At 73.3% G+C, this 57,435-nt stretch carries 43 protein-coding genes and 1 pseudogene; 23 read left to right on the forward strand and 21 right to left on the reverse strand.

Annotated elements, in window-relative coordinates:
- Positions 1-176 precede the first annotated feature (176 nt).
- Positions 177-452 (forward strand): annotated as a pseudogene (locus ACIRPX_RS27965) (peptide-N4-asparagine amidase); the annotation flags it as partial.
- Between the two features lie 20 nt (positions 453-472).
- On the opposite strand, the gene ACIRPX_RS27970 reads toward ACIRPX_RS27965, so the two are convergent.
- Positions 473-931: a MarR family winged helix-turn-helix transcriptional regulator gene (locus tag ACIRPX_RS27970; RefSeq protein WP_404200112.1), complete on the reverse strand. Its 459-nt coding sequence runs from the start codon at positions 929-931 to the stop codon at positions 473-475.
- 169 nt (positions 932-1,100) lie between these two features.
- Between ACIRPX_RS27970 and ACIRPX_RS27975 the strand changes: the two genes are divergently transcribed.
- Positions 1,101-2,915 (forward strand): ABC transporter ATP-binding protein, encoded by a 1,815-nt coding sequence (locus tag ACIRPX_RS27975; RefSeq protein WP_404200115.1) that lies wholly within the window; start codon positions 1,101-1,103, stop codon positions 2,913-2,915.
- A gap of 43 nt (positions 2,916-2,958) precedes the next feature.
- Positions 2,959-3,798 carry an endolytic transglycosylase MltG gene (gene mltG / locus ACIRPX_RS27980; protein ID WP_404200118.1) on the forward strand — a complete coding sequence of 280 codons (840 nt, stop codon included), beginning with the start codon at positions 2,959-2,961 and terminating at the stop codon, positions 3,796-3,798.
- A gap of 52 nt (positions 3,799-3,850) precedes the next feature.
- Here mltG and ACIRPX_RS27985 read toward each other — a convergent pair whose 3' ends face one another.
- The gene (locus ACIRPX_RS27985) at positions 3,851-4,963 is read right to left on the reverse strand and encodes an NAD(P)-binding domain-containing protein (protein ID WP_404200121.1); all 1,113 of its coding nucleotides are present in this window, start codon (positions 4,961-4,963) and stop codon (positions 3,851-3,853) included.
- A 75-nt stretch (positions 4,964-5,038) separates the two neighbouring features.
- Between ACIRPX_RS27985 and ACIRPX_RS27990 the strand changes: the two genes are divergently transcribed.
- Positions 5,039-5,461, forward strand: coding sequence for a YjbQ family protein (locus ACIRPX_RS27990; protein WP_404200124.1), 423 nt, complete (start codon positions 5,039-5,041; stop codon positions 5,459-5,461).
- A gap of 116 nt (positions 5,462-5,577) precedes the next feature.
- Here the strand turns inward: ACIRPX_RS27990 and pntB are convergent, their stop codons facing one another.
- The 4 genes from pntB to ACIRPX_RS28010 all read right to left on the reverse strand — a co-directional run bounded on the left by pntB (position 5,578) and on the right by ACIRPX_RS28010 (position 10,380).
- A complete protein-coding gene (pntB, locus tag ACIRPX_RS27995; RefSeq protein WP_404200127.1) occupies positions 5,578-7,044 on the reverse strand; it encodes a Re/Si-specific NAD(P)(+) transhydrogenase subunit beta in 1,467 nt (488 codons plus the stop codon).
- Between the two features lie 6 nt (positions 7,045-7,050).
- Positions 7,051-8,607 carry a Re/Si-specific NAD(P)(+) transhydrogenase subunit alpha gene (locus tag ACIRPX_RS28000; protein ID WP_404200130.1) on the reverse strand — a complete coding sequence of 519 codons (1,557 nt, stop codon included), beginning with the start codon at positions 8,605-8,607 and terminating at the stop codon, positions 7,051-7,053.
- 175 nt (positions 8,608-8,782) lie between these two features.
- Complete coding sequence (locus ACIRPX_RS28005) at positions 8,783-9,469, reverse strand: CoA transferase subunit B (RefSeq protein ID WP_404200133.1); 687 nt, start codon at positions 9,467-9,469, stop codon at positions 8,783-8,785.
- A 2-nt stretch (positions 9,470-9,471) separates the two neighbouring features.
- Positions 9,472-10,380, reverse strand: a complete 909-nt coding sequence (locus ACIRPX_RS28010) for a CoA transferase subunit A (RefSeq protein ID WP_404200136.1) — start codon at positions 10,378-10,380, stop codon at positions 9,472-9,474.
- A 300-nt stretch (positions 10,381-10,680) separates the two neighbouring features.
- Here ACIRPX_RS28010 and ACIRPX_RS28015 point away from each other — a divergent pair, with 300 nt between their 5' ends.
- The 6 genes from ACIRPX_RS28015 to ACIRPX_RS28040 all read left to right on the forward strand — a co-directional run bounded on the left by ACIRPX_RS28015 (position 10,681) and on the right by ACIRPX_RS28040 (position 16,500).
- Entirely contained in the window at positions 10,681-11,916 is a 1,236-nt protein-coding gene (locus ACIRPX_RS28015; RefSeq protein ID WP_404200139.1) for a substrate-binding domain-containing protein, read from the forward strand.
- A gap of 4 nt (positions 11,917-11,920) precedes the next feature.
- The gene (locus ACIRPX_RS28020; protein ID WP_404200141.1) at positions 11,921-12,733 is read left to right on the forward strand and encodes an ABC transporter ATP-binding protein; all 813 of its coding nucleotides are present in this window, start codon (positions 11,921-11,923) and stop codon (positions 12,731-12,733) included.
- A complete protein-coding gene (locus ACIRPX_RS28025) occupies positions 12,730-13,518 on the forward strand; it encodes an ABC transporter ATP-binding protein (RefSeq protein ID WP_404200143.1) in 789 nt (262 codons plus the stop codon). Before ACIRPX_RS28020 ends, ACIRPX_RS28025 begins: the two co-directional genes overlap by 4 nt.
- Positions 13,518-14,405 carry a branched-chain amino acid ABC transporter permease gene (locus ACIRPX_RS28030; protein WP_404200146.1) on the forward strand — a complete coding sequence of 296 codons (888 nt, stop codon included), beginning with the start codon at positions 13,518-13,520 and terminating at the stop codon, positions 14,403-14,405. The genes ACIRPX_RS28025 and ACIRPX_RS28030 overlap by 1 nt, the downstream gene beginning before the upstream one ends.
- Positions 14,402-15,532, forward strand: a complete 1,131-nt coding sequence (locus ACIRPX_RS28035) for a branched-chain amino acid ABC transporter permease (protein ID WP_404200149.1) — start codon at positions 14,402-14,404, stop codon at positions 15,530-15,532. The genes ACIRPX_RS28030 and ACIRPX_RS28035 overlap by 4 nt, the downstream gene beginning before the upstream one ends.
- A gap of 71 nt (positions 15,533-15,603) precedes the next feature.
- The gene (locus tag ACIRPX_RS28040) at positions 15,604-16,500 is read left to right on the forward strand and encodes an alpha/beta fold hydrolase (protein ID WP_404200445.1); all 897 of its coding nucleotides are present in this window, start codon (positions 15,604-15,606) and stop codon (positions 16,498-16,500) included.
- A gap of 40 nt (positions 16,501-16,540) precedes the next feature.
- Here ACIRPX_RS28040 and ACIRPX_RS28045 read toward each other — a convergent pair whose 3' ends face one another.
- From ACIRPX_RS28045 to ACIRPX_RS28055, 3 genes are all read right to left on the reverse strand, one after another.
- Positions 16,541-18,496, reverse strand: coding sequence for a helix-turn-helix domain-containing protein (locus tag ACIRPX_RS28045; protein WP_404200151.1), 1,956 nt, complete (start codon positions 18,494-18,496; stop codon positions 16,541-16,543).
- A gap of 146 nt (positions 18,497-18,642) precedes the next feature.
- A complete protein-coding gene (locus tag ACIRPX_RS28050; RefSeq protein ID WP_404200154.1) occupies positions 18,643-20,040 on the reverse strand; it encodes an MFS transporter in 1,398 nt (465 codons plus the stop codon).
- A 134-nt stretch (positions 20,041-20,174) separates the two neighbouring features.
- Positions 20,175-21,002, reverse strand: coding sequence for a 3-hydroxybutyrate dehydrogenase (locus ACIRPX_RS28055; RefSeq protein ID WP_404200157.1), 828 nt, complete (start codon positions 21,000-21,002; stop codon positions 20,175-20,177).
- 428 nt (positions 21,003-21,430) lie between these two features.
- Between ACIRPX_RS28055 and ACIRPX_RS28060 the strand changes: the two genes are divergently transcribed.
- The gene (locus tag ACIRPX_RS28060) at positions 21,431-22,897 is read left to right on the forward strand and encodes a PHB depolymerase family esterase (protein WP_404200160.1); all 1,467 of its coding nucleotides are present in this window, start codon (positions 21,431-21,433) and stop codon (positions 22,895-22,897) included.
- Positions 22,898-22,956: 59 nt separating this feature from the next.
- Here ACIRPX_RS28060 and ACIRPX_RS28065 read toward each other — a convergent pair whose 3' ends face one another.
- From ACIRPX_RS28065 to ACIRPX_RS28075, 3 genes are all read right to left on the reverse strand, one after another.
- A complete protein-coding gene (locus ACIRPX_RS28065; protein WP_404200163.1) occupies positions 22,957-24,180 on the reverse strand; it encodes a cytochrome P450 in 1,224 nt (407 codons plus the stop codon).
- Between the two features lie 157 nt (positions 24,181-24,337).
- Entirely contained in the window at positions 24,338-25,498 is a 1,161-nt protein-coding gene (locus ACIRPX_RS28070; RefSeq protein WP_404200166.1) for a cytochrome P450, read from the reverse strand.
- Positions 25,499-25,659: 161 nt separating this feature from the next.
- On the reverse strand, positions 25,660-26,451 hold the full coding sequence (locus ACIRPX_RS28075) for an IclR family transcriptional regulator (protein ID WP_404200168.1): 792 nt from the start codon (positions 26,449-26,451) through the stop codon (positions 25,660-25,662).
- 188 nt (positions 26,452-26,639) lie between these two features.
- Between ACIRPX_RS28075 and ACIRPX_RS28080 the strand changes: the two genes are divergently transcribed.
- Positions 26,640-29,516 (forward strand): AfsR/SARP family transcriptional regulator, encoded by a 2,877-nt coding sequence (locus ACIRPX_RS28080; protein WP_404200171.1) that lies wholly within the window; start codon positions 26,640-26,642, stop codon positions 29,514-29,516.
- A gap of 136 nt (positions 29,517-29,652) precedes the next feature.
- Here the strand turns inward: ACIRPX_RS28080 and ACIRPX_RS28085 are convergent, their stop codons facing one another.
- Positions 29,653-32,427, reverse strand: coding sequence for a lectin (locus tag ACIRPX_RS28085; protein WP_404200173.1), 2,775 nt, complete (start codon positions 32,425-32,427; stop codon positions 29,653-29,655).
- Positions 32,428-32,962: 535 nt separating this feature from the next.
- On the opposite strand from ACIRPX_RS28085, the gene ACIRPX_RS28090 reads away from it, so the two are divergent.
- The 10 genes from ACIRPX_RS28090 (at position 32,963) to ACIRPX_RS28135 (ending at position 41,474) form a co-directional block, all read left to right on the forward strand.
- Positions 32,963-34,618 (forward strand): FAD-dependent oxidoreductase, encoded by a 1,656-nt coding sequence (locus ACIRPX_RS28090; protein WP_404200176.1) that lies wholly within the window; start codon positions 32,963-32,965, stop codon positions 34,616-34,618.
- 162 nt (positions 34,619-34,780) lie between these two features.
- Positions 34,781-35,269 (forward strand): hypothetical protein, encoded by a 489-nt coding sequence (locus ACIRPX_RS28095; protein WP_404200178.1) that lies wholly within the window; start codon positions 34,781-34,783, stop codon positions 35,267-35,269.
- Positions 35,270-35,379: 110 nt separating this feature from the next.
- Entirely contained in the window at positions 35,380-36,084 is a 705-nt protein-coding gene (locus ACIRPX_RS28100; RefSeq protein WP_404200181.1) for a class F sortase, read from the forward strand.
- A gap of 125 nt (positions 36,085-36,209) precedes the next feature.
- Complete coding sequence (locus ACIRPX_RS28105) at positions 36,210-37,352, forward strand: SchA/CurD-like domain-containing protein (RefSeq protein WP_404200183.1); 1,143 nt, start codon at positions 36,210-36,212, stop codon at positions 37,350-37,352.
- Between the two features lie 84 nt (positions 37,353-37,436).
- A complete protein-coding gene (locus tag ACIRPX_RS28110) occupies positions 37,437-37,847 on the forward strand; it encodes a cupin domain-containing protein (protein ID WP_404200186.1) in 411 nt (136 codons plus the stop codon).
- The gene (locus ACIRPX_RS28115) at positions 37,844-39,112 is read left to right on the forward strand and encodes a beta-ketoacyl-[acyl-carrier-protein] synthase family protein (RefSeq protein ID WP_404200189.1); all 1,269 of its coding nucleotides are present in this window, start codon (positions 37,844-37,846) and stop codon (positions 39,110-39,112) included. The genes ACIRPX_RS28110 and ACIRPX_RS28115 overlap by 4 nt, the downstream gene beginning before the upstream one ends.
- On the forward strand, positions 39,109-40,350 hold the full coding sequence (locus ACIRPX_RS28120; RefSeq protein ID WP_404200191.1) for a ketosynthase chain-length factor: 1,242 nt from the start codon (positions 39,109-39,111) through the stop codon (positions 40,348-40,350). Before ACIRPX_RS28115 ends, ACIRPX_RS28120 begins: the two co-directional genes overlap by 4 nt.
- A 34-nt stretch (positions 40,351-40,384) precedes the next feature.
- A complete protein-coding gene (locus ACIRPX_RS28125) occupies positions 40,385-40,639 on the forward strand; it encodes an acyl carrier protein (protein ID WP_404200194.1) in 255 nt (84 codons plus the stop codon).
- Between the two features lie 2 nt (positions 40,640-40,641).
- The gene (locus tag ACIRPX_RS28130; RefSeq protein ID WP_404200197.1) at positions 40,642-41,121 is read left to right on the forward strand and encodes an SRPBCC family protein; all 480 of its coding nucleotides are present in this window, start codon (positions 40,642-40,644) and stop codon (positions 41,119-41,121) included.
- A gap of 20 nt (positions 41,122-41,141) precedes the next feature.
- A complete protein-coding gene (locus tag ACIRPX_RS28135; RefSeq protein ID WP_404200200.1) occupies positions 41,142-41,474 on the forward strand; it encodes a TcmI family type II polyketide cyclase in 333 nt (110 codons plus the stop codon).
- A 92-nt stretch (positions 41,475-41,566) separates the two neighbouring features.
- On the opposite strand, the gene ACIRPX_RS28140 is transcribed toward ACIRPX_RS28135, so the two are convergent.
- The gene (locus tag ACIRPX_RS28140) at positions 41,567-42,595 is read right to left on the reverse strand and encodes a methyltransferase (protein WP_404200203.1); all 1,029 of its coding nucleotides are present in this window, start codon (positions 42,593-42,595) and stop codon (positions 41,567-41,569) included.
- Positions 42,596-42,644: 49 nt separating this feature from the next.
- Positions 42,645-43,703 carry a nitrous oxide reductase family maturation protein NosD gene (locus tag ACIRPX_RS28145; RefSeq protein ID WP_404200206.1) on the reverse strand — a complete coding sequence of 353 codons (1,059 nt, stop codon included), beginning with the start codon at positions 43,701-43,703 and terminating at the stop codon, positions 42,645-42,647.
- A gap of 120 nt (positions 43,704-43,823) precedes the next feature.
- On the opposite strand from ACIRPX_RS28145, the gene ACIRPX_RS28150 reads away from it, so the two are divergent.
- Positions 43,824-45,002 (forward strand): cytochrome P450, encoded by a 1,179-nt coding sequence (locus ACIRPX_RS28150; protein WP_404200209.1) that lies wholly within the window; start codon positions 43,824-43,826, stop codon positions 45,000-45,002.
- Positions 45,003-45,273: 271 nt separating this feature from the next.
- On the opposite strand, the gene ACIRPX_RS28155 is transcribed toward ACIRPX_RS28150, so the two are convergent.
- The 6 genes from ACIRPX_RS28155 to ACIRPX_RS28180 all read right to left on the reverse strand — a co-directional run bounded on the left by ACIRPX_RS28155 (position 45,274) and on the right by ACIRPX_RS28180 (position 57,253).
- The gene (locus ACIRPX_RS28155; protein ID WP_404200448.1) at positions 45,274-50,781 is read right to left on the reverse strand and encodes a beta-ketoacyl synthase N-terminal-like domain-containing protein; all 5,508 of its coding nucleotides are present in this window, start codon (positions 50,779-50,781) and stop codon (positions 45,274-45,276) included.
- A 187-nt stretch (positions 50,782-50,968) separates the two neighbouring features.
- Complete coding sequence (locus ACIRPX_RS28160) at positions 50,969-51,175, reverse strand: hypothetical protein (protein ID WP_404200212.1); 207 nt, start codon at positions 51,173-51,175, stop codon at positions 50,969-50,971.
- Between the two features lie 360 nt (positions 51,176-51,535).
- Positions 51,536-53,146: an MFS transporter gene (locus ACIRPX_RS28165; RefSeq protein ID WP_404200215.1), complete on the reverse strand. Its 1,611-nt coding sequence runs from the start codon at positions 53,144-53,146 to the stop codon at positions 51,536-51,538.
- A gap of 120 nt (positions 53,147-53,266) precedes the next feature.
- On the reverse strand, positions 53,267-54,553 hold the full coding sequence (locus ACIRPX_RS28170; RefSeq protein WP_404200218.1) for a VWA-like domain-containing protein: 1,287 nt from the start codon (positions 54,551-54,553) through the stop codon (positions 53,267-53,269).
- Entirely contained in the window at positions 54,550-55,776 is a 1,227-nt protein-coding gene (locus ACIRPX_RS28175) for an AAA family ATPase (RefSeq protein ID WP_404200221.1), read from the reverse strand. The genes ACIRPX_RS28170 and ACIRPX_RS28175 overlap by 4 nt, the downstream gene beginning before the upstream one ends.
- A gap of 52 nt (positions 55,777-55,828) precedes the next feature.
- The gene (locus ACIRPX_RS28180) at positions 55,829-57,253 is read right to left on the reverse strand and encodes a hypothetical protein (protein ID WP_404200224.1); all 1,425 of its coding nucleotides are present in this window, start codon (positions 57,251-57,253) and stop codon (positions 55,829-55,831) included.
- Between the last annotated feature and the right edge of the window lie 182 nt (positions 57,254-57,435).

Here is a 57,435-nt window from a genome sequence, read left to right on the forward strand (position 1 = left end):
CTCCCCGGCCCATTCCCCCATCACCACGAAACGAGTCTGGCCCCGCCGCTCACGCGGCGGGGCCAGAACCCCAAGATCTTCATGAGCCTTCTAGGGCGCGTTTCGGCAGTTCCGTCTGCCCGGCGAACCGGTGGACGCCTCATTGCGCCGGCCGCCGACCGGCCGTGGAACACGCCACCATCACGCTCGGCGACGACGCCCGGCTGCGGACCGTGCTGACTCCGGGCGACCGTGCCACGGCCGTCGAGACGCGCGGCGGCCGGCGGAATTGCTGGTCGCGGCTGGACGACACCGTCGGCGGGGACGCCGCGTGCACGACGGGCGTGCCGCGCGAGCGGCGGCACGCGTCCGGCGCCACCGGCGAGCGCCACCGGCTGTACGGATCGGCCGGCTGCTGCGACCGCACGCTCCCCACCGTGCGGGGTGTGCTCACGGGGGACCGCGACCGCTGCCGAACGGGCCGCGCGGCCGGTCAGCAGCGGTGGCCGGGCACCGGCACGTCCCTGTCCACCAGCGTGTCCAGCAGTCCGCCGAGGACCTCGCGCTGCTCGTCCGTGAGCGGCGCGAGCACCTCGGCGGCGGCCGAGCGGCGCGCCTCGCGCAGTGCGCGCAGCGCCGTACGGCCGTCCTCGGTGAGCTCGATGCGGATCACCCGGCGGTTGGTCGGGTCGGGCGCGCGGCGCACCTTGCCGCTCGCCTCCAGCCCGTCCACCAGCGTGGTCACGGCGCGGGGGACCACCTCCAGGCGCTCGGCGAGGTCCGCCATGCGGGGCGGCTCGTCGTAGTGCGCCAGCGTGCGCAGCAGCCGGGACTGCGCCGGGGTGACACCCAGACCCGCCCGTTCGATGTGGCGCTTCTGGACGCGGTGCATGCGGCGGGTGAACCGCAGCAGTTGCTCGGCGAGCAGGCTGTCGGTGTCCGGGGTGGTCATGCGGGAACAATATCAGGACCTATTTCATTGTGAGCATAGGTAACAATGAGCTAAGGTCCCTCAGTCGGCGCCGGACCCGCGCCGGCTCGTCGTTCTTCGAGGTTCTCCGATGTTCCTCGATGTTCTTCGATGTTCCTCGATCCCGACGATCCCGAACCCGTAGGAGCCCATGCACCCCGACCGTGAACCCCGCTGGACACCGCCGGCCGACGCCAAGGAGCAGCCCCGGCAGGTGCGCCGCATTCTGCGCCTCTTCCGTCCCTACCGCGGACGCCTCGCCGTCGTCGGCCTGCTGGTCGGCGCCTCGTCGCTGGTGTCCGTCGCCACGCCCTTCCTGCTGCGGGCGATCCTCGACGTCGCGATTCCCCACGGCCGCACCGGCCTGCTCAGCCTGCTCGCGCTGGGCATGATCCTCAGCGCCGTCCTCACCAGTGTCTTCGGCGTCCTGCAGACCCTGATCTCGACCACCGTCGGGCAGCGCGTCATGCACGACCTGCGCACCGCCGTCTACGGCCGGCTCCAGCGCATGTCCCTCGCGTTCTTCACGCGCACGCGCACCGGCGAGGTCCAGTCCCGCATCGCCAACGACATCGGCGGCATGCAGGCCACCGTCACCTCCACCGCCACCTCCCTGGTCTCCAACGTGACCAGCGTGGTCGCCACCATCGTCGCGATGATCGCGCTCGACTGGCGGCTGACCGTCGTCTCCTTGCTGCTGCTGCCGGTCTTCGTGTGGGTCAGCCGCCGCGTCGGCAACGAACGCAAGAAGATCACCACCCAGCGGCAGAAGCAGATGGCCGCGATGGCCGCGACCGTCACCGAGTCGCTCTCCGTCAGCGGCATCCTGCTCGGCCGCACCATGGGCCGCTCCGGCTCCCTCACGCAGTCCTTCTCCGAGGAGTCCGAGGGCCTGGTCGACCTCGAGGTGCGCTCGAACATGGCCGGCCGCTGGCGCATGGCCGTCATCACGATCGTCATGGCCGCCATGCCGGCCGTCATCTACTGGACCGCGGGCATCGCCCTCCAGCTGGGCGGTCCGCAGGTCTCGATCGGCACGATCGTCGCCTTCGTCTCGCTCCAGCAGGGCCTGTTCCGCCCCGCCGTCAGCCTGCTGTCGACCGGCGTGCAGATCCAGACCTCGCTCGCCCTCTTCCAGCGCATCTTCGAATACCTCGACCTGCCGATCGACATCACCGAACGGGACAACCCCGTCCACCTCGACCAGATCAAGGGCGAAGTCCGCTTCGAGGACGTCGAGTTCCGCTACGACGGCAGCGACGACGACAACAGGGGCCCGATCCTCGACGGCATCGACGTCACCGTCCCCGCTGGCAGCAGCCTCGCGGTCGTCGGCCCGACCGGCGCCGGGAAGTCGACGCTCGGCTATCTCGTCCCACGGCTCTACGACGTCAGCGGCGGCCGCGTCACGCTCGACGGCGTCGACGTGCGCGACCTGGACTTCGACACCCTGGCCCGCGCGGTCGGCGTCGTCTCCCAGGAGACGTACCTCTTCCATGCCTCGGTCGCCGAGAACCTGCGCTTCGCCAAGCCGGACGCCACCGACGAGGAGCTGCGCACGGCGGCGAAGGCGGCCCAGATCCACGACCACATCGCGTCCCTGCCGGACGGCTACGACACGGTCGTCGGCGAGCGCGGCCACCGCTTCTCCGGCGGTGAGAAGCAGCGCCTGGCCATCGCCCGCACCATCCTGCGCGATCCGCCCGTGCTGATCCTGGACGAGGCGACCAGCGCCCTGGACAACCGCACCGAGGCCGCCGTGCAGGCCGCGATCGACGCCCTGTCGGCCGACCGCACCACGCTCACCATCGCCCACCGGCTGTCCACCGTCCGCGGTGCCGACCAGATCGTGGTCCTCGACTCCGGCAGCGTCGCCGAACGGGGCACGCACGAAGAACTGCTGGAGCAGGACGGGCGCTACGCGGCCCTGGTACGCCGGGATACCCAACTGGAGCCGACGAGCTGAACATATGCCGGGATTGTGACGTTATGCGGGTTACCGTGCCCGCATGCAGAAGAACACTCCGCCACGGAGCACGATTCGACTGACGCGGCGGGGCAAGCTCGTCCTCGTCGTGACCGGGGCCGTCGTGGCCGGCACCGTCGTGGCGGTGCCGCTGTGGATGATCCGGAGCGCCGAGGTCGCCCGGCCCGCGTCCCTGGTGATCCCGGAGGGCTGGCGCGCGAGCCAGATCTACGCCGCCGTCGACAAGACCCTGGACCTGCCCGCCGGCAGCACCAGGAAGTCATTGGCCAAGGCCCATCTGAAGCTGCCGAAGGACGCCGAGGGCAACCCCGAGGGCTACCTCTTCCCGGCGACCTATCCCGTCCCCGCGAAGGCGACCCCCGAGTCCCTGCTGACGGCCATGGCGCAGACCGCCGACAAGAAGTTCAACCGTGCCCCCACGGCGGCCGGCGCCCAGCGCAACGCGATGAACGTCTACCAGGCGGTCACCGTCGCGAGCATCGTGCAGGCCGAGGCCGCCTCCAAGGACGACATGGGCAAGGTGGCGCGCGTCGTCTTCAACCGGCTCGAACGCGGCATGCCGCTGCAGATGGACTCCACCCTCAACTACGCCCTGAAACGCGCCACTCTGAAGACCACCTCCGCCGACACGAAGCTGAGCAGCCCCTACAACTCCTACCAGCGCATGGGCCTGCCGCCGACGCCGATCGACAACCCGGGCGAGGACGCGATGCGCGCCGCGATCAGCCCGACGCCGGGCGACTGGCTGTACTTCGTCACGGTCAGGCCCGGCGACACCCGCTTCACGGCCGACTACGCCGAACACCAGCGCAACGTGGCCGAGTTCAACGCCGCGCAGAAGAAGACCTCCCCGTCGAAGTGAGCCCGGCCCGGGTCGTCCGGGTCGGTCCGTGTCGGTCCGGTGCGGCGGGACGTCACGCGACGGCGGGCTCCTCGGTCTGCTCGGCCGTCTCGGCCGTCTCGGCTGTCTCGGCCGTCAGTCTCCGGATGTCCCGTACGGCCGCCCGGCCCGCCCGGTTGGCGCCGATGGTGCTGGCCGACGGGCCGTAGCCGACCAGATGGATCCGCGGGTCGGCCACGGCCCGGGTGCCCTCGACGCGGATGCCGCCGCCCGGCTCACGCAGCCGTAGCGGCGCGAGGTGGTCGATCGCGGCGCGGAAGCCGGTCGCCCACAGGATGACGTCGGCGTCGACGTGCCGGCCGTCCGCCCACTCCACGCCGTCCGGCGTGACCCGGTCGAACATCGGCAGGCGGTCGAGGACGCCGTCCGCGAGGCCCTTCCGGATGGCGTCGTTCAGCGGCAGTCCGGTCACCGAGACCACGCTCCTGGGCGGCAGTCCCCGCCGCACCCGCTCCTCCACCAGCGCGACCGCCGCCCGTCCGAACTCCTCGGTGAAGGGGCCCTCGCGGTAGACGGGCGGACGCCGGGTGACCCAGGTGGTGGACGCCGCGTATCCGGCGATCTCCAGCAGATGCTGCGTGCCGGAGGCGCCCCCGCCCACCACCACGACCCGCTTCCCGGCGAACGCCTCGGGCCCCGGGTACTGCGCGGTGTGCAACTGCCGCCCCCGGAAGGTCTCCTGACCGGGGTAGCGCGGCCAGAACGGCCGGTCCCACGTACCGGTCGCATTGATCAGCGCCCGCGTCGACCAGTCGCCGTCCGAGGTCTCGACGAGCAGCCGCCCGCCCGAGCCCTCGCGCACGGCCCGCACCGCCACGGGCCGCCGCACCCGCAGATCGAAGGTGCGCTCGTACGCCGCGAAGTACTCGGCGACGACCTCCGACGACGGCCGCGCCGGATCGGCGTCCGTCAGCTCCATCCCCGGCAGTGCGTGCATCCCGTGGACCTTGCCGTACGTCAGCGACGGCCACCGGAACTGCCAGGCGCCGCCCGGGCCGGGGGAGTGGTCCAGCACCACGAAGTCGCGCTCCGGCTCGAAGCCGGTGCGGCGCAGGTGATAGGCGCTGGACAGACCGGCCTGACCCGCGCCTACGACGACCACCTCGACCTCGCGCGTGTTGTTCACGCTTCTACCAACTCGGACGGGTCCGTGGATCTTCCCCTGCCGTACGGAGTGCGCCGCATGGGTCACGATGGAGGCATGTCAGACGCCTTCACCACCCGAGTCCTGAACGTCTCCACCGGCTCCGCGGAGAGGGTCCTCGACCTGACCCGAGACTGCGAGTCCTTCCTGCGGGAGGTGGCGGGCGGACGTGACGGCCTCCTCAACATCTTCGTCCCGCACGCCACCGCGGGCATCGCCGTCCTGGAGACCGGCGCCGGCAGCGACGACGACCTCCTCGCCACCCTGCACACCCTCCTGCCCGCCGACGACCGCTGGCAGCACCGCCACGGCAGCCCCGGCCACGGCCGCGACCACGTCCTGCCGGCCATCGTCCCGCCGCACGCGACGCTGCCGGTGGTGGGCGGACGGCTGGAGCTGGGCACGTGGCAGTCGGTCTGCCTGGTGGACACGAACAAGGACAACCCGGACCGCAAGGTGCGGCTGTCGTTCCTGGCGTAGGTCCCGGGGCGAGGCGGGCAGGACTGCCGCCGGTGCGCCGCCCGCCCGGCGGCGGGTGGACGGCACACCACCCGCCGCCGGCCGAGTTCAGGACGTCAGTCCACAGGGCGACGGCCTCAGCGGCCGGCCAGTGTGGCCTGGGGTGCGGCCGAGGCCGCCTCGCGGCGGCCGTCGGTGCTGAGCGCCTGCAGGATCGCCTCCACGCTCTGCTTGGCGTCGCCGAAGAGCATGCTGCTGTTCTCGCGGAAGAAGAGCGGGTTCTGCACGCCCGCGTAGCCGGAGGCCATCGAGCGCTTGAAGACGATGACCTGCTCCGACTCCCAGACGCGCAGCACCGGCATGCCGGCGATCGGGCTCGTGGGGTCCTCCGCGGCGGCCGGGTTGACGGTGTCGTTCGCGCCGATGACCAGCACGACGGACGTGTCGGCGAAGTCGTCGTTGATCTCGTCCATCTCCAGGACGATGTCGTAGGGCACCTTCGCCTCGGCCAGCAGCACGTTCATGTGGCCCGGAAGGCGGCCGGCGACGGGGTGGACGCCGAACCGGACCTCGACGCCCCGCTCGCGCAACTGCCGGGTGAGCTCGGCGACCGGGTGCTGGGCCTGGGCGACGGCCATGCCGTAGCCGGGCGTGATGATCACCGAGCGGGCGTGGGCGAGCATCTCGGCCGCCTCCGCGGCGCGCACCTCGCGGTGCTCGCCCTCCTCCTCCTGGCCGCCGGAGGGCGCCTCGATGCCGAAGCCGCCCGCGATGACGGAGAGGAAGGAGCGGTTCATCGCCTTGCACATGATGTACGACAGGTAGGCACCGGAGGAGCCGACCAGTGCGCCCGTGACGATGAGCAGGTTGTTGTCGAGCAGGAAGCCGGCCGCGGCGGCCGCCCAGCCCGAGTAGCTGTTCAGCATGGAGACGACCACGGGCATGTCGCCGCCGCCGATGGAGGCGACCAGGTGCCAGCCCAGCGCCAGCGCCAGCACGGTCACCGCGATCATCAACGGCAGGTTCGGGGTGATCGTGAACCAGACCGTCAGCGCCACGAACGCGACGAGCGCACCGACGTTGAGCGCGTTCTTGCCGGGCAGCACCAGCGGACGGGACTTGATCCGGGCCGAGAGCTTCAGGAACGCGACGATCGAGCCGGTGAAGGTGACCGCGCCGATGAAGATGCCGATGAACACCTCGGCGTGGTGAATGCCCAGCAGGTCGGCGCCGATCCGGGTCTGCGCCTCGCCGTGCGACTCCACCTCGAGGTAGCTGTTCCAGCCCACCAGCACCGCGGCGAGGCCGACGAAGCTGTGCAGCACCGCGATCAGTTCGGGCATCTGCGTCATCTCGACCTTGCGGGCGCGCTGCAGACCGATCGCCGCGCCGAGCGCGGTGGCGATCAGGATCAGTGCCACCGCACCGCCGCTGATGCTCTGTGCCGCCACCACGATGGTGGCGACCAGCGCGAGGGCCATGCCGGCGATGCCGTAGACGACGCCGGCGCGGGAGGTGCGGTGCTGGGACAGGCCCGCCAGGCTGAGGATGAACAGCAGGGCGGCGACCAGATCAGCCGCATGGGAGGCCGTCATGGAGGTCATCTCGGCTCAGCCTTTCGAGAACATGGACAGCATGCGGCGGGTGACGGCGAAACCTCCGAAGACGTTCACGCTCGTCAGCAGGATCGCCACGCAGGACAAGGCGGTCACGAGGTTGTTCTCGTGCCCGATCTGCAGCAGGGCACCGATCACGACGATGCCGGAGATCGCGTTGGTCACCGACATCAGCGGTGTGTGCAGCGCGTGGTGCACCTTGCCGATGACGTAGTAGCCGATCACCACCGCCAGCGCGAACACCGTGAAGTTCTCCGCGAGTTGCGCCGGAGCGAAGGCGACCAGCAGGAACATCGCGAGCATGCCGAGCCCGATGAGGCCGAAGCGCCACGCGGGCGTCAGTCCGGACTTCTTCGGTTCGGGCGCCTCGGGCGCGGCCGCCGGCTGCGCGGCGGGTGCGGCCGAGACCGCGACGGGCGGCGGCGGCCAGGTGACCTCGCCGCCGCGCACCACGGTCACGGCCCGCTGCACGACGTCGTCGAAATCGACCGTCAGCCGGCCGTCCTTGCCGGGGGTGAGCAGCTTGAGCAGGTTCACCAGGTTGGTGCCGAACAGCTGCGAGGCCTGGGCGGGCAGCCGGGAGGCCAGGTCGGTGTAGCCGATGATGGTGACGCCGTTGTCGGTCACCACCGTGCGGCCCGCCACGGTGCCCTCGACGTTGCCGCCCATCGCGGCGGCCATGTCGACGATGACGCTGCCCGGCTTCATCGCCGCCACGTCGGCGGCCGTCAGCAGGCGCGGCGCCGGCCGGCCCGGGATCAGCGCGGTGGTGATGACGATGTCCACGTCCTGGGCCTGCTCGTGGTAGAGCTCGGCGGCGGCGCGGTCGTAGTCGGCGGAGGTCGCCTTGGCGTAGCCGTCGGTGCCGGCCTCCTGGACCACGTTCACCGGCAGGTACTCGCCGCCCAGGGACTTCACCTGGTCCGCGACCTCGGGCCGCGGGTCCGTGGCCCGCACGATCGCGCCCAGACTGGACGCGGCGCCGATCGCCGCCAGACCGGCCACACCCGCGCCGGCCACCAGCACCTTCGCCGGCGGGACCTTGCCCGCCGCGGTGACCTGGCCGGTGAAGAACCTGCCGAAGACGTGCGCGGCCTCGATGACCGCCCGGTACCCGGCGATGTTCGCCATCGAGGAGAGCACGTCCATCGACTGGGCGCGTGAGATGCGCGGCACGGCGTCCAGCGCCAGGGCGGTCACCCCGGCGCGGGACAACTCCTGCAGCAGTTCGGCGTTCTGCGCGGGCGCGAGGAGGCCGGCCACGGTCGCGCCCTCCCGCAGCCGGGTGATCTCCGAGCCGGAGGGGGCGTTCACCTTCAGAACGACGTCCGCGTTCCAGGCTTCGCCGATCTCCGCGCCGGCCTCGGCGTACGCCTGGTCGTCGAAGCCGGAGGCCTCGCCGGCTCCGGGTTCGACGACGGCTTCGTAGCCGAGTTTCAGCAGCAGGCGGACCGTCGCGGGGGTCGCCGCCACGCGCGTCTCCCCGGAGGCGGACTCGGCGACCACGCCGATGAGCTGCGGAGGGTGGTGCGAGGGTGCTTCAGCCGACATGTCCTGTATCTCTCGTCAGAGGAAGGTCCTGGGGAGGACTAGCGCTCGTGGAAGTGATACGGCGTCCATCTCCCTTGATCGCTGGAACCTACCCGCGAGGAGAGTGCCGGCCAACGTGATGTGCTTCACCTTGCGCAATCGGACGACAGCGCTCAGGGGGTCGGGCCGGGGCGGTTCAGCCGGATGCGAGCGTCGGCAGGCCCTGGTCGGCGCCGGGTGCCGGCAGGTCCCGGTCGACGCGAAGGGGGGCGGCCGTCGCCGCCATGACCTCCCGTACGGTGACGCCCGGCGCGGTCTCCGTCAGGAGCAGGCCGCCGGGCGTGACATCGATGACCGCCAGGTCGGTGATGACCCGGTCCACCACACGGCGGCCCGTGGCGGGGAGGGTCAGCTCCTCGACGATCTTCGGGCTGCCGTCCTTGGCGACGTGCTCCATCACGACCAGCAGCCGGCGGGCGCCGTGGACCAGGTCCATCGCACCGCCCATGCCCTTGACCATCTTGCCGGGGATCATCCAGTTGGCCAGGTCGCCGTGGGCCGACACCTGCATGGCGCCGAGCACGGAGACGTCGATCCGGCCGGCCCGGATCATGCCGAAGGAGAAGGCCGAGTCGAAGTAGGAGGTGCCGGCGACGGTGGTCACCGTCTCCTTCCCGGCGTTGATCAGATCCGGGTGCTCCTCGCCGTCGTACGGGTAGGGGCCCACGCCCAGGATGCCGTTCTCGGAGTGCAGCACCACGTGCACCCCGTCCGGCAGGTGGCTGGGGATCAGCGTGGGCAGGCCGATGCCCAGGTTGACGTACTGGCCGTCGCGCAGCTCCCGGGCGGCGCGGGCGGCGAGCTGGTGGCGGTCGAGCGGCATGGTCACTTCTCCTCGGAGTCCGTGCGTGAGAGGGCTGCTTCGGTGCCGGTGCGCGAGAGGGCTGCTTCGGTGCCGGTGCGCGAGAGGGCTGCTTCGGTGGCCGTGTGTGAGAGGGCTGCTCCGGTGCCGGCGCGCCGGACGGCTGCCTGGCCGCCGGTGGGGGCGGGACGCACGGTTCGGCGCTCTACGCGCTTGTCCAGCGAGGCGTCGACGGCGATCACACGGTCCACGTACACGCCCGGCAGATGGACGGCGTCCGGCGGCAGTTCGCCGGCGTCCACGATGCGTTCGGCCTCCACGAGGGTCACCTGTCCCGCCATCGCGCACAGCGGGTTGAAGTTGCGCGCCGCCGCGTGGAAGACGCAGTTGCCGTGCCGGTCGGCGACCTCGGCCCGTACCAGGGCGAAATCGGCCGTGATGGCCTCCTCCAGCAGGTAGCGGCGGTCGCCGAACTGCCGTGTCTCCTTGGGCGGAGACGCCAGTGCCACGCCGCCGTCGGCGCTGTGCCGCAAGGGCAGGCCGCCCTCCTCGACCTGGGTGCCCACCCCGGCCGGGGTGTAGAACGCGGGGATGCCGGTGCCGCCGGCCCGCAGCCGCTCGGCGAGGGTGCCCTGCGGTGTCAGCTCCACCTCCAGCTCGCCGGTCAGGTACCGGCGGGCGAACTCCTTGTTCTCACCCACGTAGGAGGAGGTCATCCGGGCGATCCGGCCGGCCCGCAGCAGCAGTCCCAGACCCCAGTCGTCCACACCGCAGTTGTTGGACACCACCCGCAGGCCCGACGCGCCCGCCTCGGCCAGCGCGGCGATCAGCGTCGACGGTATGCCGCACAGGCCGAACCCGCCGACCGCGAGCGTCGCGCCGTCGGGGATGTCCGCCACTGCCCGCGCGGCCGCGGCCACCACTTTGTCCATGCCGTTTCCTCTTCCACCGGGGTGTGTTGCCTCTGGCGGCCCGGCCCGGTCACCACCGCGCGGCCCGGACCGGGCGCTGCTCACCTTTGCCCGGAGCGACCGGCACGGGCCATGTGTGTCGACGCCATGACTGGGCCTCAAAGAACGGTGATTGGCACCATGCCGCCTGTCGTACGGCGCTCCTAGGGTTCCGGCCATCCAGCACCGCACTCCCGTCGCCCCACAGCGAACCCGCCGTCCCGGACAAGGCCGGCGGGCCCCGGCGGCGGGCGGGCGACACACTGTCAGGAGCCGTTCGCCATGCGTTCTCACCTCACGGACACCCTCAGAAGCAGATCCGTCCGGGCCCTCACCCTGCTCGCGGCCGGCGCCCTGGTCGCGGGCTGCTCCTCGGCCGGCACCGCCGGTACCGCGACGGCCGGCTCGGACGGCAGGACGGCTCCCGTGAAGGTGGGCCTCGTCTACTCCCGCAGCGGACTGCTGGCCGCCTACGGCAAGCAGTACGAGGAGGGCTTCAAGGCGGGCCTGGCCTACGCCACGCACGGCACGAACAAGGCCGACGGCCACCCGATCCAGGTCACCGAACAGGACGACGCCGGGGACCCGGCGAAGGCGGTCGCCGCGGCCAAGACCCTCGTCGGCAAGGGCTGCAAGATCCTCGCCGGCACCACCGACTCCGGTGTGGCCCTGCAGATGGCTCCGCTGGCCGCGCAGAACAAGGTGCTCTACGTCAGCGGACCCGCCGCCACCGACGCGGTCACCGGCATCAACGCCTACACCTTCCGCTCGGGCCGGCAGTCGTACCAGGACATCCTCGCGGCCGGCACCCTGCTCGGCGACGCCCAGGGCAAGAAGGTCACCGTGCTCGCCCAGAACTCGGCCTTCGGACAGGCCAACGTGGCCGCGGTCAAGGCCGTCCTCGGCGCGAAGGGCGCGCACGTCGGCTCCGTGCTCGCTCCGCCGAGCGCCACCGACCTCACGCCCTTCGCCCGCCAGACCAGGGCCGGCAAGCCGGACCTGGTGTTCGTCGCCTGGGCCGGCGCCACCGCACCCGCCCTGTGGACCGCCCTGAACCAGCAGGGCGTGCTGGACGCGAGCAAGGTCGTCACCGGACTCGCGGGCACCGCCTCGTACCCGATCTTCGGCGCGGCCGGCTCCAAGGTCGCCTTCCTCGCGCACTACTTCCCGGGCGCCGCCGGCGGCACCCCCGTGGAGAAGGCCATGCTCGACGGCATCACCAAGGCCGGCGGCACCCCCGACCTGTTCAGCCCGGACGGCTTCACCGCCGCCCAGATGATCGTGCACGCGATCGAGTCCGGCAGCGCCACCGACACCACCGCCATGGCCAAGGCGCTGGAGGGCTGGACCTTCGACGGGCCCAAGGGCAAGGAGCAGATCCGCGCGAAGGACCACGCCCTGCTGCAGCCCATGTTCACGGCCACGCTCAGCGGCAGCGGAAGCGCCGCCCGGCCCAAGCTGACCGACAGCATCCCGATGACGGCCGTCGCACCGCCGGCCGCGAAGGCGGCGGGCTGAGCCGATGACCTCCTCCGACACGACGTCACCGAGCGTCCCGGAGGCTCCGGACGCCGGGGAGGCACCCGCCTTCCCGGCCCCGGTGCTCCGGCTGCGCGAGATCGGCTGGACGGTCGGCGGCGCCACCATCGTCGACGCCGTCTCCTTCGACGTCCGCGAAGGCGAGTTCCTCGCCTTCATCGGCCCCAACGGCGCAGGGAAGACCTCCCTGTTCAACCTGATCAGCGGGCTCAACCCGGCCTCCCGGGGCACGATCGAGCTGGACGGCCGCGACATCACCGCCGAGGCCGCCTACGCCCGCGCCCGGCGCGGCCTCGGGCGCACCTTCCAGACCTCCAGCCTGTGGCCGGGCATGACGGTCGCCGACCACGTCAGACTCGCCGCCCAGGCCGCCGACGGCGGCTCGTACCGGATCTGGCGCCGTGCCGACACCTCCCCGGAACGCGTCGACGGGGTGCTCTCCCGCACCCAGCTCACCCACCGCGCGGACACCTGCGCCGAAGCCCTCTCGCACGGCGAGAAACGCAAGCTCGAACTCGCGGTCCTGCTCGTCGGCGAACCCCGGCTGATGCTGCTGGACGAGCCGATGGCGGGGGTGAGCGCGGAGGAGGTGCCCGCGCTGACCGAACTCATCCGGTCGCTGCACAAGGAAGAGGGACGCACCGTGCTCATGGTCGAGCACCACATGGACGTGCTGCTGGACCTGGCCGACCGGCTGGCCGTGATGCACCACGGCACACTGCTGGCGCTGGACGGCCCGCGGTCCGTGATGGCCGACCCCACCGTGCAGCAGGCATACCTGGGGGAGGAGCTGTGACCCCCGCCGCCCCGCCCCTGCTGACCGTGCGCGATCTGCGGGTCGTGATCGGGGGCAAGCACATCCTGCACGGCGTCGACCTGGAGGTGGCCGCCTCGGGCACCACCGCCGTGCTGGGCCGCAACGGCGCCGGCAAGACGACCACCGTGCGCGGCATCCTCGGACTGGTCCCGAGGACCGGCAGCGTGCTGCTGGCCGGCGAGGAGACGGTGCGCCTGGCCACCCACGCCCTGGTGCGCCGGGGCATCGGCTACGCCCCCGAGGACCGCGGCGTGTTCGCCTCCCTCAGCGTGGCCGAGAACCTGCGGCTGGCCGAGCGGCCCGGCGCCGGTGAACCGGCCTACGACCTGGTCCACGAGCTGTTCCCGGAGCTGGAACGACGCGCCCGGCAGGCCGCCGGCACCCTGTCCGGCGGCCAGCAGCAGATGGTCGCCATCGCCCGCACGCTGCTCAACGGCAACCGGCTGATCATCGCCGACGAACCCACCAAGGGCCTGGCGCCCAAGGTGGTCACCGAGGTCGCCCAGGTGCTGGAGCGCGCCGCCGAGGCGGTGCCGGTCCTGCTCGTGGAGCAGAACCTCGCCCTCGTGCGCCGCCTCGCCCGCCACTGCGTCGTCCTCGCCGACGGCCGCACCGCGCACCAGGGCCCGGCCGCCGACCTCCTCGCCGACGCCGAGGCCGCCCGCCGGCTGCTCGCCGTCGGCAGCACCCGCAGGCCGGCCGGCGAGGCGGCCGTCAGCACCGCGGCGCGTCCCGCCGCCCGGACCACGGAGGCAGACGCCTGATGTCCACCGTCGTGCTGCTCACCTTCACCGGACTCGGCCTGGGTGCCCTGTACTTCCTGGTCGCCTCCGGCCTGTCGCTGATCTTCGGGCTGATGGACGTGCTCAACTTCGCCCACGGCGCGCTGCTGTCCGTCGGCGCCTACGGCACCTGGTGGGCCGCCTCCGGTCACCTGCCCGGTGCCGGGGCCGGCGGGGCCGGGTTCGTCCTCGCCGTCGTCTTCGGCACCGCCGTGGGCACCGTCGCCGCCGTCGTGCTCGAACTCGCCGTGATCCGCCCGCTCTACACCCGCCCTCGCGAGCAGATCCTCGCCACGGTGGGCGTCGGCCTGGCCCTGCCGGCCCTGCTGTCCGCGATCTGGGGGTCCGACGCCCGCCCCTTCCCCGGTCCGCGGGCGCTGTCCGGCACCTTCGCCCTGCTGGGCGCCGAAGTGCCCCTCGACCGCCTGGTGCTGATCGGGGCGGCCCTGGCCGTGCTGGGCGCGCTCAAGCTGTTCCTGGGCCGGACCCGGCACGGACTGGTCGTCCGCGCGGGGGTGGAGGACCGGGCGATGGTCACCGCGCTCGGCATCGACGTGCGCAAGGCCTTCACCCTGGTCTTCGCCATCGGCGGCGCGGCGGCGGCCCTCGGCGGTGCCCTGGGCGGCCTCTACTTCGGCTCCGTCGACCCCGAACAGGGCACGTCGCTGCTCATCTTCGCCTTCGTGGTCGTCGTGACGGGCGGCATGGGCTCGCTCACCGGTGCCGCCCTGGCCTCGGTGGCCGTGGGCCTCGTCCAGCAGTTCGCCAACTACTACACCACCGCCGGGCTCGGCGACCTCGCCGTCGTCGTCCTGCTCGCCGCCCTCCTGCTCGTCAGACCGCGAGGGCTCACCGGGAGGCTCGCATGACCACCGCCACCCAGCCGCGCGGCGGGTCCCGCACGGCCGACCGCCCCCTCGCCACCCGCTCCCGGCGGCTGCGGCGAGCCGCCCGCTGGTGGCCCGCCCTGCTGCTGGCGGCGCTGTTCACCGTGCCCTACAGCGCGCTGCCGCTGCCGGGCCTGCTCGACGGGCCGATCGGCGGCCCCGGCAACCTGCAACTGCTGGCCCTGTGCCTGCTCTTCGGCGGCCTGGCCACCGGCTACGACCTGCTGCTCGGCCGCACCGGGCTGCTGTCCTTCGGACACGCCCTCTACTTCGCCGCGGGCACCTACGTCACCAACACCGTGATGCTCGAGGCGGGCCTGCCGTTCGCCGCGTCGGCGCTGCTCGGCCTGCTCGCGGGCGTGGTGCTGTCCGCCCTGCTGGGCGCGGTCAGCCTGCGCGTCAGCGGTATCGGATTCTCCATGGTCACCCTGGCCTTCGCGCAGGCCGCGTCGATCCTCGTGCAGCGCGATCCCGGCGGTGTCACCGGCGGCGAGGAGGGCAGGGCCGCCCCCGCGGACAGGCTGCCCGCCGCGCTGGTCGGCATCGAGCACACCGCCAACCTGTACTGGATCGCCCTGGCCTACCTCGTGGTGGTGCTGGCCGTTGTGCACCGGGCGGTCCGCTCACCCGTCGGCCGGGTCTGGGAGGGCATCAAGGAGAACGAGCGCCGGGTGGAGGTGCTGGGCCTGCGCCCCTACGGCTTCAAGCTCGTCGCCTTCGTGCTGGCGGGCACCCTGGCCGCGCTCGGCGGCATCGTCTACCTGCTGCTGACCGGCGGCGCCACCCCGCAGACGACCACCTCCGACTTCACCCTGTCCCTGCTGGTGATGGTGGTGCTGGGCGGTTCGGGCAGCCGGTGGGGCCCCATGGTCGGAGGCATCCTCTACACCTGGGCCGACCACCGGCTCGCCGACCTGGCCGGCTCGGACACGGTCGCCGGCCTGCCCTCCGTGGTCCGGGTGCCGCTCTCGCAGCCGCTGTTCCTGCTCGGCGCCCTGTTCGTCGCGGTGATATATCTGCTGCCGGGCGGCGTGGCACGGCTCCCGGCCCGGCTGCGCGCCGCCCGCCCGTCCCCCACCACCGCCGACCGCGAGGAGGTTCCCGCGTGACCAGTCCCGCTGCGCAGAACGGAACGACGGCCGGGCAGGACGCCGCCGCACCGGCACGCGAGGAGTTCCGGGTGCCGGTCACCGGTGGGCGGCTGGCCGTGTCGCGCTGGCCGGCCGACGATCCGGGCGCGCCGGTGGTCCTGGCGCTGCACGGCATCACGGCCAACGGCCTGAGCTGGGCCCGCGTGGCCCACCACCTGGCCGGCCGGGTCACCCTGGTGGCGCCCGACCTGCGCGGCCGGGGCCGCAGCGGGGAGGTGCCCGGTCCGTACGGCATCGCGGCCCACGCCGACGACATGGCGGCCGTGGTGCAGGCGCTGGGCGGGGGCCGGGTGGTGCTGACCGGCCACTCCATGGGCGCGTTCACCGCGGCCCTGACCGCCGTGCGCCACCCGCACCTGCTGACGGGCCTGCTGCTGGTGGACGGCGGCGTGGGCTTCCCCGTTCCCGCCGGCCTGGACCCTGACGAGCTGATCACCTCGGTGCTCGGCCCGGCCATGCGGCGCCTGTCGATGACCTTCCCGGACCGGGAGGCCTACCGCGCGTTCTGGCAGTCGCATCCCGGCTTCGCCGGCTCCTGGTCGCCGTGGGTGGACGACTACATCCAGCGCGACCTCGTCGGGCAGGAGCCCGAACTGCGCTCGTCCTGCAGTCTGGAGGCGGTCCGCACCGACGGTGTGGACCAGCTCGGTGCGCTGGTTTCGGGCGCGGTGCACCGGCTGCCCCTCCCCGCCGTGCTGCTGTGGGCGCCACGGGGCCTGATGGACGAGCCGCAGGGCCTGTACGACGAGCGGCGGCTGGCCGCCGCCGGCCTCGACCCGGGCAGGGTGCGCGCCCTGCCGGTGCCCGAAACCAACCACTACAGCATCGTCGTCGGCGACGTGGGCGCCCGGGTCGTGGCACGGCATCTGCTGGCCGCGGCCGGGGTGGAGACGTCCGGGGATCCGGGCGGTACGGCGTCCGGGTGACCCGGGCGGCCGGTGCCGTCCCGGGCACACCCGCCCGGCGTCAGGCCTCCGACAGCAGGTGCAGGCGCAGGGCGAGCTGCAGTTCCAGCGTCTGTTCGGGGGTGTTCCAGTCGGGGCCGAGCAGCGCCTGGATGCGGTCCAGGCGCTGCACGACCGTGTTCACGTGCACGTGCAGGGTCTCCTTCGCCCGGGTCAGGCTCCCGCCGCAGTCGAAGTAGGCGCGCAGCGTGCGGACCAGCTGGGTGCCGCGCCGGGCGTCGTAGTCCAGCAAGGGTTCCAAGGTGGCGGTGACGAAGCCGTCCACGTCGTGGATGTCTCCCAGCAGTACCCCCAGAAAGCCCAGGTCGGCGACGCTCGCACCCTGCCCCTCGCGGCCGAGCACCCGCAGGGCCCGCAGGCAGCGCAGGGCCTCGGCGTGCCCGTCGGCGACGGCCCGCGGCCCGGTGGCCGGTCCGGCGCCGGCCACCGTGACCGGTGCGCCGGTCAGCCGGCCGAGCTGCCCGGCGGCGGCGCGGGCCGCCTCACCCGGTCCGGTGCCGTCGCACGGGAGCAGCAGCACCACGGTGCCCTCGTGCTCCGCGCCGACACCGCCGCACCCGAACAGGTACTGCACGGCGGCATCCGCGAGCCGGCCGCGGACCGCGTCGCCGGACCGGGCGACGAGCAGCAGGTGGGGCCGGTCGAGGTCGAGCCCGAGGCGGCGGCCGCGGGCCACCAGGCCGGCCCGGTCGCGGTCGGGCGCGGTGAGCAGATCGGTGAGCAGGTCGCCGCGTACGCGGTTCTCGGTCTCCGCGACCGAACGCCGCAGCAGGAGCAGCAGCGAGGTCACGACGCTGCTCCGCTCGAACAGGCGCCGGTCGGGGCCGTCGAGATCCGGCCGCCCGAACAGCACCAGACAGCCCAGCAGTTCCTGCCCGGCCAGCACCGCGCACACCCAGCGCCCGTCCCGGAACACCGCGTGCGCGGCCGCGCGTGAGCTCTCCGCCGCCGCGACCAGCGCCGCGGCCTCCTCCTCCGTGCCGCCGGTGGCCTCCGGTTCCCCGGCGAGTGCGCCATCGTGCACGGCGACCGCGGTCAGCGGCCACCCGGAGCCGTCGTGGACCGCGACGTCCCCGTTCAGCAGTCCGGCCACGGCGGCGGCCACGTCGGAGAGTTCGCCGCCGCGCAGCACCAGGTCGGTCAGCCGGTCATGCGATTCCTCGGCGCGCTGCATGGCCGCGGAGTGCTCACGGATCACGGCGTTGGCCTCCGCGAGCTCGTCCATCGCGATCCGCGCGTCGGCCATCGACGCGGCGGTGTCGATGGCGATGGCGGCGTGGTCGGCCAGCGAGCACAGCAGGGCGACCTCGTCCGGGGCGAACGTGCGGGGTGTGCGGTCCGCGGCGAACAGGGCGCCGATGACCTGGCCGCCGCTGCCCGAGCCCAGCAGCAGCGGGACGCCGAGGATCGCCACCAGGCCCTCGTCCAGGACCCCGGCGTCGATGCTGCCGGTGTGCAGGAAGCGCTCGTCGGTGCGGTAGTCGGGGGAGGCGTAGGGGCGTGCCGTCTGCGCGACCAGACCGCCAAGGCCCTCACCGAGCTCCAGGCGCAGGTTCTGGAACAGCTCCGACACCGAGCCGTCGGTGACCCGCATGTACGTGTCGCCGGCCTCCTCGTCGGGCAGCGTGAGGTAGGCCGTGTCGGTGCCCAGGAGCATCCGGGCGCGCCGGACGATGGAGCGCAGCACGGCGTCGAGGTCGCGCAGGGCCGCGAGGTCGCCGGCGGTGTCGAAGAGCGCGGTCAGCTCCGCCTCCCGGCGCCGGTGCTGCCGGAGTGTCGTCCGCACGCGCAGCGCCGCCTCGGTGGCCAGGTCGATCTCCGCGAGCTCCTCGGCCGCGGCCCCGCTGCCGCGGGCCTCGACGGCGACCGCGCCGAGGTCTTCGGCGGGAGCGCCCGCGGCGAGGAGTTCGAGCAGCCGGCGCAGATGGCGGGCGACGGGAGTGGGTTCGTGCGGCATGGGCGGGCAACCGTTGCGTAGTCGACGGACACGGGAATCGGCGCACGGCCGAGGAGGGAATGGCCGGGGAGGGAACGGCCGGGGAGGGCCAGGCCCCTCCCCGGCGGGAGGACCCTGGCCCTCGGGCCGGGCAGCGGCGGCTGCCGTCAGGCGGACGCGGCCGTCTTTTGGTCCGCGGCCGTCCGCGTCGCGGAGTCGTCCGGCTCGATCGAGGCCAGGTCACTGCCGCGGGTCTCGCGGGAGGCGACGACGGCGATCACGGTGATCACGGCGGCCAGCCCGACGTACACCGAGATCGGGGTGGAGCCGCCGTAGGAGCTGAGCAGCGCCGTCGCGATCAGCGGGGCCGGGGCGCCCGCGGCCACCGAGGACAGCTGGGCCCCGATGGAGGCACCGGTGTAACGCATCCGGGTGGCGAACAGCTCGGAGAAGAACGCCGCCTGGGGCGCGTACATGGCGCTGTGGAAGACCAGGCCGACGGTGACGGCCAGGACCAGCGCGGGGAACGACCTGGTGTCGAGCAGGGCGAAGAAGGCCCACGACCACAGGCCCACGCCGACCGCACCCACCAGGTACACGGGCTTGCGCCCGACCCGGTCGGACAGCGCGCCGAACAGCGGGATGAGGCAGAACTGCACGGCCGAGCCGATCAGCACCGCGTTCAGCGCCGTCTGCTTGCCGAGCCCCAGGTGCTCGACGCAGTAGGTGAGGACGAACGCGGTGATCACGTAGTACGAGATGTTCTCGGCCATGCGCGCGCCCATCGCGATCAGGATGTCCCGCCAGTGGTTGCGCACGACCGCGACGAACGGCGGCTGCTCGCCGCGCTGCTCCGCCTTGCGCCGTTCGGCCTTGGCCAGCGCCTCCTTGAACAACGGGGACTCGTCGACGGACAGCCGGATCCACAGACCGATCATGACCAGGACGGCGGAGAGCAGGAACGGCACCCGCCAGCCCCACGAGTCGAACGCGTCGTCGGGGAGCAGGGTGGTCATCAAGGAGAGCACTCCTACGGCGACCAGGTTGCCGGCCGGTGCGCCGCCCTGCGGCCAGGACGCCCAGAAGCCGCGCCGCTTCGCGTCGCCGTGCTCGGACACCAGCAGCACCGCGCCGCCCCACTCGCCGCCGAGAGCGAAGCCCTGGACAAGCCGCAGGGTGGTCAGCAGCACGGGTGCCGCGACACCGATCGTGTCGTAGCCGGGGACGCAGCCGATCAGGGCGGTGGACAGGCCCATCATCAGCAGGCTGATCACCAGGAGCTTCTTGCGGCCGAGGCGGTCGCCGAAGTGGCCGAAGACCACGGCGCCGATCGGGCGCGCGGCGAAGCCGATGGCGTAGGTGAGGAAGGACAGCAGAGTGCCGGTCAGCGGGTCCGACTCGGGGAAGAAGACACGGCCGAAGACCAGGGCGGCGGCCGAGCCGTAGAGGAAGTAGTCGTACCACTCGATGGTCGTGCCGATCAGGCTGGCGGCGACGATCTTGCGCAGACCGCGCGGGCTCGGGGAGGTACCTGGGTCGTTCACGGCGTTGTGAGCGAGGGGCATGGTTGTCACCGTTTTCGGAGGGATGAGGGAGCGGAACCGCCGGACCCGGCCGCCTGTGGGGGACGAAGGGCAGAGGTCCGGAGGAGTAGGTGGGTGCGCTGCGCCGGGCAGGCGGCGCACGGGCGGACGGGACCTCAGTGGGCCGTCCAGCCGCCGTCCAGGGGGATCGAGCTGCCGGTGACGTAACCGCTGCGGCCGGTGCACAGCCACAGCGCCGCCTCGGCGACCTCGGCCGGCTCGATCAGGCGCTTGATCGCGGTGCGTTCGAGGAAGACCTGGTCCATCACGTCCGCGGCGGAGATGCCGTGGGCGAGCGCCTGGTTGGCGATCTGCTCCTCGACCAGCGGCGTGCGGACGTAGCCGGGGTTGATGCAGTTGCTGGTCACGCCGTGCGCGGCGCCCTCCAGGGCGACCACCTTGCTCAGGCCCTCCAGCGCGTGCTTCGCCGTGACGTACGCCGCCTTGAAGGCGCTGGCCCGAAGACCGTGCACCGAGGAGATGTTGACGACCCTGCCCCAGCCCCGCGCGTACATGTGGGGCAGGGTGCGGCGCAGGATGCGGAACGGAGCCTCCACCATGACCCGCTGGATCAGCGCGAAGCGCTCCGGCGGGAACTCGTGCACCGGTGCGATGTGCTGCAGGCCCGCGTTGTTGACCACGATGTCGGCGTCGTCCGGCAGCGCGTCCACGGCGTCGGCCAGGGAGAGGTCGGCCACGACGGCGACACCGCCGATCGCCTCGGCCACCTCCTTGGCGGCCTCGGCGGCCCGGTCCACCACGTAGACCTCGCCACCGGCCGCGGCGAAGCCCTCGGCACAGGCCCGGCCGATCCCGCTGGCCGCACCGGTGACCAGAACCTTGCGGCCGGTGAGGAACCTGGTCGAGGCCAGGCCGGGCCCGGTGCTGCCACCGGGGCCGGGATGCTGGGGCGAGCCCTCGTGGGGGCTCTTGGTGCTGTCCATGGCCGAACACCGTAGGGAGGACCCATGAGGTGGGACACGTGGGTCGTCGACACATTTTCGAGCCATGAGGTAGGTGCCGCCACCATGGGCCGACGGCCGAGGCGGGCCGGCAGGTTCTGTACGCCGGGAGCACCCGAGCCGTGCCGGTGCGCGTGGCCCGTCACGTGTCACAGCCTCCGCCGCTGACGCCATGGGTGCGCGAACCATGCGGGAATGCGCGGTCCTGGCTGTCCCTCACATGTCGGGGGCCGGCCGGCCGGTCGTACTGTCCGCTTCCAGCAAGCCGGTACGACGGCGGACCGGCCGCGGCCAGGTGCCGTGCCGGCCGGCCGACGCGACGGGCGCGGACCGCGCCGGGCGGGGTGGGACCGCCGGGGACGGGCCGTGCCCGCGCCTTCCCTCCCCCCTCCACCCCACGGAGTCGCCCTATGCATCGCTCCACCTGGCGCAGATTCTTCCGGCGTACCGCACGGGCGGCCGCGACCGGCGCCGTCATCGCGGGCCTGGCCGTCGTCGCCCCCCTGGCGTCGAGCGCGGCGGCCGCCGGCACCCTCCAGCAGGTCACCGGATTCGGCTCGAACCCCGGCAACCTGGCCATGTACGAGTACGCACCCTCCGACCTGCCCGCCGACGCACCCCTGGTGGTGGCCCTGCACGGGTGCACGCAGTCGGCGAGCGACTACCACGCCCACTCGGGCTGGCAGAAGTTCGCCGACGAGTGGGGCTTCGCCGTGGTCTACCCGCAGACCAGCGCCGCCAACAACAGCCTGTCCTGCTTCAGCTGGTTCGACTCGGCCAAGGACACCCGGGGCAAGGGCGAGGCGGCCTCGGTCATGCAGATGGTCGACACCGCCGTGGCGCAGTACGGCTCGGACCGCGGCCGCATCTTCGTCACCGGACTGTCCGCCGGCGGCGGCATGACCGCGGACCTCCTCGCCGACTACCCCGACGTGTTCGCCGGCGGCTCCGTCGACTCGGGCCTTCCCGCGCAGTGCGCCACCACCCAGAGCGCCGCCTCCAGCTGCCAGTACAGCAACCAGAACCTCACCCCGAAGGCCTGGGGCGACAAGGTCCGCAACTCCTTCGCGGGCTACTCGGGCCCGTGGCCGCGCGTCGCCATCTGGCAGGGCAGCTCCGACACCACCGTCACCCCGGTCAACGGCACCGAGCTGCGCGACCAGTGGACCGACGTGTGGGGCATCGGCCAGACGGCCTCCAGCACCCGGAGCCTGACCGGCGGCACCACCGAGAGCATCTACGACGACTTTGCGGGCAAGCCCGCCGTCGCCCTGTTCTCGGTCTCCGGCATGGCGCACGGCCTGGCCGTGCACCCCGGCTCGGGCGCCGACCAGTGCGGCACCACCGGGGCGTACTACCTCGACTCCATCTGCTCCAGCTACCACACCGCGAAGTTCTGGGGCCTGGACGGCAGCGGCGACCAGGGCGGCACCGGCTCCCTGCCCGCGCCCTCCGGTCTCACGGTGACCGGCACCACCGACACCGGCGCGGCACTGTCCTGGAACGCCGTCGGCGGCGCCGCCTCGTACAACGTCTACCGCGACGGGACCGAGGCCGGCTCCGCGACGGGCACCACGTTCACCGACACCGGCCTGTCCGCCGGCACCTCGTACGCGTACACCGTCGCCGCGGTCGACTCCTCCGGTGCCGTCGGCGCCTCGTCCGCCCCGGTCACGGCGACGACGACAGGCTCCGCACCCAAGTGCTACACCGACAACAACTACAACCAGGTCGTCGCCGGACGCGCCCACCAGAGCCTCGGCTACACCTACGCCAACGGCTCCAACCAGTACATGGGCCTGTACAACGTGGCCGTCACCCACACACTGAAGGAGACCTCCGCGGGCTACTTCGTCATCGCCGACTCAGGCTGCTGAAGCGTCGGGAACCCTTCCGTCCGCGCCGGGCCGGTCCGGCGCGGACGGAAGGGGCGCCGTCAGCGGAGCGTCAGCCGGCCCCGGAACCTCTCCGGCACCGGGGCGAAACGCAGGGCCATGGTGATCCGGTCCGCGTGCTGCACGCTCAGCCGGTAGCGCGTGCACAACAGATGGCACAGGGCCATCAGCTGGAACGTGCCGAGATTCGCGCCGATGCACTTCTTCGGGGCCCAGCCGAAGGGCACGTAGCAGGTGCGGTCCTTCGGGCCGTGCGGGGCGCCCGGCAGGAAGCGGTCCGGGTCGAAGACGTCGGGCTGCTTCCAGACGCGTGCGTCGCGGTGGACGAGATGGGGGCTGAGCAGGTACCACTGGCCCGGGTCCAGGCGCGTGGACCCGAGGTCGAAGCCGAATTTCGAGCGCCGCACCAGCAGCAGCGGCGGGCTCCACATGCGCAGCACCTCTTTCACGAAGCGGTGCGTCGCCGGGGCCGCGGTGGTGGGTGTGGTGCGGAATTCCACCGGGTCCACGGCGCTCAGTTCGTCGGTCAGCCGCCGCTGCCAGCCGGGGTTGCGGACGAACTCGTAGAGCAGGCTCGCGGCGGCCGTGCCCGGCGGGCCCCCGATGGCGGTCAGCACCGCGGTCACCACGTCGAGGGCGCGGTCCATGCCGAGTTCGGGGAGCAGGTCCACGAAGGGGTCGGCCAGGTCGGCCTCGCGCCTGCGCCGGCCGCTCGCGCGCTGCCGCAGCACCCGGCGCACCACGAGACCCGAGCGCATCTGCACGGAGACGAACTTCAGATGGTGCCAGACGCTGCCCGGATCGGGCGAGACCAGCCGCAGCAGCTTCATCTCCAGGTCCCGGCGCACCAGTTCGGCCTCGGCGCGGGTGAGGCCGGTGAGCGCGACGGGCAGCAGCGACCGCAGCGTCACGTCCTGCATGAGCATCGTCAGGTCGACGTCCACCCCGACCCGCGCGTCCATGATCCGCTCCATGCGGTCGGTCAGCGCGCCGTGGTGCTCCGGCGTCGCGAGGGCGTGCATCCGGGTCATCCAGGCGGACCGGATCCTGCTCCACCGCATCTCCGGACTGCGCCGCCGGAGCACCATGTCGACGAGGCGGTCGTGCATGACGAACCGCTGCCAGTTGGTGGCGCTGACCCGGCGCGCGGCCTCCGGCTCGAACACGCCGAGCCGCTGGTCGTCGACCCAGAAGATCCCGTCCTCCCGCGCGCTGCGCATCCGCATGAACCGCAGGAAGTCCTCGGGGTGTTGCGGGGTGGTCATCGTTCGCGTTCCCCTCCTGGGGCGCGGGGAGCCGACCGTGCGGCGCCTCCCCGCGCAGGGCCGGTCAGATGTGGTGGTACAGGTACCAGAAGTACTCGTACTGGCCTCGGATGTTGAGGACCGACTTCGCCTTGAGATACAGCGCGCGCATGCTCGTTCACCTCCTTCCGGGACAGCCGCCGTTCGGGCTCAGCGCCGCGGTGAACCGCGGCGGAGCCAGCGCCGGACCCACCTGGGGCCCACCGCCGTCATGGGTGACCGACACGCGCCAGTCACGGGAGAGGATCGCCACGAGGTCCTCCAGCAGCCGTACGGCGACGGTCGCGCCGGCGCAGGTGTGCGCCCCGAGCCCGAACGGCAGGTAGGCCCCGTCGGGCACGCCCCGCGCCCAGCGCTGCGGGACGAACTCGTCCGGCCGCTCCCAGTGGGCGGGGTGCCGGTGCACCAGGTAGCTGCACACCATGAGCCGGTCGCGCGGCGTCACCCACGTGCCGCCCAGCTCCTGCTCACGGCTCGGCGTGCGCGCGAACAGCCACGCCACCGGCCACAGCCGCAGGGCCTCGCGAACCGTCCAACTCGGCTCGGCGGCAGCGGAGTTCGGGTGCGTACCCAGCAGGTGGACCGACCAGCCCAGGGCGAAGCCGATGGAGCCGACCGTGGCGAAGAGAAACGACAGGTAGACCTCGACGAGATCCCCCGTCTCCGCCGCCGGGTCGCTCCCGCCGACGACGACGTCGACGAGGTCGCGCGGCTCGGAGGGGCCGCCGCGCGACCCCAGGCGCTTCCGCCGGGCGCTCATCTCCGCGCGCAGGGCCGGCAGCGCGCGACGGCGGAAGAGCAGCCGGGACGGCGGCGAGTGGCGCCCTCGCGCACCGGCCAGGACCGCGCGGGCGACGATCGCCTCCACCGTCCGGTGCAGGTGGGCGGGCGCGTCCGGGTGCAGCAGCACGTCGCGCAGGTGCCGCAGGACGAGCAGGTTCCCGGCGTCCGGCCACTGGGCGCACGGAGCCAGCCGCTCCGCGACCAGTCCGGGCAAGTCCGCGCGCCGCGCATCCAGATGACGGCATATCAGGTCCCGGCCCGCGCGGCCGATGGCGACCTGCGCGGAACGCGGCCCGAACACACCGTGCCGGTTCCGGTAGAAGTCGGAGGTCTCCGCGACGGCCGCGTGCCCGTTGCCCATCACCGCCCGGGCCGCCTCGGGACCGGCCACGCACACCCCGCCCATGGCCGAGCGCCACACGTCGTGCGTGCGGTCGAACTCCGCGCGCAGCAGGGCCAGCGGGCCGCCGGCAGGCTTCGTCCGCGACGACTCCATGAGATCCTCCGGTGATGGTCGTGCACAGCGCGGTCCTGGTCCGGATCGCCGGGAGCCGGCCCGCCGTGCGGTGCGTGCGGAGTCCGGGCCGGCGGACCCAGCCTGCAGAACGGGCGCCGGCCCGTCGCGCGCTGTGCCGCTGAGCGGAACACGCCCGCGCGTCACCGGCGGCGCCCCAGCCCCGCCGTGATGGCGGCGGCCGCGCGCCGCGCCGTGTCGGCGAGGCGCTCCAGGCGGTGGTCCGGATCGGTCAGGACGCTCAGGGCCGCGACCGGGGTGCCGTCCGCCGCACGGACGGGCACGGCGGCGCAGCACACCCCCTCCAGCACCTCCTCCCGGTCGTAGGCGGCCCCCTGCTCCCGGATGCGCACGGCGTCGGCCGGCCAGGTCCGGGGCAGGGGACCGAGCGGCAGACGCGGGTCGGCCCAGGCGGCCAGGAGCTTCCCGGAGGCCGTGTACCACGGCCAGATCTGCCGGCCGTCGGGCAGCGGGAACGGCTGGTCCGCGGGTGTCGTCCAGTCGATGATCAGCGTCTGTCCCTCGTGCAGTACGGCCAGGGCGACCGTCGTGCCGGTGGTCGCCGCCAGCCGCCGCAGCGGCCGCTGCACGGCCGAGCGCAGGCCCGGATGCGGCTGCCAGCCGTGGCCGAGGCGGAACATGCCCGGCCCGATGCGGTAGTGGCCCGCACTGCGTTCGACGGCGCCCAGGTCCACCAGTTGGTCGAGCAGCCGGTAGGCGGTCGTCTTGGGCAGACCGCACGCCGAGGCCAGCGAGGTCACGCCGGCGTGCTCCTCCCGATGCAGGGCGTTCAGCAGGGCGAAGGCGCCTGCCAGGACGCTGCGTCCGGCCGTCGCCGACAGGGCCGCGTCCGGTCCGGACGACGGTGACGTGCTCGGTGGTCCCGTCTCCTGGGGCGCCGAGGCCGTCGCGGTCGCCGTGTTCGTTCGATGCACGTGTCAACCCCCGTGGTCACGTGTGAGCCGCGTGTGGTCAGGTCCGCGGATGGCGGGCGCCGCACCGTGGCGACGGCGCGAGCGCCACTCGCCTCAGGGTGCGGGCCGGGGGTGGGTCGAGATTTTGCCGAAAGCTTGTCGCCCTGCTCGCGCATGTGCGACGACTGTGGAGGAGATGTGAACGGGGGATGGGTGCGATGTTACGGCTGTGTCTGTCGGGACCGGTGGAAGTCCTGGTACGCGAAGCACCGGTCGATCTGGGTCCGCCCCAACGCAGAGCCGTTCTGGCCGCGTTGGCCGTGGACACCGGCCGGCCCGTGCCGGTCGAGGTGCTCGTCGACCGGATCTGGGGCGCCGATCCGCCGGAGGGCGCGCGCCGCGCCCTGTACGCGCACATCGCGCGCATCCGGCGCCTCGCCGAAGCCCTGGACGACGGCGGTGACGGGCGATTACCGGTGCTGCGCCGCTCCGGCGGCTACCAGCTCGACCTCGACCCGGACCGGGTCGACCTGCACCGCTTCCAGCGGCTGGCCGCACAGGCCCGCGACGGCGCACGGCCCCACCGCGCGCGCGTCGCGCTGCTGCGCGAGGCGCTGGGCCTCTGGCGCGGCGAGCCCTTCGCCGGCCTGACCGGGACCTGGCCCGCCCGGATGCGCGAGACCTGGCGCCGCCAGCGCGTCGACGCCGTCGTACGCCTGGCGGACATGGAGATCCAGGGCGGTGATCCGGCCGCCGTGGTGGGCGAGTTGACCGATCTGCTGGGGGAGTACCCGCTCACGGAACCCCTGGCGGAGGCCCTCATGCGGGCCCTGCACGCGACCGGCGACAGCGGTGAGGCACTGCGCTGCTACGCCCAGACCAGGCGGCGTCTGGTGGAGGAGCTCGGCACGGAACCCGGACGCCGGCTGTGGGAGCTGCACCACGAGATCCTGCGTGAACGCCCCGCGGAGACCGCCCGCGAACACGAGGCGGCCCCTGCCGCGCCTCGCCCCGCAGCTCCCGCTCCGGTCCCGCCGACGCCACGGCCGCGCACCACCCCCGTCCCCCGCCACACCGTTCCCGCCCAGCTCCCCGCGGGAACACCGGGCTTCACCGGGCGCACCGACGAACTCGCCCGGCTGGACACCTTGCTGGCCGACGTCGCGGAGCGCCCCGCGGCGGTCGTCGTCTCGGCGCTGTCGGGCATGGGCGGCGTGGGCAAGACCGCACTCGCGGTGCACTGGGCGCGGCACAGGCGCTCGGCCTTCCCCGACGGGCAGCTCTACGTCAACCTGCGCGGCTTCGACCCGAGTGGCGTGCCGCTCCCGCCGGACCGCGCGGTGCGCGGCTTCCTCGACGCCCTCGGGGTGCCCGCCACCCGCGTACCGGAGTCACCGGACGCCCAAGTGGGCCTGTATCGCAGCCTGCTGTGCGACCGCAGGGTGCTGATCGTGCTCGACAACGCCCGTGACGCCGATCAGGTACGGCCGCTGCTGCCCGCGGCGCCGGGCTGCCTGGCGCTGGTGACCAGCCGCAGCCCGCTGACCGGGCTCGCCGTCGCGGACGGGGCGCAGCTGCTCGCCCTGGACCTGCTCGGCGCCGAGGAGTGCCGGGACCTGCTCGCCGCCCGGCTGGGAGCCGTGCGGGTGGCGGCCGAGGCGGCCGCGGTGGACGAGATCGTGGTGCGCTGTGCCGGGCTGCCGCTCGCGCTCGGGGTCGTCGCCGCCCGCGCCGCCGCCCGGCCCGCCGAGCCGCTGGCCGTCTTCGCCGACGAACTGCGCACCGCCGAACGCATCCTGGACCCGCTGGACACCGGCGATCCGGCCACCGCCGTACGCACGGTCTTCCACTGGTCGTACCGGACGCTCGGCCGGGAGGCGGCCCAGCTGTTCCGGTTCCTCGGCCTGCATCCCGGACCGGACGCCGACCTGACGTCCCTCGCGGCCCTCGCCGGCGTGTGTGTGACCCAGGTGGCCGCGCCGGTACGGGAACTGACCGCCGCCCACCTGCTGATCGAGCACCGGCCCGGCCGCCACACCTGCCACGACCTGCTGCGCGCCCACGCCGCCGAACTGGCCGCCGAGCACGACACCACGGCCGCGGTGCGGGCCGCGACCCGCCGGGTCCTGGACCACTACCTGCACACGGCCCACGCGGCCGACGCCCTGCTGACCCGGCGCCGCCACCCGATGCGTCCGGCCCCGGCCGAGCCCGGCGCGCTGCCCCGCCGACTGGCCGACCACGACGAGGCGTTGGCCTGGCTGGTCGCCGAACAGCACGTCCTGCTGTCCGCCGTGGAGCACCCGCCGGCCGGATGCGACTCCTACACCTGGCAGTTCGCCGCCACCCTGACCACGTTCCTGGAACGCCAGGGCAACTGGCAGGCCCTCACCGACGTCCACACCACCGCCCTGCGTACCGCCACGCACCTGGGGGACCTGACCGGGCAGGCGGCCGCCCACCGGGGCCTGGGGCTCGCCCGCTTCCAGCTGCGCGACCCGCAGGGCGCCCGCCATCACCTCACCCGTGCCCTCGACCTGTTCGGACGGCTGGACAACCACCCGGGTCAGGCCCGCACCTGCCAGAACATGGCCAAGATGGCCTGGGCGCACGGAGCGGCCCGCGAGGCACTGCACCACTCGCGCCGCGCACTGGAGCACTTCCTGCTCGCCCACGACCGCGGCGGTCAGGCGGTCGCCCTCAACGACCTCGGCTGGTACCTCGCCGAGCTCGGTGAGCTGCGGCAGGCCCTCGCGTACTGCCGCCGGGCCCTGCCGCTGGTCCAGGCGACCGGCGACCTCAGCGGCCAGGCGCACACCTGGGACAGCCTCGGCTACGTCCACCGCCGTCTGGGCCGCCGCACCACCGCCGTGGAGTGCTACGACCGGGCCCTCGCCCTGTTCCGCAAGACGGGAGACCGCCGCAGCGAGGCCATCGGGCTGAGCTACCTCGGCGACACCTACGCGGAGGCGGGCGAGCAGGTCTCCGCACTCGACGCCTGGAAGCGAGCCCTGGACCTCTTCGACGAACTCGGCCTTCCGGAGGCCGACCTGCTGCGCGGCAAGCTCACCGCGCACGCGGACTGAGCGGGGCGACGGCCGCCACCGGCCGGCTGCCCTCCGCACGATCCGGTGGGCCGCTCCGGCCGGCCGCGGCGCGTGGCCGGGCCGTCGTCGACGCCGATCGCCTCGACGACGGCCCGGGCCCGGGTGCGCCGACGGCTCAGCCCGGCAGTTTCCAGTTCTGGGCGGCCGAGCCGTTGCAGGTGTACAGCTGGAGCTGGGTGCCGTTCGTGGCCGAGGAGTTGGGGTCGTCCAGGCACAGCTTGGATTCGGGGTTGACGAGCGACCCGCCGGCGCCCTGGGTCCACTGCTGGGCGCCGGTGCCGTTGCACGTCCACAGCTGGATCAGGGTGCCGTTGGTGGTCCCGCTGTGATCGGCGTCCAGGCATTTGCCGAGGGCGCGGATCGTTCCGTCACCGGCGATGATCCAGTCCTGCGCGTAGGTGTTGTTGCAGGTGTAGATCTGGACGTGGGTTCCGTCCGCCGTGGCCGAGGAGGCGTCGTCCGCGCAGAGGTTCGCGGCGACGGAGGAGGCCAGCCGGCCGATGCGGGGCGACGCCGGGGCCGTGGTGTCACCGGCGTAGGAGGGCGGCGCCGCCGACGCCCCCGCCGCCCAGGAGGTGTTGGCGCTGGTGCCGAGGGTGTAGCCGAGCGTGCCGCCGGCCGTGATCGCCGTCGTGGGGGCGTAGGCGTTGTTCCAGGCGGTGCCGTTCCAGGTCGCGGACTGCACGTAGGGCGCGTTGTCCGCCGCGCCGTTGCCGTTGATCGTCAGCGTCCCGCCCGACGGGAGGGTGACGACGGCCTGGGTGAACAGCGGTGAGCCCAGGGCGAGATCGGAGGTGCCCGGGGTCTCGGGGAACATGCCGAGCGCGGACCACACGTACCAGGCGCTCATCGCGCCCAGGTCGTCGTTGCCGTCGGCCAGCCCGCCGGGGGTGTTCGCCCAGATCTGGTCCTGGATCGCCCGCACGGTGCCCTGCGTCTTGTAGGGCTGACCGGTGTAGTCGTACTCCCAGGGCAGTTCGATGCTGGGTTCGTTGCCGACCCAGGCGTAGCCGTTGGCGCCGGTGAAGCTGCGCAGCACGGTGTCCAGGTAGTGGTTCATCGCCGTGTTGCCGCCCTTGGCGCGGGCCAGGCCGCCGATGTCGAAGGGCACCATGCCGGTGTAGATCCAGGAGTCCGCCTCGACCATGTCGGTGCCGCTGGTGGGGTCGAACCCGCCCGTCCACGCACCGCCGGCGTTGCGCGGCTGGACGAACCCGGAAGCCGGGTCGAGCACGTTGCGCCAGTCCTGCGCCCGGTTCGCGTACGTCTTCTGGTCGGCCGTGTCGCCGAGCGCGCCCGCCATCGCGGAGAGCGCGAAGTCGGCGGTGTCGTACTCCAGCGTGGTGGCCACCGGACCGTAGAAGTTGCAGCAGCCGTAACTGCCGTCGTGCGGCATGTACCCGGGCGAGTTCAGGTAGTTGAGCCCGGGCCGGTCGTTGTTGGCGGTGCTCGCCTGCTCGACCATGTCGGCCAGGGCGGTCCTGGTGTCGAAGTCCCGGGCGCCGAAGGCGTAGTAGTCGGCGAGGATGGCGTCCGCCGGGTCGCCGACCATGACGTACGACTCCCCGTTGTTCTCGGACCACTTGGGGAAGATCCCGGTCTGGGCGTAGTCGTCGACCATCGACTGCGCGGTGTCCGAGGCCACCTGGGGAGCGAGCAGGGCCTCCAGCTGGGCCTGCGAACGGTAGATGTCCCAGCCGGAGTAGTTGGCGTACGCCGCCTTGTGCCCCGCGTCCACCGTGTGCGTCCTGCCGTCGAAGCCGTAGTACTGGCCGTTGGTGTCGCTGATCACGTTCGGGTGCAGCAGCGAGTGGTAGAGCGCGGTGTAGAAGGTCTGCTGCTGCGCGGCCGTCCCGCCGGCGATCCGCACCTTGCCGAGCGCGCTGTTCCAGGCGCTCTGCGCGGCGGCGCGGGTCCCGTCGAAGTCCCAGCCGGAGTTCTCCGCCGTCCGGTTGGCGGCGGCGTTGGCCACCGACACGTAGGAGACGCCGACCTTGGCCTGGACGACCTGGTCGGAGGTGGTGTCGAAGGTGACGTAGCCGTTGGAGGCGGCGGCCTCCGGGGAGGCGCCGTCCTGGGCGGACCTCGGCGCCGCGGCGTCCGGGACCTTGCCGTGCAGCACCGGCCTGCCGGGCTTCTCGGCGGCGTTCTTCGACACCTTGCCCCGCTGGACGGGCTTGAGGGTCGACGCCTTCGCGAGGGTGGCGCCCTGGGAGGAGAACGGCCGGTCGAAGACCATGTCGAAGTACACGGTGTAGGTGTTGCCCGCACCGCAGAAGTGCCCGCTGGTGACCTGGCCGCTCACCTCGGTGTTCGAGACCTTGGTGAACTGCGTGCCGGTCGCCCCGTTCTGGCTGCCCGTCAGTTTGAAGATCAGGTTGGCCCGGCCGGTCGACGGAAAGGTGAAGCGCGCCATGCCGCTGCGACTGGTCGTGGTCAGCTCGGTCGTCACCTGGTTGTTGAGCGCGACCTTGTACGACCCGGCCGACGCCGACTCGTTGGCGTGCGAGAACGCGTCCGTGGCGCCGGTGTTCACGGCTCCCACCGTGGGCAGGACCGGGACGTCACCGGCCGCGCCGCAGCCGGGCCCGGCGATATGGGTCAGGCTGAAACCGGTGATCGACGAGTCGTTGTACTCGTAGCCGCCGCCGGAGGGACGCGACGGCGTGTCAGGGCTCCACTGCACCATGCCGAACGGCACGTCGGCGCCGGGGAAGTCGTCGGCCTGGTTCGAGGTCCCGATGAACGGGTCGACCACGGTGGCCGGAGAGTCGACGAACGCCGCCTTCTGGGCCGCCCAGGCGGGCGCGCACAACCCGGCCGAAGCCAGCGCCGCCGCCGCGAAGAGGCCGATCACCGTGGTTCTGGGGGGTCTCAGCAGTCGTGTCATCACGGAGAGTTCTCCTCTGCTCGGAGCGAGGGGGGTGACAACGTTGTCTCCGTGGGCGGGAGGGTGAGCGGCGGAGCGGGTGGCTGGGCCGAGCGGGTGTGACAACGTTGTCGGGCCCCAGAGGTGAGGTGCCTGACGAGGGAGCGTTTCAGCGGACCCCGGGGCGGGTGGCGCCCGGGGTGCGAACGTGAACTCCTCGCGAAGCTAGCCACTGGGCAGGGGCATGTCAACGCTTTGGGTGGGCCGCGCTTCTCCGGAGCCCCTTTTCCGCCGCCGGGCGAAGTGCGCGGCCGCGGCGGCCTGTTGGGATGCGGTCCGTGATCGGGCGATCCGGCCGGACACGCCGTCAGGCCGGTGTGTCGTTGCTTGCCTTGGCGCCCCCGGCCGTACTCACACACCGTCAGCCGGCCGTTTCGATCCGCCCACCGGGTGCCAGCCGGGTGAAGCCTGAGGCATCGTCAGCTTCCCGGGGCATGCATGAGGACCCCGGCCCGCGCCGGGCGGCTGCCATGACGACGTGCTGGAGGCGAGAGCGATGAACGAACGAGCCGGTCGGGCCGACCACGACACCCTCAGGGTTCCGGTGCTCGTCGTCGGCGGTTCCCTGGTCGGCCTGTCGACCTCGCTGTTCCTGGGCCGCCTCGGGGTGCGGCACCTGCTGGTGGAGCGGCACTCCGGCACCTCCATCCACCCGCGCGGCCGCGGCAACAACGTCCGCACCATGGAGCTGTTCCGGGTGGCCGGCACCGAGCCGGGCATCCACCGGGCCGCCGCCACCCTGGCCGACAACCACGGCATCCTGCAGGCGCCCGCCCTGGCCGGCGACGCCGGCGAATGGCTGTTCAAGGAGATCGACCCCGGCGGCGGACTGGCCCGCTTCAGCCCCAGCGGCTGGTGCCTGTGCAGCCAGAACGACCTGGAGCCCGTCCTGCTGGACCACGCGGGCAGGCTCTGCGGGGAGCTGCGCTTCTCCACCGAGCTGATGTCCTTCGACAGTGACGCCACCGGTGTCACCGCCGTGATCAAGAGCCGCGAGACCGGGGAGCACACGACCGTCCACGCGGACTACCTCGTCGCCGCCGACGGCCCCCGCAGCCCCGTCCGTGAGCAGCTCGGCATCGGCCAGAGCGGACCCGGCGACCTGTTCCACAACGTCAGCGTCACCTTCCGCTCCCGTGCGCTCGCCGGCGTCGTGGGCGAGCGCCGCTTCATCGTCTGCTACCTCACCAGCCCGGACGCCGACGGCGCCCTGCTGCCGGTGGACAACCGCGAGAACTGGGTCTTCCACGCCCCCTGGCACCCCGAACTCGGCGAAACACTGGAGGAGTTCACCGACGAGCGGTGCGCCGAGCACATCCGCCGCGCCGTCGGGGTCGCCGACCTCGACGTGGAGATCACCGGCCGGGCCCCCTGGCACGCCGCCCAGCGCGTCGCCCGCAGCTACCGCGCCGGCCGCGTCTTCCTGGCCGGCGACTCCGCCCACGAGATGTCGCCCACCGGTGCCTTCGGCTCCAACACCGGCATCCAGGACGCCCACAACCTGGCCTGGAAACTGGCCGCGGTGCTCGGCGGCTGGGCCGGCGACGGACTCCTCGACACCTACGACGCCGAGCGGCGCCCCGTCGCGGAGGCCACCAGCGCCCGCGCCGCCCACCGTTCGGCGGAGCACAGCCACCCCGGATTCACCCCACCGCCCGGCACCGGCGGCGGCCCCCGGCGCGGCATCCTCAACGTCGCCCTCGGCTACCGCTACCCGCAGGGCGCGGTCGTCGGCGCCGACCCCGCGGCAGCCGTCGTACCGGAACAACTCGACCTGACCGGCGAGCCCGGCAGCCGGGCGCCCCACTTGTGGGTGCGGCGCGGGGAGGAGAAGGTCTCCACCCTCGACCTGTACGAGCGCACCCCGGTGCTGCTGTGCGACGCCGGCGATCCGAGCGGCTGGCACCGCGGCGCCACCCGGCTGGCCCAGGACCTCCCCGTCCCGCTCACCTCCTACCGCGTGGGCACCGGACCCCGGGCCGACCTGGTCACGGACGGCGACGCCGACTGGGCCGAGGCCCACGGCGTCACCCGCGGGGGTGCCGTCCTCGTTCGGCCGGACGGGTTCGTCGCCTGGCGGTCGGCCGGCCCCGTCCCGGACGCCGAATCCGTGCTGCGCGAGGTCCTCGTGGAGGCGCTGGCGCTGTCCTGATCACCCGATGGGCGCAGCCACGGGTGAAGCCCGGCCGCTTCACCCGCCTGATCGTCCCGACTGGTGGCCCGCGGGAGCCTGACTGACGGTGGATCACGTCGAGGCCCGGTCACGACAGCTGACCAAGTCCCAGCTGCCGGGCCATGACGGAAGGACCATCAGATGCGCTCTGCTCGCATGATCCTGGCCACGGCGGCGGCCTCCGCCGCCCTGGCCTTCGGCGCACCCGGCGCGTACGCCGCCGGGGGCAACTGGGATCACGACGACTCTTCGTACAGCGACGGATCCTCGACCGGCAAGGAGCACGGTCAGCACGAGTCCCCGCACGGCGGCATGCACACCGGTGGAGGTGCGCTGACGGCGGTGAACGACCGCGACGACTGGAGCGGCTCGCGCGATCCGAAGACGGACCCCGAGACCTACAAGAACGACGGCGGCGGCAAGAGCGACTGGGGCGGCTCGGACCGTGACGGCGGCCGCGGCAACGACTCCTGGGGCGGCGGGCACGAGAAGCCCAGTGGCGGGATGCACACCGGCGGCGGCGCACTGGCCACTCCGACGGCGACCGCCGGCGGCCTGGCCGTGCTGGCGGTGGCGGCCGCCGGCCTGTACGCGATGCGTCGCAAGAAGCCGGTCGGAAGCCCGGCCTGATCCATGCCGGATGCGATAGCGCAGCCGCGGCCGCCACCCGTGCCCCGAGTGGCGGCCCGGCGCGTTGTCCCCGCACCCCGTCCGCCGCCGTGCCAGTGAGGTGGTCCCCGATGGCACAACCCCCTTCCTCCACCGACGACGAACCGGTGCCCGCCGCCCCGGGCGCGTCCCGCTCCGGGACGCTGATGATGTGCGCCGCGGCCGGCCTGGTCCTGATCGCCGGTCTCGTCAACGGCCACGGCGACTCCGCCGGGCCCGGCCCGGCCGGCGCGCCGCGCCCGGCCGCGGCGGCCGGGCAGTCCGCCGCGACGTCGTCCCCGCGGCCCACCACGACCGAGTCCGGCCGGCCGGTCGGCAAGCACCTGCCCCGGTCGGCACCCGTGCGCCTGCGCATCCCGAAGATCTGGGTCGACGCGCCCTTCACGGACCTCCACATCGGCTCCACGGGGCAGCTGGAACCCCCGCCCGCCGCCGACACCAACCTCGTCGGCTGGCACGCCAAGGGTGCCGCGCCCGGTGAGACGGGCACCGCGGTCATCGCCGGGCACGTCGACACCAAGACGTCCGCGGCCGTCTTCGCCAACCTCGGCGAGCTGAAGAAGGACGACGTCTTCTACGTGGACCGGGCCGACGGCACCACCGCGACCTTCCGGGTCTACGACACGGAGACCTTCGAGAAGTCCGACTTCCCCAGCGACCGCGTCTACGACGACACCCCGCGCGCCGAGGCGCGGCTGATCACCTGTGCGGGCGACTACGACCGCTCGGTCCACGACTACACCGACAACCTCGTGGTCTTCGCCCGTCTCGTCTGAGAGATCACCCGCGTAGTGCATCCGAGTCGCGGGCTCGCGGGCTCAGGCACACGATCGAGAAACGCTGACGCCGCATCACCGCGGCCGAGGAGACCACTTCTGCCCCCGAAGGAGATGTGCGCAGGATGACCACCACGTCGGAACGTGTATCCGGTTCCCCGACCAGCCAGGTCTCGCCCCGCGTCTCGCAGTCCGTGTTCGACGGCTCCAGACTCCGGGTCGTGCTGCTGGTGGACGTCTACGACGGTGCCCAGCAGCAGTTCCTGGAGGCGTACGAGCTCCTGTGCAACCAGGTCGCGTCCGTGCCCGGGCACGTCAGCGACCAGTTGTGCCAGTCCATCGAGAACCCCTCGCAGTGGCTGATCACCAGCGAGTGGGAGAGCGCCCCGCCCTTCCTCGCCTGGGTCAACAGCGAGGAGCACGTGCGGATGGTGGAGCCGCTGCACAGCTGTGTCCGCGACACCAGGTCGCTGCGCTTCCACGTGGTGCGCGAGACCGGTGACCCGACGGCGGTCGCCGAGGCGGCCGAGCGCCGGCTGCAGGCGGCACCGCGGATCGGTGACGGCCTGATCCGGCACGCGCTCACCTTCACCGTCAAGCCGGGCAGCGAGGAGAAGGTCGCGAAGATCCTCTCCGACTACGCCTCGCCGGAGCCGAGGGTGGACGAGGCCACCCGGCTGTGCCGCACCTCCCTGTTCATGCACGGCAACCGGGTCGTACGGGCCATCGAGGTGCGCGGCGACCTGCTCGCCGCCCTGCGCCACGTCGCCCGGCAGCCCGAGGTCCGCGCCGTCGAGGAGGCCGTCAACCCCTACCTGGAACAGGACCGCGACCTCGACGACCCCGAGTCCGCGCGCGTCTTCTTCACCCGGGCCGCGCTGCCCGCCGTCCACCACGTGACCGCCGAACGCCAGGAGGGCCCGGCCGAGCGGTACGCCCTGTCCTACCCGGTCAAGGCCGACCGCGGCATGCGCCTGGCCGAGGTGCTGGCCCGCCACGACGTGGCGGCGGCCGACGACCCGCTCAGCCCGGTCGTGCGCAGCACGATCTTCCAGCGCGACGACGTCGTCGTCCGGATGATCGACGTGCGCGGCGGACTCGACGGCACCGACCCCGCGCTGATCCTCGGCCTCGCGGACCCCGCGCAGGTGGCCGAGCTGACGGCGCTGCGCGCCGACGCGTCCGCGCCCAGGGACGCCGAGCTCGCCCGCCTCGTCCGGCTCGCCCGGATGGACCTCGTCACCGACCGCCGCTCGCCCGAGGCCTGATGCGGCCTCACCCGGCCCCGGCCGCGAACCGGCCCTGGCCGCCCTACCCCCCACGTCGAAGCAGGACCTGATCGGAGGAACGCCGTGATCACATCCCGTCCCAGAATCGTGGATCTCAGCGAGGTCGAGCCCAACCGCCGGCGCGGCGGCGACCTGCGCGCCATGCTCACCCCGGCCACCGTCGGCTCCACCAGCGGTTTCATGGGCGTCGCCATCGTGGAGCCCGGCGACCGCATCGGTGAGCACTACCACCCGTACTCCGAGGAGTTCGTCTACGTCCTCTGCGGCGAGCTGGAGGTGGACCTGGACGGCGTCCCCCATCCGCTGCGGCCCGAGCAGGGGCTGATGATCCCCGCCCACATGCGCCACCGCTTCCGCAACGTCGGCAACGTGGAGGCCCGCATCGTCTTCCACCTCGGCCCGCTGGCCCCGCGCCCGCAGCTGGGCCACGTCGACACCGAGGAGACCGATACCGTCGCAGAGGTCGGTTCATGACACGACGGGTGGCCGTCACCGGCATAGGCATCGTCGCCCCGGGCGGCATCGGCGTACCGGCGTTCTGGGATCTGCTGGCCGCCGGGCGCACCGCGACGCGGGGCATCACGTTCTTCGACCCGGCGGGTCTGCGCTCGCGGATCGCCGCCGAATGCGACTTCGACCCGGCCGCCTCCGGACTGGACGCCGAGCAGACCGCCCGCTGCGACCGCTACATACAGTTCGCCCTGGCCGCGGGCGCGGAAGCGGTCCATGACGCCGGTCTCGACCTGGAGCGGGAGAACCCCTGGCGGGTGGGGGTGTCCCTGGGCACCGCGGTCGGCGGCACCACCCGGCTGGAACACGACTACGTGCTGGTCAGCCACCGCGGGCAGCGCTGGGACGTGGACCCCCGGGAGGCCGAACCGCATCTGCACCGCGCGTTCGCGCCCAGCACGCTGGCCGCGACGGTGGCGGAGCGGTTCGGGGCCCGCGGCCCCGTGCAGACCGTCTCCACCGGCTGCACCTCCGGGCTCGACGCGGTCGGCTACGCCTTCCACACCGTCGAGGAGGGCCGCGCCGACGTCTGCATCGCCGGCGCCTCGGACTCGCCGATCTCCCCGATCACGATGGCCTGCTTCGACGCCATCAAGGCCACCTCACCCAACAACGACGACCCGGCCCACGCCTCGCGGCCCTTCGACGCCGACCGGAACGGGTTCGTGATGGGGGAGGGCGGTGCCGTGCTCGTCCTGGAAGAGCTCGAACACGCCCTGGCCCGCGGCGCCCACGTGTACTGCGAGGTGGGCGGCTACGCCACCTTCGGCAACGCCTATCACATGACCGGTCTGACCCGTGAGGGCCTGGAGATGGCCAAGGCCATCGAGGCCTCCCTCGACCACGCGCGCCTCGACGGCACGGCGATCGACTACGTCAACGCGCACGGCTCCGGCACCCAGCAGAACGACCGGCACGAGACGGCGGCGGTCAAACGGGCCCTGGGCCCGCACGCCTACGACACGCCGATGAGCTCCATCAAGTCCATGGTGGGCCACTCCCTCGGCGCGATCGGCGCGATCGAACTCGTCGCCTGCGTCCTGGCGCTGGCCCATCAGACCGTCCCGCCGACCGCCAACTACGAGACCCCCGACCCCGAGTGCGACCTGGACTACGTCCCGCGCGTCGCACGCGCCCGGAAACTGAACAGCGTGCTCTCGGTGGGCAGCGGGTTCGGCGGCTTCCAGTCCGCGGTGGTCCTGACCCGGCCGAGGGAGAAGACACGATGAGCCGACCCCAGTCACGGCGCGCGGCCGTCACCGGCATGGGCGTGATCGCCCCCAACGGCGTGGGCACGGAGACCTTCTGGAAGGCCACCAGGGAAGGCATCGCCGTCCTGGACGAGGTCACCCGGGAGGGCTGCGAGGACCTGCCGCTGAAGGTGGCGGGCGAGGTCCGCGACTTCGACCCCTCGGCCACGGTGGAGGAGCGCTTCCTCGTCCAGACCGACCGCTTCACGCACTTCGCCATGGCCGCCGCCGACCTCGCGCTTCAGGACGCCCACCTGGGCCGGACCCTCACCGACGACGCCCCGTTCTCCGTGGGCGTGGTGACCGCGGCCGGCTCCGGCGGCGGCGAGTTCGGCCAGCGCGAACTGCAGCAACTGTGGGGCAAGGGCAGCCGGTTCGTCGGCCCGTACCAGTCCATCGCCTGGTTCTACGCCGCCAGCACCGGCCAGATATCCATCCGGCGCGGCTTCAAGGGCCCCTGCTCCGTCGTCGCCAGCGACGAGGCCGGCGGCCTGGACGCCCTCGCGCACGCGGCCAGAGCGGTGCGGCGCGGAACCGACGTGATCGTGGCCGGTTCCACCGAGGCGCCGCTCGCCCCCTACTCCGTGGTCTGCCAGCTCGGCTACGAGGAGCTGAGCACCGCGGACGACCCCACCCGCGCCTACCGGCCGTTCACCTCGGCGGCCTGCGGGTTCGTGCCCGCCGAGGGCGGCGCCATGCTCGTCGTGGAGGACGAGGACACCGCCCGCGAACGCGGCGCGCGCGTCCAGGCGGTCATCGCCGGGCACGCCGCCACCTACACCGGCGCCTCCTGCTGGAAGGAGTCCCGCCACGGCCTGGTCCACGCCGTGCGGGGCGCCCTGGACGAGGCCGGCTGCGCCGCCGAGGAGATCGACGTGGTCTTCGCCGACGCCCTCGGCGTGCCGGAGGCCGACCGTGCCGAGGCCCTCGCGATCACCGACGTGCTCGGCGACCGCGTGCCGGTCACGGCACCCAAGACCGGGATCGGCCGCGGCTACGGAGCGGCCCCCGTGCTCGACTCCGTCGCCGCCGTGCTCGCCATGGAGCACGGCGTGATCCCGCCCACCCCCAACGTCTTCGACATCTGCCATGACCTCGACCTCGTCACTGGCAGGGCCCGCACCGCGGAACTTCGCACGGCGCTGGTCCTGAGCCGGGGACTCATGGGGTCGAACTCGGCGCTCGTGCTGCGGCGCGGCGCCACCGGCGCCTCGTGACGAGCCGCCACGGAGCAGAGAAGGAGAACAGGACATGACCGATCGCATCACCGTCGAAGAGCTGGCCGAACTCATGAAGAAGTCCGCCGGAGTCACCGTCGCCCCGGAGGACCTGCGCGCCGGCGACCCGGGCTTCGACACCCTCGGTGTCGACTCGCTCGGCCTGCTGGGCATCGTCGGCGAACTGGAGAACCGCTACGGCACGCCGATGCCGCCGGACGCCGAACGCTCCAGGACGCCCCGCCAGTTCCTCGACCTCGTCAACAGTGCCCTCATGACAGGAGCGTGAAGATGACCGGACACACCCAGAACGAGATCACCGTCGCGGCCCCCCTGGACCTGGTCTGGGAGATGACCAACGACCTGGAGAACTGGCCGCGGCTGTTCAGCGAGTACGCCTCCGTCGAGGTGCTCCACCGGGAGGGGAACAAGACGACCTTCCGGCTGACCATGCACCCCGACGAGAACGGCACCGTGTGGAGCTGGGTCTCCGAGCGCGAGCCCGACCGCGACACCCGCACCGTGCGGGCCCGCCGGGTCGAGACCGGCCCCTTCGACCACATGAACATCCACTGGCGCTACGAAGAGGTGCCCGGCGGCACGCGGATGATCTGGACGCAGGACTTCGCGATGAAGCCGGAGGCACCGGTCGACGACGCCTGGATGACCGACAACATCAACCGCAACTCCAAGGTCCAGATGGCCCTGATCCGGGACCGCATCGAGAAGGCCGCCGCCGAGCGCGGCGCCACGCCGGGCCTGACCGGCTGAGCCGGACGGAGCACACCCCCATGCACCAAGCCCTGATCGTCGCCCGCATGGCACCGGGATCGGCCCCCGACATCGCCAAGGTGTTCGCGGAGTCCGACCGCGGAGAGCTGCCCCACCTCGTCGGGGTGGTCCGGCGCAGCCTCTTCCAGTTCGGCGACGTCTACCTGCACCTGATCGAGTCCGAGCGCGAGCCCGGCCCCGCGATCGCCAAGGTCACGGAGCATCCCGAGTTCCGTGACGTCAGCGAACGGCTGTCCACCCACGTCCGTGCCTACGACCCCGACACCTGGCGTTCCCCCAAGGACGCCATGGCACAGCGCTTCTACCTCTGGGAGCGCGACCCGGCCGGCTGACCCGGCCGGCTGACCCGGCCGGACGGCACCGGTGGCCGGACCCGCGACGCAGCGGGATCCGGCCACCGGTGGCCGTAGGCGATCGGCCTCGGTCAGCCGGGCACGTGACAGTCGAACGCGTGCAGATACGGGTTGACCGGCCGCATGTCGTCGATGACCAGACCCGCCTCGGTCAGCCGGTCGATCATGCTCTGCGTGGTGTGCTTCGCCCCGCCCACGTTCAGGAGCAGCAGCAGGTCCATCGCGGTGCTGAACCGCATGGAGGGCGAGTCGTCGACGAGGTTCTCGATGACCACGACCCGGGTGCCCGGGCCGCCCGCCTCCCGCACGTTGCGCAGCGTCCGCGCGGTGCTCTCGTCGTCCCACTCCAGGATGTTCTTGATGACGTAGACGTCGGCCTTCACCGGCACCGACACCCGCACGTCACCGGGCACGATCCGCACCCGGCCGGCCAGGTCGCCGCCCTCCCGCAGCCGCGGCACCGCGTTCTCCACCACCCGCGGCAGATCCTGCAACGTGCCGTGCATCGACGGGTACTTGTCGAGCAGGCTCGCCACCACGTGCCCCTGGCCGCCACCGAGGTCGGCGACCGACGAACTCCCCGACAGGTCGAGGAACTCGGCGACGTCACGCGCCGACTGCACGCTGGAGGTCGTCATGGCGCGGTTGAAGACGTCCGCCGACTCCGGGGCGTCCTCGTTCAGGTAGGGGAAGAACTCCTTGCCGTACAGGTCCTCGACGACGTTGCGGCCGGTGCGCACCGCCTCGTCCAGTCTCGGCCAGGCGTCCCAGGTCCACGGCTCGGTGCACCACAGCGAGATGGCGCGCAGGCTGTTCGGGTCGTCCTCACGCAGCAGCCGGGAGACGTCGGTGTGCGCGAAGGTGCCGTCCGGCAGCTCGGCGAAGATGTCGTGGCAGGACAGGGCGCGCAACAGCCGCCGCAGCGGGCGGGGTTCGGCCTTCACCGCGGCCGCCAGGTCCTCCACGGTCATGGGGCTGTCGCCGAGGGCGTCGGGGACACCCAGCCGGGCGGCCGCGCGGACGGCGGCGGCACACGCCGCCGCGAACGCGAGCTCCCTCAGCCGCATGGACGGCGCCGGCGCGGTCTGTGCGGTCGTCATGGGCCGCATCCTTCCTTCTCTCGTGTTCACACCAGGCGCTGACGGATCGTCAGCACAGGCCCGCGGGCTTGGACGCACGGCAGGAGTTGCCCTGGAAGACGTTGTCCTTGCCCAGGTCCGTGTTGACCAGGTCCGCGGGGGAGTTGCCCTTGAGCACGTTGCCGGTGATGCGGTTGCGGTCGCTGGTGACGCCCACGAAGCTCTTGAACAGGACGATGCCGCCGGACAGCGCGGACGTGCCGGCGTTGTCCTTGACGATGTTCCCCGTCACCTTGGTGTCGTCGGCGCCGGTCACGACGATGCCGGAGCCCTGCAGCGCGTCCAGCCGGTCCGTCTTCGGGCACGACTTGTTGTTGCGGACCACGTAGTTGTCGCGCACGGTCAGGTCGCCGGCCTTCGGCTTGTTCTCGTCCCCGACGACGAAGAGGCCCGCGCAGTTCCCGGTGAGCCGGTTGTGCCTCACCAGGAGGTTGCGCAGCCGGCGCACGGTGACGCCGATGCGGTTGCCCTCCAGGCGGTTGCGGTCGATCACCGTGCCGCCGGTGTCCAAGGCCCCCGCCTCCTCCTTGATGGTGTTGGCCAGGAAGATGCCCGCGTCGCCGTTGTCCTGCGCGGTGTTGTCCCGGAACACCCCGCGCACCGAGCGCTCCTGGGCGATGCCCCACACCCCGTTCTTCACCGAGGTCACGTCCCGGACGGTCAGTCCGTCGGTCGCCATGGAGAACACGCCGCTGCGGGCGAAGCCGGTGACGGTCAGATGCGCGACGGTCACGCCCTGGAGATTGCGGTCCTTCGTCCCGACGACGCAGATGCCGTTGCCGCCCTCGGAGCAGCTCTCGGCGGCCTTCTTCGTGCTCGGCTCGATCACCGTGCTGTGCCCCATACCGCGCAGGGTCAGCCCCGGTGTGGTCACCTTGACGCTCTCGTGGAACGTGCCGGGGGCGACCAGGACGGTGTCGCCGCTCTCGGCCGCGTCCACCGCCTTCTGGATCGACTGGCCCGGCCAGACCACGTGGACCTCGTGGTGGGAGGCCGGCGGAGCGGCGCCAAGTCCCGTCCCGACGACCGCGGCGGTGCACATCAGGTAAGCGATGCGGTATTTCTTCATATTCCAAACGCTATGACCCGATGGGTCGCTTACCGGGAGGATGGGCCATCCGGTGGCGTGTCACACGCCCGCTGTAGTGTTTCGGGCGATGGCTGACTCCGTACTCCACCCGGGCCCACGATGAGCGTCGTCGCGTCACCCTTCCCGCTCGGCGCCGAGACCACGCTCGCCGAACTCGCCGCCGATCCGCACGCGCGCCTGGCACTGCTGCGGGCGCGGGAGCCGGTGTCCTGGCTGCCCGCCCTGGGTGCCTGGCTGGTGACCCGGCGCGACCTGGCACTGGAGGTGATGCGGGACACCGCCACGTTCACCGTCGACGACCCCCGCTTCTCCACCGCGCAGGTCGTCGGGCCCAGCATGCTGTCCCTGGACGGGGACGCACACGCCCGTCACCGCGAGCCCTTCAACCCTCCCTTCCGCCCCCGCCGGGTCCGGGACAACTTCGCCGCCTCCATCGAGCAGGAGACCGGCCGGCTCATCGACACACTGCGCCCGTCCGGCGCCGCGGACCTGCGGCGCGCCTTCGCCGGACCGCTCGCCGTCGCCGTCGTCACCGACGCGCTCGGCCTGGCCGGCGTCGGCGCGGACACGGTCCTTTCCTGGTACGACGCCATCGTGGGGTCCGTCTCGGAGATCACCGCCGGGCGCCCGGCGGGGTCCGCCGGACCGGCCGCGTACGCACAGCTGCGGGCCGCCGTGGAAGGGACCGTCACCGGCCGGCACAGCTCCTCGCTGCTCGTCGCCGCCGCCGAGCGGCTGGAGCTGCCCGAGGTGGCCTCCAACGCCGCGGTCATGATGTTCGGGGGCATCGAGACCACCGAGGCGATGATCACCAACGCGCTGCTGCAGCTGCTCCGCCACCCCGGCCAGCTCGCCCTCGTCCAGGCCGACCCCGGCCTCCTGGACGGCGCGATCGAAGAGTCCCTGCGGCTGGAGCCGGGAGCCGTGGTGGTCGACCGCTACGCCACCCGCGACATCGCGCTGGGCCCCGCCGCGATCCGCGCGGGCGACCCGGTCACCGTCTCCCTGGCCGGCGCCAACCGCGACCCGGACGTCTTCCCCGACCCCGACCGCTTCGACGTACGCCGCGCCAACGCCCGCCTCCACCTGGCCTTCGCCCATGGCCCGCACCACTGCGTCGCCGCCCACCTGGCCCGCCTGGAGACCCGCATCGCCCTGGAGCGGCTGCTGCGCCGCCTGCCCGGCCTGCGTCTCGACCCGGACCGCCCCGCACGCCCGGAGGGCCTGGTCTTCCGCAAGCCGCCCGCCCTGCACGTGCTCTGGGACCGGCCGGCCTGACGCGCGGCGCGCGCCGGGTCAGGAAGCAGGGCTCCCCCCCTCATGCTGGACGATCCCGAGGGCCCGGACTTCGGGGCGCCGACGGCGCTCGGCGGCACCACCGTGGGCCTGCACGTCTTCGTCGACGACGGCGACGCGCTCGCCCGGCAGGCGACCGCGGCCGGCGCGCAGCTCCCGCAACCGCCGGCGGGCCGGTTCCACGGGCACCGTACGGCCGTCCTGAAAGACCTCTCCGGCCGCGTCGGGGGCTTCCTCACCGACCTGGAAGATCTCACACCGGCGGCGTCGGCCCGGCGGGCAGGGCGCGGGCCGCCACGTCTTCGCCGGCGGCGGGCAGTTCACGGGTGATCAGGGAATCCAGGGTGGCCACCGTGCCGCCCGACGCGTCTTCGAGTGTCACGGCCGACTTGTCCGGCCCGCTCCCGGTGATGCGCACCCGCGCCTGTGTCGGCCCCTCTCCGTACAGGCGGAATCCGTTCCATGTGAACGGCACCCGGATCGTGCCGGGCCCGGCGGCGGGAGCCGCCAGGAGGGCGGCGTGCAGGGCCGCGTCCAGCAGGGCCGGGTGGATGCCGAAGCGGTCGCCGCTCGCCCCCTCCGCCTCGGGCAGGCGGATGTCCGCGAACAACTCGTCGCCGCGCCGCCACATCGCCCGTACGCACCGGAAGGCCGGCCCGTACGCGAGTCCCGTGTCCCCGAGGGCGTCGTAGGCGTCGGTGAGGTCGATCGCGGTCGCGCCGCGCGGCGGCCAGGCCGTGTCGGGCGACGGGGGCGGCGCAGGAGCGGGCGCCGGGTCGAGCAGGCCCGTGGCGTGCCGGGTCCATGCGCCGTCGTCCTGCCCGTCCGGGCGGGCGTGGACGTCCACCGGACGCCGACCCGCGTCGTCCGGCGCGCCCACCACGACCTGGAGGTGTACGTCCGCCGCCCGGGACAGCGGCAGCGGTGCCAGGACCACCAGCTCTTCCAGCCCGGCGCAGCCGACGTCCCGGCCCGCCCGAACGGCCAGTTCGGCGAAGACCGTCGAGGGCACGACGACCTCACCGGCGACCACGTGACCGGCCAGCCAGGGGTGCGCCGCGACGGAGAGCCGGCCGGCGAACACGGTGCGGTCGCTCTCCGGCACCGCGAACGCCGGCCCCAGGAGCGGATGGCCGCGGGCGGAGGCCGGACGGTCCGTGCGGCCCGGGGCCTCCAGCCGGTACCGCCGCCGCTGGAAGGCGTACGTCGGCAGGTCCACCCGCCGTGCGCCGGTGCCCGCGAACACGGCGGGCCAGTCGACACGTGCGCCGTGCACATGGAGCCGGGCCACCGAGGAGAGGAGGGCATCCGGCTCGGGTTCGCCACCGCGGGAGGAGGCGACGAGGACGGCGTCCCCGGTCAGGCAGTCCCCGGCCGCGGCCGTGAGACCGGCGCCGGGGCCGACCTCCAGGAACGCCGAGACCCCCTGGCCGGCGAGCGAGCGTACGGCGTCGGCGAAGCGCACCGGGCGGCGGGCGTGGCGCACCCAGTACTCGGGGGAGCACAGTTCCCGCTCCTGTGCCGGACGGCCGGTCACGGTGGAGATCACCGGCATGCGCGGCGCCCGGAACGTCATCCCCTCCGCGGCCCGGCGCAAGTCGTCCAGCATCGGCTCCACCAGCGGCGAGTGGAAGGCGTGGCCGACCCGCAGCCGTACCGTCCTGCGGCCGCGCGCCTCGAACCCGGCCGCGATGGCGAGCACCGTCTCCCGTACGCCGGAGATCACCACCGAGCGCGGCCCGTCGACCGAGGCGATCGCCACCCGCTCGCCGGCGCCCTCGAGCGCCGCCCGTACCGCGTCCTCCGTCGCGTGCAGGGCCACCATCGCCCCGCCGGCGGGCAGCGCCTGCATCAACCGGCCCCGGGCGGCGACGAGGCGGGCCGCGTCCGGCAGGTCCAGTACGCCGGCGGCGTGGGCCGCGGTGAGCTCCCCGACCGAGTGGCCGGCCAGGAAGCCGGGGTGTACGCCCCAGGACTCCAGCAGCCGGAACAGGGCCACCTCGAAGGCGAACAGGCCCGCCTGGGTGACGTCGGTGCGGTCGAGCAGAGCCGTCTCGGGCGAACCGGGCCGCGCGTACAGCACCTCCCGCAGCGGACGGTCGAGGTGGGCGTCCAGCTCCCGGCACACCGCGTCGAAGGCGGCGGCGAAGGCGGGGAACGCGGCACTCAACTCCGCTCCCATACGCGGGCGTTGCGCGCCCTGGCCGGTGAACAGGAAGGCCGTGCGCAGGCCGGAGTCCGCGACGGCCCGCACCGTACCGGGCCGCTCGGCTCCGTCCGCCAGGGCGCGCAGCGCGGCCGTCATCCGTGTCCGGTCACCGGGCGGCACCATCGCCCGGTGGGTGAGCGGCGACCTCGACACGGCCAGGGAGAGAGCGACGTCGGCCGTGGGAAGGCCGGGACGGGCGCTCAGATGGTCCGCGAGGCGGCGGGCCTGGGCGCGCAGGGCGTCCGCGTCGGCGCCGTGCAGCAGCCAGGGAGCCCCTGCGGTCCCGGAGCCCGGTGGTACGGCCGCGGACGGTTCCGGCGGTTCCGGCTGCTCCTCCAGGATCACGTGCGCGTTCGTCCCGCCGATGCCGAAGGCGGACACCCCGGCGCGGCGTCGTCCGGAGCCCGTGCGCGGCCAGGGGCGGGACTCGGTCAGCAGATCCACGCGGCCCGAGGACCGGTCGGCATGGGGTGTCGGCGTGCTCGCGTGCAGCGTACGGGGCAGCTGCCCGTGCCGCATGGCCTGCACCGTCTTGATGACCCCGGCCACCCCGGCGGCCGCCTGGGTGTGGCCGAGGTTGGACGTGACCGAGCCCAGCCACAGCGGGGGTCCGTCCTCCGGTCGTCCTCGGCCGTACGTGGCGAGCAGGGCCGCCGCCTCGACGGAGTCGCCGAGCGCGGTGCCCGTGCCGTGCGTCTCGACCACGTCCACGTCGCCCGCCCCGAGACCCGCGTCGGCCAGCGCCCGCTCGATCAGGCGTCGTTGGGCCCGGCCGTTCGGGGCGGTGAGGCCGTTGGACGCGCCGTCGGAGGTGACGGCGGAACCCCGCACCGTGGCCAGGACCGGGTGGCCGTGGCGGTGGGCGTCGGAGAGGCGCTCCAGCAGGACCAGGCCGACGCCCTCGGCCCAGGCGGTGCCGTCCGCGGCGGCCGAGAAGGACTTGCAGCGGCCGCCGGGTGCGAGGCTGCCCAGGCGGCTGAGGGCCGTGAACGCCTTGGGCGTCGCCGTCACGGTGGCCCCGCCCGCCACGGCCAGCGAGCACTCGCGGGACCGCAGGGCCCGCGCCGCCCAGTGCAGCGCCACCAGGGAGGAGGAGCAGGCGGTGTCGAGCGTGACGGCGGGCCCGCGCAGGCCGTAGACGTGGGCGATGCGGACGGAGGCCGGGCTGCCGGTCGCCCCGAGGGCCGGGTGGGCCTCCCGCGCATGCGGCTCGGTGAGGCGGACGGCGCAGTCGCCGTGCATCAGACCCACGAAGACGCCCGTGTCGCTGTCGCGCGCCGCGGCCGGCGCGATACCGGCCCGCTCCCACAGCTCCCAGGAGGTCTCCAGCAGCAAGCGCTGCTGCGGGTCCATGGCCAGTGCCTCGTGCGGCGAGATCCCGAACAGGCCCGCGTCGAACTCCGCGGCCTGGTGCAGGAATCCGCCGCTTCGGGGGGACGAGGTGCCGGTGCGCTCGGGGTCCGGATCGTGGAGGGCGGCCAGGTCCCAGCCGCGGTCGCCGGGGAAGTCCGAGATCGCGTCCCCGCCCTCCGACACCAACCGCCAGAGGTCTTCGGGGGAGTTGACGTCACCGGGGTAGCGGCACGCCATGGCGACGATCACCACCGGATCGCCCGTGTCCGTGCCGGCCCGCGGGGTGGGCCGCGGCGCGGCGGCGGACTTGGCCACGAAGAGGGCGCGGTGCAGGTGCCGGGCGAGTGCGGCCGGCGTCGGGTGGTCGAGGACCAGCGCCGGGGGCAGGGGCAGACCGGTGGCCTCGCCGAGCCGTTCGGTCAGCGTGACGGCGCCGGCGGAGGTGAGCCCGAGATCGGTGAACGGGCCGTCGGCGTCGAGCCGTTCGCCGCCGCAGACGGCGGCGGTCTCGGCGAGCACCGCCTCGCGCAGCGCCCGCTCCCGCGCCTCGGGCGGCAGGGACAGCAGCCGCCGGCGCAGAAGGTCACCGGCGTCCGCCGCCGGTCGCGGCTCCGCGTCCGGCGCCGCCACCACCGCGTGCCGGGCGATCGTCCCGGACCCCGTGCGCGGCACGGACGCGATCTCGCGGATCGCGACGGGCACTTTGTGGTCGGCCAGCCGGGCTCGGCACGTGTCCAGGACCCGGCGCCGATCGACCCCCTCCGGCCCCGGCACGACATAGGCGACCGGCACCGCACCGAGCATGGCGTGCGCCACGCCCACCACCACCGCGTCCCGCACGCCGGGAGCGCCCAGCAGGACCTGTTCGACCTCCGTCGGGTGGATGTTCTCCCCGCCGCGGACGATCAGCTCGCCGACCCTGCCGGTGAGGACGAGATGACCGTGCTCGGCGCGCCGGCCGAGGTCGCCGGTGCGGTACCAGCCGTCCCGTAGCGCGGCCTCGGTCTCCGCGGGTCTGTTGTGGTAGCCGGTCATGAGGCCGGGGCCGCGTACCCAGATCTCGCCCTCGCCGCCGTCCGGCACCGGGTGGCCGCCGTCCTCGGCGTCGCCGCCGGAGGCCGGAGTGACGATGCGGACCTCCATGCCCGGGATCGGCGGCCCGCAGGAGCCGTCCAGGCGTGGTCCCTCGGGACGGTTCGCCGCGATCAGCCCGCAGGTCTCGGTGCTGCCGTACGTGTCGAGGAGCGGAGCCCCCAGCAGGGCCTCCGCCGAGGCGCGCAGGGCCGGCCCGCTCGGCGCGCCCGCCACGATGCAGGTGCGCAGGCCCGGTGGGGGAGCGGACCCCCGGGCCGAGGCCGTCAGCCGGTGGTAGGTGGCGGGGACTCCGGCCAGCAGGGTGTAGGGGCCGTCCAGGGCCGGGTGAGGAGTGTGCAGCTCCCGTGCCAGGCCGTCCGGTGGCAGGTGGGCGGTGATCCTGGCGCTCGCGCCGACGGCGGTCACACCGAGGACGGCGAGCGAGTGCGCGAAGCTGGGGAACAGCGGCAGCGGCCACAGCAGCCGGTCCTGGGGCGCGAGGCCGAACAGCGGGACGTAGCAGGCGGCCGTCGACCACAGCGCGGCGCGCTGCGTGGACAGGACGCCCCTGGGGCGGTGCGTGGTGCCGGAGGTGTAGAGCATCCAGGCCGGCTCGTCCAGCCCGAGGTCGTCGGGCGGCGGTGCGGCAGCCGGGGCGGCGGTCCCGGTGGCGGCGGTGCGCAGGAGGACCGTGCCGTCCGGGGCGTCCGTGGGCACGGGGCCCGTACCGGTGAGCAGGACGCGTGGGCCGCCGGGATCGAGGCGAGGCAGCCGGGCCAGGTGCGCGGCCTCGGTGACGAGGACCGAGGCACCGCTGTCCCGGAGGAAGTGGGCGAGTCCGGCGTCGGAGGAGCGTGGGTCGAGCGGTACGCCGATCCCGCCCGCCCGCACGGCGGCCAGCAGGCTCTCCACCGCCTCCACACAGGTGCCCAGGCAGATCGCGACCCGCTCGCCGCGCCGCAGGCCCGTGCCGGCCAGGTACCCGGCCAGGTACCCGGTACGCCGCTCCAACTCCTGGTAGGTGACGGCACGTACGTCGTCCGCGAACGCCACACGGGACGGTGACGTGCGCGCGTGTGCCTTCAGCAGTTCCGGCAGCGGCCGGATCAGCCCGTCGTGCGTCATCATCCCGCCCCCCTTGACGCCGGCCGTGAAACGGCGGTCGTCAATCCCTGTGCAGGCCGACGTGGTTGAGCCTACGGGGCGGGGGTGCGGGGAACCGAAGGATCCGGCCGTGCGCGGGGCGGTCCGGCACCGCCCCTTCCGCGGGGGGCGGGCCGCACGGGTGGGTCCGTCCGTCCCTAGGGGAGTCTCACCGGCGCGGAGACCGCTGGGGTCCCGCCGCCTGCTGATCGTGGCGAGGCCCCGGCGCGACCGGGTCGTGGTGGACCGCGGGCTGCGGCGCCTGGTACTGCATCTGGGCCGCCGCCACGCGTGCCTCCGCCACGACGTCACCGCGTTCGCGGAGCAGGCTCTCGTAGACCGGCAGGTGATCGTTTCCGGGTGTTTCGGCTGTCACTGTCTCAGGTCCTCAATCATGTCGCGCGGGCGAATCCCGAAAATATTGTCAGACACGGCCGAGTCGCGCCGAGATGCCATGACCGACCGCGAGATAAATCACGGCCGCAGTCCGAAATCGAGGAGAATGCGAAGGCTTTCTGTGCCCATGGTGAGAATGTCCTGTGACCACCGGGCCGGTCCGTTCGCCACGGAGTGCACGCATGCGGCGAAGATGTCGTCCCGGTCGGCAGGCGGAAGGCGATCCACAGGCCCAGGAAGCGGATGGGTGGGTGGCGTCACCGGTTTCCCGGGCGTCCCCGAGATGGTCACCGGTTCTGTAAATCGCTCGAATTCCGGTGCGGAATTCGGCGGCTGCCGTTCAGGCGGCCGTGGCCTGTTCCCGCGCCTCCTCGTCGATGCCCACGGTGGCGTCCTCGGCGCCCTTCCCGCGCAGCGCGACCACGCTCAGCAGACAGCAGGCCAGGGCGGCGGCGCCGCAGACCACGTAGCCGATCGCGTAGCCGTTGCCGAGTGCCTCCAGGGCGATGGGGACCGCGCCGCCGGGCGGGGACGACGGCGGGACCGAGTTGGCGGCGAGCGGACCGCCCTCCGCCGCGACCTGGCCCGCGGCCGCCTTGGCCTCGGCCGACAGCCCGGAGGCGGACAGCTTCGACGTGAACTCGTCCGCCGCCCGGCTCAGTGCGATCGCGCCGATGACCGCCGGGCCGAGCGTGAAGCCGAAGTCGCGCAGCAGGCTGGTGGAGGCGCTGGCCATGCCCGCGTAGTGGACCTCCACCGTGTTCACGGCGGTGGCCGTGATCGAGGAGACCGTGAGCGCGAAGCCGAGGCCGACCAGGCCGATCGGGAGGATGAGCGAGGTCAGGGCGCGGTCGTGGACGGAGAGGGTGGCGGCGAGGAAGTCGCCGGCCGCCATCAGGCCCAGACCGGTACCGAGGACCCACCGGGGGCTGACCCTCTCCAGCAGCCGGGAGATCAACGGCATCAGCAGCAGTGTCCAGGCGTTGAGCAGGATGAAGGCGAACGAGCCGCGCAGCGGGCTCTGATGCTGGACCGGGCCCAGCCGGATGCTGGTCGCGTAGGCGGTGCCCAGGTAGCTGAACATGCCGACCACCGCGACGAACGACGCCACCGCGAACGCCCGGTTCCTGAACAGGTCGAGCCGCAGCAGCGGCGAGGCGGCCCGGTGCTCGGCCACGACGAACAGGCCGATGAAGACCGCGGCGACGGCGTAGGCGATCACCACCGGCGTCGCGGTCCAGCCGTCCGCCGGGCCCTGGATGACCGCGTAGAGCAGGGCGAACATGCCGACGCCGACCGTGATCTGACCGGCCAGGTCGAGTGAACGCCCCTGTGGGGCACTTGAGTTGTGTGCCAGCAGCTGACTGAGCACGGTGCTGACCAGGGCCAGGCCCGTGACCACGACGAAGGCCCAGCGCCAGGAGCCGTAGGTGCCGGTGACGCCGCCCAGCACCGGGGCCACGAAGCCGCCGCTGGACAGGGCCGCGGCCCAGATCGTGATGGTGCGGGCGCGGTCCTTGGCCGAGTGCGTGCCCGCGGCGATCATCGCGAGCGAGGTCGGGAACAGCGCCGCCGCACCCAGGCCCGCGATGGCCTGGCCCACCCAGAGCGTGTGGATGCCGGTCGCGGCGGCCGCGAGCGCCTCACCGACCACGAGCAGCCCGCCGCCGCCGACCAGCAGGCGTTTGCGGCCGAAGAGGTCGCCGAGGACACCGAAGGTCAGCTCCAGGACGGACACCGGCAGCAGGAACGCGTCCGAGATCCAGGTCAGCTGCGAGCCGACGGGGTGCAGGTCCTCCTGGAAGAGCCCGTTGAGGGTGGCCGGCATGGCCAGCGCGATCTGCGCGAGGCAGACCGCGAAGCAGCCGGCCACCAGCGTGCCGACGGGCAGGCCGCCGGGCGGCGGGCCGACAGCGGTGGAATCCGGTTGGGTGCGCGCTTCGGTGGACACGTGGGCTCCCCTTTGAGCGGTTTTACGGGGGTGTGACGGCGCCGGGAATCGCTGCGAATGTAGGGCAGTATTTCGGCGGCAGTCAATGACTTGCCCAACATTGGGGCGGCCGCGGCACGCCTAGCCGATCCCGACCACCCGTGCCCAGGCGGGCGGCGCATCCGGGACGTAGTCCGGGTCGTCCTCGTTCCAGCCCGGCTGCCGGGGGAACAGGCCCACCACCGTCCGGCACGCCGGCCGCGCGGCCGGCCACGGGGTCTGCCCGTCGGTGAGCACCACGATCACTTCGGGGCGGGTGCGCAGTGCCTTCGCGAAACCCGTCCGCAGATCCGTGCCGCCACCGCCCGTCAGCGGTATCCCCTCGGCCCGGCACAGCGGGTGCGCGACGCGGGCCGCCGCGTCGCACGGCACCACCGTGACCAAATCGCGGCGGCCGCCCACCGCACGGGAGATCGCGGCGACCTCCAGCAGCGCACTGCCCAGTTCGGCGTCGCTGACCGACCCGGACGTGTCGATGACCACCGACACCCGCGGCGGCCTGCGCCGCAGACTCGGCAGGACGACACCGGGCAGACCGGCCGCGCGCCGCGAGGGCCGGTCGTAGCCGTAGTCCTCGCCCGCGCCGGGAGCGGAGACCGCCGAGCGGACCGCCGCCCCGAGCAACTCCCGCCAGGGCTGCGGCGGATGGAACGCCTCCTCCGCCCACCGCCGCCAGCCCCGCGGCGCGTCCCCCGGCCGGCCCTTGAGCCCCTGCGCCACCCGGAACCGCACCCCGTCCTGCTCCTGCCGGGACAGACCGTGCGCGCCGTCCGGGCCGAGATCCCAGCCGCGCTGCCGGCCGTCGGCGCCGCTGCCGCAGTCCAGCCAGGCCATGTCCTGCGTCCGCGCGCCGAGCGTGAACCGGCGCAGGTAGTCCTCCATCAGCTCACCCGGGGACAGCCCCAACGCCGTTGGCCCGACCGCGCCTTCGGGCCGCACCAGCCCGTCGCCGTAGATGTCGTCGTTGATCTCGCAGTCCGCGGCGATGTTCATCCGCAGCCGCTCGCCGGGGCCGCTCAGCCCGCGCTCCCGAGCCACCCGGTCGCTGCGCCCGTGATGGTCCCGCAGCAGGTGCGACACCTCGTGCACCCACACGCCCGCCAGCTCCTCCACCGGCATCCGGTCCACGAACCCCGGCGAGACGTAGCACCGCCAGTGCCGGTCGACGGCCATCGTCGGCACCTGCCGGGACTCGACGACGTGCAGGGCGAACAGCGCGGTCGCCAGGTAGGGGCGGGCCCGGGCGGCGTAGAGGCGGGCGGCGAAGAGTTTGTCCAGGTCGAGGATGCCGGGTGCGGCCGGTGCCTCGGACGTCCGAGCCTCCTCCCGTACGGTCTCCGGTCGGGCCTCCGGTCCGTCCGTGCTCATCGGCCCGTCTTCGCGGTGAGCGCGGCCCGGGCCCGGTCCGCCCGCCGGGACACCGACACCACGCCGGCCAGTCGCTCGATCGACGCGGGTACGTCCCAGTCCTCGCGGCGCAGCGAGGCGAGCGTGGTCGCGGGGACGACCACCAGGTCCGGGGCCCCGGTCTCCAGCGCACGGACCAGAAGCGCCCACGCCGCGTCCCAGCGGGACCTCTCGGGGTGGTTGCGGACGGCGGCCACCACCCCGTCGAGCACGGCCTGGCGCAGATCGCCTCGTTCGGGCAGCTCGGCCCGGGCCGGGTCGGCGAGCAGCGTCTCGGGATCGGGCAGGTCCAACCGGTCGATGCTGGTGAGGAGTTCGAGGCCGGGGCCGTCGCCCACCGTCCCGCGCACGAGCAGGGAGAGCACCTCCCGGGACGACCCGGCCGCGGTCGCGAACGCGATCAGGCGCAGTGTCATCTCCCAGCTGCGCGGGGACGGCCAGGGCCCGCCCCGGCGGGTCTCGTCGGTGGGCAGCCGGTGCACGAGCTTGGGGCGCGCGGTCAGCAGCGCACACACCGCACGGCGGGCGAACTCCACGGCCTCCGGCAGCTTTTCGGGGGAGAGGCGCGGCATCGCGGCCCGGGGCCAGGTCCCGCCGAGGCCGCGGACGACGACCTCGTGGTCGTGGGTCCAGCGCAGATGGACGAACCGGTTGGCCAGCGGCGGGCTCAGCTCCCAGCCGTCGGCCGCCGAGGACCGCGGATTGGCGGCGGCCACGATCCGCACCTCCGGCGGCAGCCGCAGAGCGCCGATCCGCCGCTCCAGCACGAGGCGCAGCAGGGCGGCCTGCACCGCGGGCGGCGCGGTCGACAGCTCGTCCAGGAACAGCAGGCCCCGCCCGGCCCGCACCAGCCGGACCGCCCAGTCCGGCGGAGCCATCGGCACGCCCTGCTCCGCCGGATCGTCCCCGACGACCGGCAGGCCCGAGAAGTCGGACGGCTCGTGCACGCTGGCGATCACCGTGGTCAGCGGCAGCTCCAGGGACTCCGCGAGCTGCGTGAGGGCCGCGGTCTTGCCGATGCCCGGCTCGCCCCACAGCAGCACGGGCAGGTCGGCGGCCACGGCCAGCGTCAGGGCCGCCAGCCGGTCGTCGGGGCGGGGTTCGGTGGCGGTGTCGCCTAGCAGGCTCAACAGCTTCGCTGCGACGTCGAGTTGGGTGGTGGGGACATGGGTGCGTGTCGGCATGCGTGATCACCTTGGGTAGGTAGGAGACGGGTGCCTTGGGGATGGCGCGAGGTCAGCGCAGCGAAGCGTGGCGCGGGTGCGCCAGATGGTCCTGGCCGCGCTGGAGGTCGCCGGGCCGCAGGCGGGCGGGCCCGCGGGCGGCGCCGATCAGACCCGCCCGGAACAGGCCGTAGGTGATGCGCCGTTGCGCGGCCGCCTCCAGCTCGTCGCGCAGCGGGCCGTCGCGCAGATGCGCGCCGGGACCGAGCAGACCCTCGACGACGGCCAGCGCCCCGGCGATGTCACCGTGGTCCAGCCGTTCGCGTACCCCGGTGAGGCAGTCCGGCCGACGATGCGCCTCGTCGATCGCGCGCAGGCAGGGCAGCGGGGTGCCGGTCAGTGCGACCAGCAGCTCCTCCCGCCGGAGTTCGGCCGGGTCGTGGTCCAGCGCCGCCAGCACGCCGTCGACCAGGCCGATCCGGTGCCGGGCGCCACGGCACTCCACCAGGCGCGGCTGACCCGGCCGTTCCGCGGAACGGGGCGCAGCGCGGGACGGCCCGCCCTCTCCCGCTCCGGTGAGAGCCGCCGCGACCAGCGGATGCAGCCGGCCGGCGTCGATCGCACCGGAGCGCAGCAACTCCAGATCGGGCGGAACCCAGGTCGCCGCGTCCGGAAGAACCGGCAGTGCGGAACCGAGCCCGTGCGGGGACCGGGCGCCGCCCGCGAGCCGTACGACGGGGGCTCGCCCCGCCGCCGGCACCTCCAGAACCAGCCGATGCCGGCTCCCGAGCCGTACGAGCACGGAACCGGCCCGGCCGCGTTGCCGCCCTTCGGCGCGCAGCAGGATGCCCGCCTCGGCGGCCCACCGGTCGAGCGCGCAGCGGTGCCCGTGCGGCACGCGTGCCAGCAACTCCTCGTCGAGTACGAGGGAGTTGGCGTTGTCCGGCCGGTCGGCGCCGGAGCGGGCCCGCAGCTCACCTGCTCTGCTCGCGTCCCACAGATGCCGGTGCAGGTCCAGCCGGAACCGCGGGCCGGGACGCGGATGCGGGTGACGGCCGGCACCCTCGAAGCCGGTTCCGTCCCACAGCGCGAGGCTGATCCGCTGCCCGCCGTCCGCCCAGGCCGGCGGCGTCCGGACGACGAGGTGCACCGGCCCTGGACCGTCCTGCCCCTCGGCGCCGTACCGGGCCAGAGCGATGGTCAGCCCCGGGCGCAGCAGTCCGTCGGGGGCGATCCTCGGCAGGTGCCAGCGCAGCAGATCGGGCGCCAACCGCCTTAGATCCGAACGCAGACGAGTCACGAGTGCCTGGCCGTGGTCGCGGGCCACGGAACGCAGGTTCAGGTCGACATCGACGCCTGCGGCGGCGCACGCCCCGGCCCAGTCGCCCACGCTGCGGCGGGCGGTCGCGGTGTCGATCATGGAGGGCGGCACGGCGAACTCGCGCACGCGCAGCCAGAAGGAGAGGCGGGAATCGCCGTTCGCGGAGGGAGTGGGCATCAGCACTCACCTTGCGCGGACGGGACCCCCAATCTGACAGCAGAGTGAGTAGTCATCGCGGGGAGCGTAACGTCCGTCCTGCCCGGACCGCCACATGTTTTTGATCAGGTCGGATTCCCGGCGCGGAAGCCTTCCCCGGGGCCGGGCCGGGGCCACCCGACCGGCCCGCACGGTTGCCACGC

The organism is Streptomyces sp. NPDC101225, from assembly GCF_044767585.1.
Lineage (GTDB): Bacteria > Actinomycetota > Actinomycetes > Streptomycetales > Streptomycetaceae > Streptomyces.

Excerpts from the sequence above, each read along its gene's own strand:
- ACIRPX_RS27970 (WP_404200112.1), bottom strand. The coding sequence starts at position 931 with ATGACCACCCCGGACACCGACAGCCTGCTCGCCGAGCAACTGCTGCGG.
- ACIRPX_RS28180 (WP_404200224.1), bottom strand. The coding sequence starts at position 57,253 with ATGCCCACTCCCTCCGCGAACGGCGATTCCCGCCTCTCCTTCTGGCTG.
- ACIRPX_RS28035 (WP_404200149.1), top strand. The coding sequence starts at position 14,402 with ATGACCACCGCCACCCAGCCGCGCGGCGGGTCCCGCACGGCCGACCGC.
- ACIRPX_RS28030 (WP_404200146.1), top strand. The coding sequence starts at position 13,518 with ATGTCCACCGTCGTGCTGCTCACCTTCACCGGACTCGGCCTGGGTGCC.
- pntB (WP_404200127.1), bottom strand. The coding sequence starts at position 7,044 with ATGACCTCCATGACGGCCTCCCATGCGGCTGATCTGGTCGCCGCCCTG.
- ACIRPX_RS28145 (WP_404200206.1), bottom strand. The coding sequence starts at position 43,703 with ATGAAGAAATACCGCATCGCTTACCTGATGTGCACCGCCGCGGTCGTC.
- ACIRPX_RS28010 (WP_404200136.1), bottom strand. The coding sequence starts at position 10,380 with ATGGACAAAGTGGTGGCCGCGGCCGCGCGGGCAGTGGCGGACATCCCC.
- mltG (WP_404200118.1), top strand. The coding sequence starts at position 2,959 with ATGCAGAAGAACACTCCGCCACGGAGCACGATTCGACTGACGCGGCGG.
- ACIRPX_RS28125 (WP_404200194.1), top strand. The coding sequence starts at position 40,385 with ATGACCGATCGCATCACCGTCGAAGAGCTGGCCGAACTCATGAAGAAG.
- ACIRPX_RS28015 (WP_404200139.1), top strand. The coding sequence starts at position 10,681 with ATGCGTTCTCACCTCACGGACACCCTCAGAAGCAGATCCGTCCGGGCC.
- ACIRPX_RS28120 (WP_404200191.1), top strand. The coding sequence starts at position 39,109 with ATGAGCCGACCCCAGTCACGGCGCGCGGCCGTCACCGGCATGGGCGTG.
- ACIRPX_RS28140 (WP_404200203.1), bottom strand. The coding sequence starts at position 42,595 with ATGACGACCGCACAGACCGCGCCGGCGCCGTCCATGCGGCTGAGGGAG.
- ACIRPX_RS28155 (WP_404200448.1), bottom strand. The coding sequence starts at position 50,781 with ATGACGCACGACGGGCTGATCCGGCCGCTGCCGGAACTGCTGAAGGCA.
- ACIRPX_RS27990 (WP_404200124.1), top strand. The coding sequence starts at position 5,039 with ATGTCAGACGCCTTCACCACCCGAGTCCTGAACGTCTCCACCGGCTCC.
- ACIRPX_RS28055 (WP_404200157.1), bottom strand. The coding sequence starts at position 21,002 with ATGGACAGCACCAAGAGCCCCCACGAGGGCTCGCCCCAGCATCCCGGC.
- ACIRPX_RS28090 (WP_404200176.1), top strand. The coding sequence starts at position 32,963 with ATGAACGAACGAGCCGGTCGGGCCGACCACGACACCCTCAGGGTTCCG.
- ACIRPX_RS28100 (WP_404200181.1), top strand. The coding sequence starts at position 35,380 with ATGGCACAACCCCCTTCCTCCACCGACGACGAACCGGTGCCCGCCGCC.
- ACIRPX_RS28070 (WP_404200166.1), bottom strand. The coding sequence starts at position 25,498 with ATGGAGTCGTCGCGGACGAAGCCTGCCGGCGGCCCGCTGGCCCTGCTG.
- ACIRPX_RS28170 (WP_404200218.1), bottom strand. The coding sequence starts at position 54,553 with ATGAGCACGGACGGACCGGAGGCCCGACCGGAGACCGTACGGGAGGAG.
- ACIRPX_RS28050 (WP_404200154.1), bottom strand. The coding sequence starts at position 20,040 with ATGCCCCTCGCTCACAACGCCGTGAACGACCCAGGTACCTCCCCGAGC.
- ACIRPX_RS28150 (WP_404200209.1), top strand. The coding sequence starts at position 43,824 with ATGAGCGTCGTCGCGTCACCCTTCCCGCTCGGCGCCGAGACCACGCTC.
- ACIRPX_RS28130 (WP_404200197.1), top strand. The coding sequence starts at position 40,642 with ATGACCGGACACACCCAGAACGAGATCACCGTCGCGGCCCCCCTGGAC.
- ACIRPX_RS28135 (WP_404200200.1), top strand. The coding sequence starts at position 41,142 with ATGCACCAAGCCCTGATCGTCGCCCGCATGGCACCGGGATCGGCCCCC.
- ACIRPX_RS28065 (WP_404200163.1), bottom strand. The coding sequence starts at position 24,180 with ATGACCACCCCGCAACACCCCGAGGACTTCCTGCGGTTCATGCGGATG.
- ACIRPX_RS28085 (WP_404200173.1), bottom strand. The coding sequence starts at position 32,427 with ATGACACGACTGCTGAGACCCCCCAGAACCACGGTGATCGGCCTCTTC.
- ACIRPX_RS28175 (WP_404200221.1), bottom strand. The coding sequence starts at position 55,776 with ATGCCGACACGCACCCATGTCCCCACCACCCAACTCGACGTCGCAGCG.
- ACIRPX_RS28105 (WP_404200183.1), top strand. The coding sequence starts at position 36,210 with ATGACCACCACGTCGGAACGTGTATCCGGTTCCCCGACCAGCCAGGTC.
- ACIRPX_RS28060 (WP_404200160.1), top strand. The coding sequence starts at position 21,431 with ATGCATCGCTCCACCTGGCGCAGATTCTTCCGGCGTACCGCACGGGCG.
- ACIRPX_RS28045 (WP_404200151.1), bottom strand. The coding sequence starts at position 18,496 with ATGCCGCACGAACCCACTCCCGTCGCCCGCCATCTGCGCCGGCTGCTC.
- ACIRPX_RS28095 (WP_404200178.1), top strand. The coding sequence starts at position 34,781 with ATGCGCTCTGCTCGCATGATCCTGGCCACGGCGGCGGCCTCCGCCGCC.
- ACIRPX_RS28005 (WP_404200133.1), bottom strand. The coding sequence starts at position 9,469 with ATGCCGCTCGACCGCCACCAGCTCGCCGCCCGCGCCGCCCGGGAGCTG.
- ACIRPX_RS28020 (WP_404200141.1), top strand. The coding sequence starts at position 11,921 with ATGACCTCCTCCGACACGACGTCACCGAGCGTCCCGGAGGCTCCGGAC.
- ACIRPX_RS28115 (WP_404200189.1), top strand. The coding sequence starts at position 37,844 with ATGACACGACGGGTGGCCGTCACCGGCATAGGCATCGTCGCCCCGGGC.
- ACIRPX_RS27975 (WP_404200115.1), top strand. The coding sequence starts at position 1,101 with ATGCACCCCGACCGTGAACCCCGCTGGACACCGCCGGCCGACGCCAAG.
- ACIRPX_RS28080 (WP_404200171.1), top strand. The coding sequence starts at position 26,640 with ATGGGTGCGATGTTACGGCTGTGTCTGTCGGGACCGGTGGAAGTCCTG.
- ACIRPX_RS28000 (WP_404200130.1), bottom strand. The coding sequence starts at position 8,607 with ATGTCGGCTGAAGCACCCTCGCACCACCCTCCGCAGCTCATCGGCGTG.